The sequence below is a fragment of the Streptomyces sp. NPDC031111 genome (genome assembly GCF_055570675.1).
Genome location: NZ_JBVIGS010000007.1, coordinates 229,197 through 286,240 on the forward strand (window position 1 = coordinate 229,197; position 57,044 = coordinate 286,240).

Consider the following 57,044-nt stretch of genomic DNA (forward strand, 5'->3'; position numbering starts at 1 on the left):
CGGGGTCTTCGCGTATGTGCAGGCATGTCCTGCCCGGAGCGGCCGTATGTCGGGGTCTGTGGACGAGGCGTGGACGGGATCTTGGGGCATTGCCGCAGGTCGCTGGCTGCTTCTGGCGCCGGGCTTGGCTTACCTCACTGACCGAGCAACTGGCGCGGCCCCGGCCGTGAAGTCCGCGGCACCCGACTGCTTAGATCGCTGGCATGACGGACTGGTCCCAGCTCCACCATGCCTACGGCACGGCAGAAGATCTTCCCGGCCGGCTTGACGCAGTGAGCCCGGCACCAAACGATTCAGGCTGGACCGCACTTTGGTCCCGACTATGCCATCAGGGCACCGTCTACTCAGCAAGCCACGCAGCCTTGCCAATCCTGCGAGACATGGCACGCCAGTGGTCACCGGCGGACAGGCAGATGCCACTCGTACTGGCCGGCGCCATCGCGGCCAGCACTGATCAGCCATACGGTGAGCAAGATCCCCACGTGGCCTACGCCTCTGAGATGTCCGACCTGGCGCAACTGACAGAGGAAGCCCTTCGAGATCCGGCTCTCGGCGACGACCCCGGCACTTACGTCTACTTGCTGGCCGCGCTCATCAGCTTCGAGGGGGTCGAGATCTGGGGCGAACAGCTCGACGGACTGAACGACGACGAATACGAAGTCCCCTGCCCCTCGTGCAGTACAGAGAACTTCATAGCGTTTGGCGAGTACGGCTGCTTCTCGACGACGGACAGCATGTACATGAATGAGACCGCGGCAAGGAAGGTGCCGCTACAGCCTGCGGACGCCTCGACCCTGGAGGGGCTGGCCCAAAGACTCCACAGTCGCGCACTGGCAGATGGCCACACAGATGTCGCGCACAAGTTGACTTACGTTTTCGGCAAGGCGCAGTGCGCCGAGTGCGACGAGATCTTCAGCGTCGCGGAAGCCATCACCACTCTCTGGGACGCGTGAACCAAGGCCACCGATCAGCGCCACGACATGCGACCTTGGTTAACTGGTGCCTCGCTGAGGCGCACCGGATCAGGACTTGCTCCAAGCTTGCCGATGACTTCCTCGGTCGCAGTGGCTCGATCCGGTCCTAGACTTTCCCCCGCGCACCCAGCCGGGGAGGGCTGACGCGCCTTACGATTCCAGGGGAGCGTTTCATGGCAGCAGCGCACACCACGTCCGACCAGCCGCAAGTCCGGGGTGTCTTCGACTGCGACGAGGCCCATCGCAGCCCACTCCGCTCCGACTACAAGCGGATCTTCGATTCCGGTCTGGTCGTGCTTGACACCAATGTGCTGCTCAACCTCTATCGCTCGAACGAGAGCACCCGCCGGGACACCCTTGCCGCCCTCGCCAGGCTTCGCGAGCGCCTGTGGATTCCACACCAGGTGCTCACGGAGTTCTGGCGTAACCGCGAGTCGCCGACCGTACGCCATCACCACGCGACCAAGGCCAATGAGGCGAGCGCCGCGCTCGATAAGGCGGTCAACGCGGCCCGGACAGCAGTGACCACTTGGCTGACCGCCGTCCAACTCAAGGACAACGAAGAGGCTGTAGAGCGGACCGACCAAGACCTGAGCGAACTCGCCGAAGCAGCCGGCAGCCTCAAGAAGTTCATCCGGGCGCAGGCCGAGTGCGACGCACTCAAGGAGACTGCCACCACTCACACTGACCCGGTGCTCAACGCCCTCGAACCGCTTCTGCACGGCCGGGTCGGCGAGCCGCTGCCGTCGGACGAATACGACAAGGCCGTGAAAGAGGCACAGGAGCGCGCCGACGAGGGGATACCGCCGGGGCACGAGGACTTCCGCACCAAGGAACCCGAGCTAGCTGCTGGTGACTACCTCGTGTGGGTACAGCTCATGGCGGAGGCCCGGCACCGCGGGTGCGACGTTCTACTGGTCACGGGGGACGTGAAGAAGGACTGGTGGACCAACCGCGGATACGACATCCCACCTCGTCCCCGTGCCGAACTCCTCCAGGAACTGCGGGAGCAGGCCGGGGTGGGACTCTACATGCTCACTCCAAGCGAACTGCTCCGCTGGGCCAAAGAACTCCTCGAACTGAACGTGGACGAGGGCTCGGTCCGCGACCTGGAGCAATTGGGCGAGGCATCGGCCGACAAAGACTCCGAAGATGAAGCCTGGACGGCAGAGTCACTGGCGGCGTTCATGGACGAGCTGATGAGGCGCTACCCATCCCGGGTCAAAGCAATCGTTGCAGCTGCGGCAAACGGCGGGTTCGTGGACCGGGAGACGGTGTACGAGCTTGCCGGCTACGACGAGACACGCAGACTCCGCGGCTTCACCCAACCGATCGGCACCCTGTCGAGGGATTTGCAAGCGATAGGTGCGCTGACAGGAGGGGAGCCTTTCCTGCTCACCACCGTCTACGGCCACGCCACCGACCCTTCCTGGGCGAAGGGGTTCCGCATTCCCAGCGGAGTGATTCCCCTGCTCCGGAGCAAGTACGAGGGAGGCGGGTTGTGGCAAACCCGAGACAGCGGAGAAGCTGTGAGCGAACCGTCCGACAGGGGCTAAGTGACCGATATCCACTTTGTTGGCCAAGGGGATGGAGTGCAGGGCACGCCAAACGTGGCGCCCTAAGCGGTTCAGCTCGGCTCCCACTCGCCGCTCCCCCGCCAATTCCTTTCGCCAGCGGTCCCATTCAAGGGCCGCCGCAGAAGCCGTGAGACGACTCGCTCCATCAGCCCCAGGCCGGATCCGTCGAGCAGGTCACGTAAGGCCTGCCCCGGAGGGTTGACGGCCAGGTCATCGCCCGGCGTCAGAGGCGGCAGCACCGGACGCCCTTGAGTCTCCGGCGTCTGACACGACAGGCTTCGCGAGGTTCTGTAAGTGCTTGGTGAGCACGGCGATCACGTCGTCGCGACACTCGGCCCGCAAGACCGCGATGTCCCCCCGTCGTGACGGTCTCCTTCGGGTCTTCGCCGGTGAGATCGGTGACGTGTTCGGCCAGCCAGCGCAAGCTCTCGTCGCCCTCGTACCCGTCGGTGAGGCGGTTCTGTCGGGTCAGCTCGGCGGCGCGCTTCAGCGCACGGAGCGTGGACGGGCGCACGGGGGAAAGTCCTCCGGGTCAGGTCAGGTGGGTGGAGAGGGCTTCGGCCAGCGGCAGCGGGACGCCGAGCCGGGCGCGAAGGGTCGGGGTGTCGATGGGCGTGCCGGTCCGGGCGCGGTGTTCGTCGGCGACCTTGCGCGCGAGCGTGACGAGCGCCGGCAGGACCGGGGGCGCGGAGGGCGGAGCTGCTTTCGGCTCCACAGCAGTCAACTCCGGCGCAGGGGCAGGCGCTTCGGGCGCGATGGGCTCCGGGGTCGACTCGCGTCCCCCCGTCGAGGCGTCCGCGGTTGCTCCGTGGGCGAGCAGCGTCCCGCCCAGGAAGGCGATCGCGGGCCATCCGGCGACGAGGATGCGCAGCCAGTCCGGCACGTCGTCGAGGTCGAGGAGTCCGGCCGTGGCGACGTTTGGCGCCGAGTGAGGCGGTCAGGGCGACGAGGAACCAGCACCACCCGGCCGTTTTCGCCTCAGCGGAGCGCAGCCGCCGCCAGGCTGCGACCAACAGCAGGTCGACGGAGACCGGGTGGGCCCAGGCCTTCCAGCCGTCCCGTCCGGCGGCCAGCGTGAGGTCGTGCACGTGGGCGAAGGACAGTGCGGCGGCGATCAGCGCTTGGACGAGTACGGCGTCGATGCGGACGGACAGGGCACGCACGGCGCAGCTCCTTCCGGTTCCAGGCATGGAGGGGGTAGGGACGTGGCACGGAACGGCCGTTCCGGCCGTGGGCAGGGTGCGCTTACTAGGTGACCGGGCGAGCCGTGGCCACGGGCCAGGATGCCTCCACCGGCATCGGCGGAACGTACGGCCGGAAGGGGTGGAGCGCCGGTACGTCGGGGGCGAGGGAGAGGTAGGGGGTGCGGATGCGGGACCAGCCGCCGGAGGTGTCGCCGACGACGGCCAGGTCGGGCAGCTCGGCGGCGATGGCGCAGGCCGCGAAGACGGCCTCAGGGGCGATGTCGCCGAGCGCCATCTTCGCCGAGGCTTCGTCGTTCACACGGTGGCAGACGCGGCCGGTGAGCTGGGCTCGGAGCATGGTCGCGCCCTTGCCTAACTCGGCGCCGAAGCGCTGTCCGCAGACTTCGAGAAAGATGCCGGCGGCCCGGTCGAGCTGGGCGAGCCGGATGAGCTGGGTGACCATCTCGTCCCGCCGCTCCTCCTCCTTCCGCGTGGCGACGAGTTGGCTTGTCAAGCTGCTATCGCGGAGTTTCACTCCCGGACGGGGCTCAGCTCAGGCGGTAGGTGTCTTCGAGTTCCTGCCGGTCAGCAGGCAGGAGTACGTCAGCGACCTGCAAGGACCGGCCGGAGGCGCCACAGGCCACGACCAGAACACTCAGCACGGGCATACCGGCTAGCAGATCCAGCAGTTCTGCTTCACCCGCTTCGGGCAGCCGGGCCGACACACGCTCGACCACGTGGTCGAAGCGGACCTTCTTCCGCGTCTCGAGATGTTCGCGACCACTCCCGCTCAGAGGCTCGTCGGTCCCCAGCTCAGTGCCCTCGACCAGGCCGGCGGGGAAGTACGACGAGACCAGCTCGACAGCTTCACCATCCTCCTCGACCAGGAAGAGACGCATGAGGACTTCGGTCTTCTTCGGCAGGCCGAGCGCCGAGGCGACCCGAGCCGGGACAGGTACACGCCCGACTTCGATCAGCCGCCCCGCACCCTGCGTCTCATCGCGCTCCAGCGCCTCACGCCCCCGGCCGGTCCTTCTGCTCGACGACTTCCGGTCGACCGCGGACGATCGTGCCGTACCCCTGCCGGGACTCGAGCCAGCCGTCCCGCTTCAGCAGCTCCAGCGCCCGGACGACGGTCGGGACATCCCGAAGGCCTGCACCAACTGGTTCTCACTCGGTACGCGGGTGCCGGGCGCGTACGTGCCGTCCTCGATGCGCTGCTGAAGCGTCTGCGCGAGGCGCACGTACTTCGGTGGCTCCACTTCACACGCCATGAACGCCGCCTGTCGGGATTGGCCAAGTCAACTGGTCAACCAGCCTAGCGACACTTTCACAGTGAAAGTAGGAGAGGTGAGCTATCCCGTCACGCCGGCCAGGCATCAGCGACCACGAAGGAGACGACCGTTCCGCCGAGGTGGCTGTGCCCGGAGCGCCAGGAATCCGCGATGGAGTCGACCAGGAGCAGTCCCCGTCCGTGAGCGTCGTTCGCCTCCGGATGGCTCAGTCGCACCTTCGCCGGGAAGCCCGGGTTGTGCACGTCGACGCGGAGCGAGGTTCCCTCGCGGTACCACTCGATCCGCACCAACCATGGGTCATCCGACTTCCCATAGCAGATGGCGTTGGTCACCAGTTCCGAGATCATCAGCGTGCAGTCGTCGATCGAGCAGGCCGGGTTGTACGGGGCGATGAACTTCCGGAACCAGCGCCGCGCACGAGACACGGACTCAGGCTCCGGATGCAAGGTCATCGCTCCGAGCCGCGGCGAGTCCTCACAGGGATGGCGGTCGATCGTGTAGGCCATGCGTGCTCACTCCTTGCCGCTGCCGTCGCAGTCAAGGCAGCGCCGCTTCGACGTGGCACGGTCGCGGTCGTTGGCCGTGGAGAGCGCCAGCGCCGTTCGGGAGCCGACGCGCTTCCATCCACGCCCCCGACACCCCCGGCAAGCTAACCGCGCGCCCTGTACCGGCCGCCGACTCGTCACGTCGTGACCCCTCCTCCCCAAGTGACCTTAGCCACTTCCTGGATAGTGGCATTAGCCACTTGAGAGGTGCAAGCGGTCCACCGGAACTGGCGAGTCGTCGTCAGGTGAGCGGGTAACCCTGCTCGAACGCCCAGCGGTGCGGCGGGTAGGTGGCTTCGGCGAACTCCAGGGGACGGTCCTGGAGGTCAAAGACGACGTGATGGACGATGAGGACCGCGGACCCCGGCTCCAACCGCAGGTCGTCCGCCTCCTCATCCGTGGCAGCACGAGCGCACATCCGGTCTTCCGCGTAACTGCCTTGACGCCCCGTCATCCGCTCGACGTACATGAGCGTGCCTTCCTGGATCCGCTCGGGGTCCAAGAGCTTGGGTGCCCGCTGGCCGACATCCGCAGCGAACCACGAAGTGGACAGGTTGATCGGGCCGTCCTGGTTGTTCGTCACCCGTCGGCGGTGCACGGCTCGGCGATCCTTCACCAGTCCCAGCGCCTCGACGACGTAGTCCGGAGCCTCCAGCCACCCCGTCGAGGTGATCACCGCGTACTCTCCGGGCGTGTAGATCTTCCCGGTCTGCCGTGCGCGTCCGTACAACTCGCGTGCGCGCCGGTTCACTTCGAGGCTGCGCACGTACGTCCCCGAGCCCTGACGCTTCTCGACCAGGCCCTGATGACTCAGCGCCTCCAACGACCGCGCGGCCGTGGGCCGGGACACCTTCCAGTCCGCGGCGAGCTGCCGTTCCGAGGGAACCTCGTCCCCCGGTCGCAGGTCACCCCGAAGGATCTGGTCACGGATGTAGTGGGCGATCTGGAGATACTTCGGCTGGGCCTCTTCGATCTGCGGCATCTCCCCTCCCTTCCTCGTCCAAGTGGCTATGGCCTTTGGCCACTATAGGGTGAGTGGCCAACCCATGAACCCGTACTCTGAGCGCATGACGCGGTTGATCGTCGCAGCAGGAGGAGGGGGCGACGCAGTCGCCGCCGCCATGCTTGACGCCGCCCTCTACGGCGACGAGGACCGGGCGGTGATCCTCACGTACGCGTGGGACCGCCTCCTGATCGACCCCCTCCCGGGACCACGGGGAGCCGACAGCTTCACGGGACTCGAACCCGTCACTCAGTCCGTCTGGTCGGTGCCGGCCGAGGCCCAGCCGATCGCCCCGGCGGGCTCCACACTCCCCCGACTCGCGACGGAGCTCCCGCACACACTGGCTCTGCTCGACCCGCACCACGGCGCCGAGGGCATCACTCGCCAGCTCGAAGAGCTGGTGTCCCACCTGGCGCCGGCCTCGATCGATCTACTCGACGTCGGCGGCGACATCCTCGCCCAGGGCGACGAACCCACCCTCAAGAGCCCCCTCGCCGACGCCCTCACTCTCGCCGCCTGCTGCCAGGTCAACGCGCCGATCCGGCTCCTGGTCGCAGGCCCCGGACTGGACGGTGAGATCTCCCCCGACGATCTGCGCCCTCTGTTCGGCACTCCCGTCCACACCTTCACGACCGAAGACGTGGAGACGATCGGCAGCATCCTGGAATGGCACCCCTCGGAGGCCACCGCCATGCTCGCCGCAACAGCCCGAGGAGCCCGCGGCATCTGCGAGGTGCGCGACGCCGGCCTCCCCGTCCCCCTCACTGCCGAAGGACCCACGGTCCACGAAGTCGACCTGGACGACGCGGTCAGCCGCAACAGCCCGGCCCGCGCCATCATGACGACCGCCACCCTGGACGAGGCCGAGGCACACAGCCGCGAGATCTGCGGCTTCTCGGAGATCGACTACGAACGCAACAAGGCAGCATGGCTCACTGAGCGGCCACCGACGAAGCTAGACCCCGACGACGTACTGTCCCGACTCGACCAGTTCCAGAGTGAGGCCCGATCCCGCGGAGTCACCCACACGACGTTCCGCCACATCACCGAGGCCTTGAACCTCAGCGGCTCCCAGCGTGACGAGCTGCGCCGGCTTCTCATCCACAGCCGACCGGGCCAGTACGACGCCCCGCTGTGGAGCATCGGAGCATGAGCGCGTTCGCAAGCGAACCAGGCCTGGACGACATCCGGGACGCAGCCGGCCACGACACAGAAGTCGACGTAGCCGTACACCTGCACGACGGCACCGTCAGGCTCTCGATCCTTTGGACACAAGAGATCCTGCTGGACGCCGACGACGCCGACCAGGTGGCCCAGGCACTTCAGCGCGCAGCAGAACAAGCACGCAGGATCACAGCAAGAGGACCGGACAGGTCAACCAGAACCTGAATCCCACTGCGTTACAACCTTCTCTACGGGTTCAAGGGCTCGCTTCGCTCGCCGTTGCTCCCGGCCTCTTGAACTGCAAGCAGTCCGATCACAGATCGGAGGTGCCGCGCACAGCGCGGCGGCGCCGGACGGTCGCCGGCGCGCCGCCCCTCCTTGCCTTCGTCACCGGGGCCGCGCGCTGGCGCCCGTCCGCGCCCACAAGGGGGCAAAGACCAGGCCGGGGTAAAGGTGAGACGGCCCAGCCGAGGTCAGACACCGTCGTGGCTGGGGCGGCCGGCTTCACGGCTTTAGGCAGCCACTTTGGCGCGAGCCTCGAAGATCAGGGCCCAAAATCGGGCACTAACGGGCAGGCCCACAAGCCTGCCCGATTCGCTGGCTAGCGTAATGGGCCCTGATCACTCACGCCAAAGCAGCTCCAGCCCAAAGCCGCTCCGCCAGCCTCACCTCATATGTGCGGCTAGGATATCGTTTGTACAAAATCCGTCAAAGCCTTAAGGTCATGCTGCCAGAACACCCACAGACCATCCATGTTCTGCGCTCTTTCCAGGCACGAAAGATCGAACGAACCGGCCAGCACAGCGACGGTCATGACCTGAGTTCCGAACTGCTGACGCCACGTCTCGGACTTTCCGCCGCACTCACGAATCAGCCGCTTCCACGAATTCTTCGGACCGTTGGAAACCTTGCATTCGATAGCCAGCAAGCGTCCATCTTTCAGGCGAATGGGAACGTCACATTTCGCCCCCGCCACTTTTCTCTCTTTCGAGAAGTGACCTCGCTCCAGGACATCCAGCACGTCGATGTCGCCTCTCTGGGCGTCCAAGATGTACCCGATGCCTTCTAGAGCCTCGGCGACCTCGGCCTCTTGACGCTTACTGGCCGTACCGCGCCGACGCGTCCGCAAGAGCTCCAGGGCTAGCAGCGCGGTCGTCGCCATAACCGCAGATTCGCGTTCAGTTTCGTTCGGCGGCCTGTTCTCGGCAACCCATGAGAAACGGACAGGGTCCAGCACCTCACGAATTACCTCGGCTGTGTCGTCGCTAAGGCCTGCAGGAACCGTTCTGAATTTCTGCCCCACCAGCGTCCAAAGGTCTTCCTCGCTCACGGGCGGAGCACACACATAGCGAAGAATGCGCCACAAAGTCGGGTCAAACAGGAAGGCCTGGCCATCTAGGTTGAGCAGGTTATCGGTCAGCTCCAGGGCTTCGCGCACCCTGGGTTCTACTTCCCGGTACACCTCCTGGAAAGCCCGAGGACCCTCTTCCTTTCGTTCCTGCCGAAACAGCTGTTCAGACCGCGCCCGCCCCTCCACTAGTTCCGACGTAGACCAGTTTTGTGGAAACTTCCACGTCTGAACCATCCCCCACTAACCTGCCATTTCTCGTTGTTTCCGTGCAGCAGCCCTGTGTTCGCCATTCGTCTGATGCTCCATGGCAGTGTAAGCCATCCACTTATGGAACTCTTGAGGCCAAGGCGCCGACTTCGGCGTTACTTTTCTATTTGAACTAACCGACTGCATGAGCATCAGTCCGATTTTCTCGGCGACGTCAGCCTGAACAGCGTTACCGATTTGCCGGAACTTGCTCGCCACCGTGCCTTGGAACTCCCACCCCCGCGGAAACCCTTGGAGAGCCGCGCATTCACGCCACGTCAGTCGGCGCAAAGTACCATCTTCAAGTCGGATCCAGTCCGGCGTTGTTGCAGCCCGAATCGTACGCGCAGGGAGGCTCAAATCAGCGAGAAAGCGATCTTGCCTGTAGCCCCAATGGCCGCTAGGTCGGTTAGCTTCAACAATCCCGATCGACTTAACACCGGTGCCGGGCGTGAGGTCCTTCAGTTCCTGCACCAAGGAACCAGTCGGATAGACGATTTCCTCAGGCATAGGCGCCGGCTGCCCAGAAAGGAACTCGCCGAGCGTCACCCACGGCTTCACCTCATCAATCAAAGTGTCACCGGCCAGCCTTCCATGCGTGGGCTCCGGAAATTCAGGAAGACTGCGATCCAAAGCTGCGATCATGAACAGCCTGATGCGGCGCTGGGCAGCACCGAAGTCGGCGGCGTTGAGCAGCTTGAAACGGGTCGCGTAACCAATTTCTTCAAAGGATGAACGGATAAGCCGCAGGACTCCCCCCGGCTCACCATTTGGATCCTTTGCCGTGACAAGGCCTCGGACATTCTCAAAGAGGATCAAACGCGGCTTCAACTGCTCGGCAAGGCTTACGAACTCCAAGAAGAGTTTGCCTCGAGGGTCCTCAATGCCCCTTTGACGGCCGGCCGAACTAAATGGCTGACACGGCGGGCCGCCAGCCAGGACGTCAGGTCGCCACCTACTAGTTGCCCCATCTGGCCTCAGGTCTGCAGGCTTTAGCTCCTCGGCGGGAGCATGCAACAGTTTCGCGCCAGCCAGGTGGAATCGCCCCTCTTGGCCGCGCACGGGAACGTTTGACTCCTGCACATTCCGCAGAGTCTTCATACAGTTCGCGTCTACATCGGTCGCGCTGACGGTGTGGAACCCAGCCCGCTCCAGGCCAAGGTCGAGCCCACCTGCCCCCGAGAAGAGGGAAATAAGTGTGGGCTTCCTTTCGCTGTTCGGTGTACTCAAGGGTCCCTCGCTGACTTTGGGTGGTTCGAACCGATCGGCGCAGTCTGGAGTTGCGGCCGCACTGGACAACTTGAGATGCTACCGGGGCTGAGCGTCCAGGTGATGCCATAGGTGAGATCCCAGCGACGGGACGCCGATGCTCACGTCAGGCCAGCCAAGGCGACACCTGTGCGAGCCCGCGTCACTCCAGGGCAGACAGCTCATCGACCAGCGCCGTTACTCAACCGTGTCCTCACGTCTCGTCAGAGGCGTCCCGTCTGCGAGTCGTACGTGCTACGGATCGCTCGCGCTTCGAGCGCGTTGGGCAACAGACTCAACTACACGGTCGGCCGCAGAGAGCGGATCCTCGTGCTCCCAGACGCGGACGACTGCCCACCCAGCCTCTATGAGCCGACGATCGGTGTCGGCGTCTCGCTCTCTATTCTTGCTTATCTTGAGCGTCCAATAGTCGCTATTGGTGCCGGAAGCGTAATAATGCTGAGGACAACCGTGCCAGAAGCATCCATCAAGAAAAACAGCGACCTTCGCACGCGTAAATACCAAGTCGGCTGTCCGGCGCAGCGAGGGCAGGGGGCGGATGCTCACGCGGTACCGCAGACCTCGCGCATGCACAGCGCGTCGAAGAGCCAATTCAGGGCGTGTGTCGCGTCGAGGGGTGCGCTGCATCCTGACCCGAACATCGTCGCTGGATGCCCATGACTTGTAGGGGCGACTCATGCGGACAGTCTAAGATCTTGCAGGGGAAGCCCTGCAATCGCAGAGGCTGGCGCCTTCCTCCGTCAGTCTCCCTAAGCATCTGGCCAGGCCTATGTCAGCAACAGGCCACCGAGCAGGTACGCAATCGCGGACCATTTGTGGACACGAGCTGACTTTCCGGATGCGTGCATGCCTCTGACCTGCATCCTTGCCTAGAAGGCAGGCGCCCTCCGGAACCGTGGATGGGGGAAGGGGACGAGATCGGGCTACGCCAGAAGCTCCCACTGGTCCAGCCAAGCGGTGACGTCCTCTGGCTTTATGACGGTGCTCCTCGAGTCGGGGTTGCGAGGGCGTACACCTCCCACTTGCTCCAAGAACCGCTTGTGGCGAGTTTGCACTTCGGCGCGCAACGTGTCGCCGTCAGCGACATAGAAGTACCTCCCGTCCGCTGTGATGTGCACCAGGATGACGCGGGTACAGGTCAGAGCTGCGAACTTCTCGATGTCCGCAATCATCCAAGCGCCCTTGGCGGCCACCATCACTTGCGCGGTGTGGCCGCCGACCTCGACGTAGGTTTGGGCGCCTTTTAGTCTGGCCGGCAGGCCCCGCAGGAGCGCCTCGGCAACAGCGAGGTGACGTCCTGCCTGGTGAGTTTGCGCGTGGGTGCGAGAAGCCATGGGCATGGCGATAAGCATGCCCCACGATGTGGCGGGAGTGAAGCGGCATCATGCCCCGGATCGGAGTCAGCGTCTTCCGGCATTGAGTAGCGGCAGTCTGTGGCTGCCAGGTCCGTGCGTGCCAGACGCGTGCCAGATCTTCGGGAAACAACGGGGTACGGCCCCGGGTTCACTGTTCCCAAAAATCCCGTACTCAGCTAATTAGCCGAGTACGGGATCTTGTTACTTGGGCAGCCGAATGCGGCGGAGTTCAACACCATGACAGTGATCACGCGGTGACGACGCCAGGCGTCACTACGTCGCCCGCGAGGCACATCACCGCAAGTGCTTCACGCAAGCCAACAACGTGGCTACAGGGCAAAGTCCGAGAAGAACCCCAGGGTTGGCTCATCGAACGTACCGATTACCAAGCCGCGGTCGAGGAAACGGTTGAACTCCTCGCAGCTCGTCTCAGGCAGCAGTGCGCAGCCATGACAGGCGGCCAAATTGCACGAGTCGGGGCCTTGTCCCTTCTCCCCTGCATCCATACACACCGGATCCGTCGAGCACCAGCGTGCATCGCTCAAGGCGGACGCGAAGACGGCTCGCAAGTGCTGTTGCCGGGCCATCCGGACTAGGCCTCCCATAGTGCCCTCAGAATCGCCAGCCGCGGTATAGATCAGCAGGCCGGCCATGTCACGCCCACTCTGCTGCGATACGTAGAGACGCTCCCGCAACGATGCTGAGCTGTAGCCGCTGGTGAACACAAGCTCGTTGATCAGCAGGTGCACGAGCGTATGCAGCATGACGAACCCTGGGCGGAGGTCCCGCGGACGCCCTCCCCTATCCGCGATCACTTGCGAGTAGCGTTGCGCAATCAGGTCGGCGCGCTCCTGGACTTCGTCCCGAGCCTCCCAACTAGCGAGCCGCTCCGGGTCGAGCTCCAGGTAGATGCCCTCACCCTTCACCACATAAGCCGGGAGCCAATCCCTATCCGGCGGCAATGCGCGGCGGCGGAGCATGGCCTTGCCTACCGGCAGCTTGAGCTCACTGTCGCGTCCTCGCGTGAATCCCCGCAAGGCCCGCGTCTCTTGGAGGACCGTCACGCTCCTCACGCGGGCTATGTGCGAACACAGATCCGAGTGGATACCGGGGTCGGTGGCGCGCAGGGCGTCGTCATCGGGGGTCTCGCGGATCCTTTTGAACTCGGGATAGCGCCAGATGTCATCGCTCGCCAGGTCGTCCGAGCCGTCTGCCCCACCCTCGTCGTCGGCACCGATGCCGTGCAGGTCGCGATACATGGCGAGAAGTTGCTCGTCACTGTACGAGTCGAAGAGCTCGGGCGGCAGCTGCTTCCGCAGCACCGCTGGGGTCGCGCCGGCGCCCGCGAACGAGTGGACGACGTTCATGACCGCGCCGACGTCAGCTCGCTTCAGGAGCTCCCGCATGGCGTCGGTTACGGCGCCCTCCTGCTGTGGCAGGAAGATCGATGACTCGACCCGCGGGAAGTAGACATTGCCGGCAGCTCGGAGGGCGCCACGGACAGGCTTGTCGCACGGACCGTCCGCTTCGTGGAGCCACGGCCGGGCCCCCGAGCAGTGGTAGGGGTCGCTGCGTCCGGCCAGGTCCTCGGTGAGGACGGTACTTTCCAGGCCGTCGTCACCACGACGGCCACCCATCGTGATGCCCTGCAACGTGCGGGACGCCCCACACCCCAGCCGTTCGTCGTGCTTGCTCTTGTCGTCGTAACCGCAGCGGACAACCTGTCCTTCAAGGCCTCCGCCGCCGGTAGAGAACAGCCGCAGCACTCCAGTGCAATTCGGTTTCTTGGACCGGTGCACCCACTTGTCGAATGGGAAGTCGTCGATGTGCCCGTCCTCGCAGATGGCCACGAACGGCACCTGTGACATACGCGGACCGCTGCCACGACGCCCCTCGTGGACACGATCCTCGCAGCGAACGACATCCTGGAAGCTCAGCGTCGTCAGCTTGAGTCGCTTGCAGTACATGCAAAAGCACCAGCGGGGGAACCGCAGGACGGGAACTGTCAGCTTGACGTTGCGCTGGTCCTTGCCACTTCCGGCCGACCGGAAGTCCGGTGGCAGCCGGAACCCGGCCACCTTGAGACGAGCTTCAAGGCGCCAGTCGTGGACGACGAAGTCCTCCAGCGCGAGATTAGAGTCATCCTTCGGGTACCAGTGATCTAGACCGGCCGTAATCACCGACGTGCCGTCAACGAGCACGCTCATCGCGCCCACGCCGAACGGCGCCACAAGCTGTGCCCGCCGGATGCTTCCGCTACTCATGCCTCGCCGTCCTCCCCTACCAGGTCATCCTTGACGTACGCCCGCGTGATCTCCAGTCGGCACTCCGCATCGACGCTGCGCATACTCATGGGCGTGTCCCAGGTGATCGTCTTATTGTCGGGATCGGCGAGCTCTCCGGCCGGGCGCATCAGGCCCTGCTTTGGGTCGCCGTTAAAGAACGTGCTCGCGGCCCATGCCGTCCGCTCACCCAGGCCCCACTGACGGGCCCTTTCTGCGGCCCAGTGGTCAAAGATGGCGATCTCCTCAGAGTCGGCAAGTTCGGCACGCTGACGCAAGAGCGCGATCGCCGCGTCGTATTCAGCCTTGGGAAAGGGATGGGGCTCGAGGCCGGGATCCAGCTGCCGCATGTGGGAGATTGCCGCGGCGTGGAGCGCGCGCTTCAGCACAGGCTCGGCAAACGGCGTGACGGATGTCGGTTCGACCTGGGCATACATCTGTTGGTGGTACGTCCGAAACCGCTCGTAGTGGCTTCGGTCGCGCGGCTTCGCGGCGCCGTAGATCGTGATGACGAGGCCAGGCGCTCGCGGATCGCGGCCGACACGGCCGCTGACCTGTATGTACTGGGCGGTCGTCTTCGGCTGGCCCACGATTGTCATGAGGCCGAGGCGGGACACGTCGACACCGACCTCGATGATGTTGGATGCGAGACAGATGTCGATGCAGTCCGGCGAGGGGAGCTTCTGCTGCAGCTGCTCGATCGCCTTGGGGATCTCGTCGCTACGCCGGCGCGACGTCAGTTCCATCGCGTTGCGGGGCCAGCGCGGCGTGATGCCGTCACGGCGCTGCAGGCCGACGAGATAGTCGGGCACATCGGACTCCAGCAGCGAGACCGTGTTGCCTAGCTCTCTCAGGCTGTTCAGGAAGTTGAGGTTCGTCCAATAACCGTCGCGGTCTGCCTCGTCCGGGATCTGCGGTCCGGCCTGAAGCGTCGCGGCGGCGACGCGGACCTGCACGGTCTGCGTCGAGCCGAGCGAGGCGCTCATGACCCCCAGGTACCTCCGGCCGGGGGCGGGCGTTCCATCCTCCAGTGTTGCGGGCTCGGCGAAGAACGAATGCCCCTCGGTCAGCCCGTGCGGCGGGAACAGCGCCACTTCGGTGCGACCGAACAGTCCCTTGATCTGGTCTTCGTAGCGCCGGACGGTCGCGGTTGAGGCGATGATCTTCGCCGGGATCGGCTCCTCTCCGCGGCGATCGGTAGCCAGGTCGTCGATCACCGGCTCGTAAAGGCCGACCATGGAGCCGAGCGGGCCGGAGATTAGGTGCAGCTCGTCCTGGATGATGAGGCCCGGGGGCGAGTACAGACGCTCGCCATACTCGCCGAGCCCGAACAGGTTGCGGGCCTCGGGCCGCCACGCCATGGTCGCGAACTTATCGACGGTGCCGATCACGATGGACGGCCTTGATTCGTAAATGTCTTCATCGACGACATGCACTGGCAGTCCCCCGCGTCCGCTGAAGCGGCAGAGCTCATCGATGCATTTGAGTACGAAGCGGTTGCCTGACCATACGTACCCCGGTGTGTCCTGCCCCTTCTTGGCGCGCCGCACCGGTCCCATCTTTGTGCCGCACCAAGGGCACTTGAGGAGCAGGAATCGGTTCGGTGCGTTGGAATCCGAACGCAGCTTCTTGAGGCTCGTCTCGGCGCTCTTCCACGTGTTCGGCGTTGAGTCGCCACCGAGCCAGACGCCGATGCCGAAGGGCGCCTTGCCGAGCTCTTCCTCGTTCTCGGAGCGCATGTCCTCAAGCACACAGATCAGGGATGACGCCCGAAGGAACTGCTGGGCGGTCAGGAGCCGCAGGGTGTAACGCATCACGGTGTCGGTGCCGGCGTCGGCCGGGTTGCGCAGACGGCGGGCGATGAGCGAGATCGCCGAAGCACCCAGGTAGGCCTCGGTCTTGCCGCCACCGGTCGGGAAGAAGATCAGGTCGACGACGGACCGCTTCGCGTGCGTCGGATTGATGAGTTCTGGCAGGCTCGCCAGTACGAACGCGACCTGAAAAGCACGCCACAGACCGTCACGGGGTCCGGGCACGGCATCCGGATGCGCGCCGACAGGACGGTAGACGTCCTGCGCGTCTTTGACGACCTCGCGGGTGTCAAGACGAGACCGGACCTGCTGATAAAGCATCGCGAAGTTGGCGAGCTGGAAGGCACGCGCCGCTAGAGGATCCTGCTGAACCAGCTGCCAACCTTCCTCCATCCGCTTGAGCGCCTCGCGGCAGAGCCGCATGTGCCGAAGTGCGGCCGGGTGGAAGCGCTTGTCGAGATCGTGGATCGAGGCCTCCCGCCCCTCGATCCATTCGCGGTACAGCCTGAGCACCTTCTCGACCTGGGCATCGCCTTCGGGGGTCTGCTCCGCGAGGTCGGCCATGCTTACGCTGACTGGGGTCCGGCTTCCGTCCTGATGTACCTCGTAGACGTCGGGCGTCAGGCTCGCGACTTCGTACGCAGGCATGGTGTCCGCCTCGACCCAGGTCACGGGCTCGGGTTCCTCCCAAGCTGCTGCGCAGCCGTGACCGATCGCGTACGTGAGACGCTCGCGGTAAAGGAGCGCGATCGACTCCTCTTCTTCGTCACTATCGGGTTGTTCGACGTCCGGGTAGGGCTCGATCCGGAGACATCCCAGCGCAGTTGCTTTGAACCCCATCTGGAAGAAGGCGCTGCCCGGTCCCGTACCGGGCACCTCGTTGGTAACGGCAAGGGTGACGAGTCGGAGGTCCGCATCAGGCTCGCCCGGCACCGTCCGGCTGAAGACACTGAGCGTCGGCACCCTGGCGGGAGCAATCTTGGGCTCACGCACCAATGGCGCTGTCGGCACGACCTTGATCCTGTGCACTTCTTTTAGAAGCGTGGCGCCGGACACCTTCGCGTCGAGCTCGAACGGTCGGCGCACCCACCAGTCGAGATCTGGGACACCGGGGATTGTCACAACGACCCGGTCGTAGTACGCGCCGGTCACGCGCACGCCGAGAGAACCCTCTGACGGCACCCTGACCTTGAACGAGATCGCCATTGCCGAGGGCTTCCGCCGGTTGGCGTCGGAGAGGTCGAAGTCGTCCGAGTCAACCTCATCCCGGGCCACGTGCCCTTTCACTTCGACCGGCGGCTGATCGGGGTTCTCCTCGCTCTGGGGAGCGCCGTCGATCACGACTGGGTCTTCGGCGATGGCCGTGCCCCCGGCACTCCCTCCGCTGGAGAGGACACCCACGCCGTACCGCCGCAGCGGGTCGGAGCGCGTCAGGACCTCCTCAAGGGTGTCGCGGTCATGGAACTGCCCGTTGCTCTCCTCTTTGGTCGCGAACCTGTACCTTGGCCCCGAGCAGTCAATCGGGGCGCCAAGCGGCTGCTCGTCCGGTGCCGGTCCGAACAACTCGCGGCGCACCGCAGCCTCGACGATGCCGCGCGCGTCCTCACCGGTCACCGTTCGCCCTCCATACCTGCGCGTAGTGTGTCAGCCTCAATAACTCCGTACAGCCGGTCGGTCGCCCTGGTCAGCCCGACGTACATGACCGACTCGAAGTTGGGCACGAGCTTCCGGTCGAGATCTGTGACCACGACCGCCGGCGCCTCAAGGCCCTTGAAAGCCTGAATCGTGGCGTACTGCACTTCACCCTTTCTCCGCCGCTGGTCGGTCGCCGGCCGCAGGATCTGCCGGAGCCATTGATCGGTCGTGGACGCCGCAACTGAACCTTCCGCCAGTGGGCTGAGCACGACGATCTCGTCCAGCTTGTAGTGGTCTTCCCGGAGCCGCCGGATCGCCTCCAGCAGCAGTGGCGTCTGGTCAGTCCCGGCCTCGTATTTCAACCATCCGGGATTCATGCCGTCGTCGCCGCGGCGGAACTTCCTGTAACCAGGCTCAAGGCCACTGAATATGTTGACGCTGTGACCGATGCGTGGCAGGTTGCGGCAGTTCATGGTCAGCCGGCAGCTCGGCAAGCGTGGCATCCACGTGTCAAGCAGTTCCCGGCCCGCACCATTGTCGTAAATCATCTGCCGCTCGAAGTCCCCGAACAGCAGCACACGCCCCGACCGGAGCCCCCCTTTGACCATCAGGTCAAGAACATCGAGGTACGGCTCGCTGAGGACGTCTTGGACCTCGTCGATCACGAGGAAGTCCGCCGCCGCGTCGTCGCCCATCGCAACGATGCTCTCCATAGCCCGTTCCGGCAGCTCCTGGGTCCAGAACTCGGCCGGTGGATCGGCGGGCGGTTTCACCCCGGCGACCGCCAGCAGCTGGCGATGCAGCGTACCGACCTCCAGGTTTGGGTCCTCGGGCATGTCGGCCATTAGTCGCCTGCCGAGCAGACGGTTGAAGCAGAGCAAGCGGCCCCGATGCCCTTGGGCGAGCTCACGCCGAGCCGCCTCCATGGCCAGGAGAGTCTTGCCGGACCCGGCGGGCCCGGTGAAGAGCACCGCTTGGTTGTCGGCCATAGAGTCTAGGGCCTCGTATTGCTCTTCGACGAAGTGGACGAGCTGGTCTTTGCGGGCGTGCCTGAGGTCGCCGGCGACCACCCCCACCTCGAACTGGGGCCGCAGCAGGAACGCGACCCGTTGGGCCGTCGCCTTATCGGGGCCGACCCCGCCGTACGCGACATGGGTGGTCTTGTCGAGGTGCGCAGTGCCCGCCTTGATCGTGCGCATGACCGCAGCCGCAACGCCGTTCTTGAGGTCCTCGGAATCAAGCACCTGCCAGTCGTGCCACTCGGGTGACTCAGGAAGCATCGTCCGCGCGCGCACGGCGGTGAACCAGGCGGCGCTGAGCACCGGGATCGAGTTGAGGTTGACCTTCTTCTTCAACAGGTACTTGCGCAGGCTGTGCATGGCGTCGCTCGCCTGCTTGAACGGGCCTCGCGCAGTCGGGGCGTCGTTGCCGAGCTTCCACACTCCGTTCCGATAGTCGAACGTCAGGTGCGACTTCACTTCGATGACCAGAATTCCGTGTTCTGGCACGATGACGATGAAGTCGGCTTCTCCCTCGGGCTTCTTCACATGCTCAGCGATCCCAAGCGAGTGCAGCACGATCCAGCCGTCGGTGCCCTCGGATTCGGCGAGTGCCTTATGCAGCATCTGCTCCCCAGGCGGCGTCCTTGCCGGGAAGTAAGAAGGAATCATTCGAGCCATTCGCCGCTCCGATCGAAGAAGGGGGCCCGCGTGTGCGGCCGCGACACGATCTCTGTGTACGGGGAACGCGCCTGCACCCGTGCGACCACCATGCTCCGGAAGCCCTCGCGCTCGATACCCAGGCTCATGTGACCGTCACGTTCCAGGGCCGCCAGGTCAGCCCGGCTCACTGCGTCCTCCAATTCTTCGCGCAGATCCGCGCTCGCGCGGTAAACCGCCCGGCGCAGCGCCATCGCATTCTGATGCGAGGGCTCCACAGCCAGTCCCAACCACTCAAGCAAGAGGATCAGATCACGCTCATGCTTCGGGCTGATGAGCGTCGCCTCAGTCCACGCCCGTACGCGCGCCGCCGACCTGACGCCCCGCGCTCGCAGCTCCACGATGCTCGCTCTCACGCCCCTGTTCGCGAGCCGCGCCTCCAACGCCGCCTTCCACACGCGCTGCGTCGCCTCGATCGCCCCGGCGCGCGATCCCAGGAGATGCAGCGCAGCCTCGTACATGGCACCCAGTTCCGTCTCTCCATGACGCAACACCAGGTACGTTCCCGGCACGACATCCTCGACGGCAGCGTACGTAACCCGTTCGCCCTCAGGCTGACGCGGGTCAAGCGCCCGGATGCGGTCGCCATCATCCAGCCAGATAGCGCGATTTCCGGCGAGCAGTATCTTCCTTGCCTCGACTTCGTCGCGCTCCAGCTCACGGTCACCAGAAATGCGCCCGCGCCACACCGGCTGCGGATAGTAGGTGTCCTCTATCAACTCATCGTCGGAGACAGCCGACTCCGGCTCGCTGAGATCGCCGACAGTTCGCTCCCTGACCCTGGCCTTCATCGCACCGTCGGCCTGGTCGGCGAGCCGCGACACCGGAATCGCTCGATGGCCGAACCATGCCGGCATGAGGAAGGTCAGCTCGCCCGCCGCCGGCGCCGTCACTAGCGACGGCGGAAAGAAGGACGGCGGCCCGGCGACGTACAACTGCTCAACACGCTCGTTCACGTCACCGAGCTCGCCGGGTAGCAGCACAGGAACGGAGAGCGAGTTAAGCCACTCCTGCAATCCTGCCCGGGCCCGATTACTGCCGGCTACCACGGCACAGATAGAAGGGTCTGCCTCTTCGATCGAGCGCCAGAGCTCGTGGCCGACCGGCGAATCGGTCTGGCGCACACCTTTGGCTGCTGCGGCGATCTCCTCCAGGAGCACTTCGTCTGCCACTGCGCCGCGGAGCATGTGCGCTTCGCGGACAACCGCGCTGGCGGCCTCGGTGACGGCTGGGTGGAAGCCGCCCGGCTGCGGCTGCATCAGACGGCGCCAGCGCAGGGCGTTCGCCGCACGTAGTAGGTCGCTCCAGACGTCGCTGCCGTTTTCCGTGGCAGTGTAGATGAGTCGGCGAACCGCAGCGTTGAGACGCGCACCCGCCGGATCCCCGACGACGAAGATTTCAACGCCGTTGCGTACGACTTCGACGGAAGCTTTGTACCGCCTGATGACGTCGTGCACCCTGCTCATAGCGCCACCGTGAACGCAAGCGCCTCGACGCCGCCGGGCGGCCGCCAATACAGCTCATTTTCCAGGCTGACCGGGCGGCTGTTCGAACTCCGGGCTTCCATTATCGTCTCCGCGGCAGACTCGTCCGCAACCGACCGGTCGATCACACAGACCACGATCGGCGCAGAGATGTCGTTGAGGTACTTGATCGCACCATAGCCATCGAGGATGACGGCTTGGCGCCGCTCGACGAGGTGCGGCTCATCCGCCAGTTTCGGGGCCGACACAACCTCAGTCGACCACGTCGCCGCTCCCTTCTCGACGGGCAGCACGTAGATCGACAACGGGCACGGCACATCCTTCGGGTCCCCAGCTTTGCCAATACACGCCGCCAGGTCCTCCCGTAGCCACTTGGCGGTGCCAACGAGGACGAGATCCAACGGTGGAGCGGCCATCCGCTCCGCCCACGACTCTGACGCACCAACGAACTGTGCCAGGAAACCCGGTGCCGGCAGCACTGAGTGCAAGGACTCCACCGCTGAGTCGACCTCGGATACTGCCTCGTATCGCGCGACTGGCAGCACTTTGCCGGCGACGAGGACCCGCAGATCGTCGGGCCCGGCTCGAAGCCACGTGAACGCGCCCGTGTGAATACGGTTGCTCGTCACCGCCCGGAGGTACGTCCCCTGGGATGCCGCCCGGAAGGCATCAATCGGAGAAGCAAGCTCGGGCGCCGGGCTGGACAACATCCAGCCAGCGGCAATGAGCGCGGCCGCATAGTCGCGCTGCGGAACCGAGATGGCAAGCACCAACTGTCGTCCATCGAGCTTCGGTATGAAGCTACGGAGCCTTGAGCCAAGCCTGATGAACGATCCGATCCACGGAGCCCATTCGACCGCTTGGTCAGGACCGTCCGCCAGGCCGAGCCTGACTGGCGAGCGTCCCTCTGTCACCCTGGCTGACTCCCTTTGGCCGGGCATGTGACTCTTTCTTGAGGTTAGACCTGATGCTTCTACCTCGGCATCGACATACAGGACGGTGCTTCGCAGCGCATTGCCTGCACCGAAGGACTCTGTAGAGAGCACCTCGCGCCACTGCTTGTGCTCAGAACTCATCTAGCCTTTCCAGCTTCCCCACCCAAAGCCGCAGGCCCATCTACGGCTGCGGACACGGGCTGCCGCGCCCCCGGCGCCCCAGCCCTCCCCACCACGGCGGACGCCCCTGCCATCCATCCGCCCCAACCAACGCTACTCACGGGGCCCCTCACGCGATAGGCATATACGCCTGTTCGTCGCCCTTACGGCTTACGGGCGCATCACCGCCCGCGCCCTTCCCCCGGTCGAGGGCTGCCAGAAAGCCAGCATCCTTCTCCGTACCCGGGGGGAAGTCCATGCAGCAACTGAACCGTCAATTCGGCAACGAGCGTTCAACCTGGTGGCGGACGACCCTAGCTGCCCTGCGCTAGGAGCATGACAGGCGCCGAGGCAGCACTGGCCAGAGGGCCCCGGCGCCTACGTTCCAGCAACGGATGGCCAAAGTGCAGTAAGACCTCCGCCGTACGGAGCGCAAAGGCTGCTCCCTGCGACGGCTGACTCCTCATCAACCGACTGGCATGACGCCAGACGATCCCCACACCAGCCTCCCCTCAGCCCGAACAGGTACCGGAACGCACAAGGAACCGGGTCCGGAAGCAGAATATCCATGCTCTCTACACGAAATGACACCCGTGCCGAAATCGTGATATTGCCTGGCAGGTAAGAAGACCCGGCCATGCATCGTTCCGGACCCTCTGCAGGCCGCGTGCCAACTCGGGACCATGCTCCGGCTTGCCGGTCCGCCCAATGTGCACAGCCACTGCCGCGGCGAGCACGGCCGGGACGTACTCGCCAATGCGAGTGCACTGCACGGCTGAACGCCCACCCCCTGCAAACACAGCAGGTCGGCACGAGCTTCAGTGGGATCGTGCTCCGTACCGCTGGCCCCTGCGCCCCTTCCCTCTCCGCGGGGTACTTACAGACTGCGCATGGACTACCTGTGGACGGAGCGTGCTCCATCTGTCGCCCATAGCCCTGTGACTTGCGGGAACGTCGGGGCCCGCAAGGGCCTCCGGAGCCGTGTGCGCAGGTTCGAATCCTGCCGGGGGCACTCGCCCAACCACCTACCAACTTTGGTAGGTGACCAGGGCGGATGCCGATAGAAGAGGGCGGGAGTCAGTCTCACTGACTCCCGCCCTCTCTCGTTGTCTCTCAGCGTTCACGACACACATCACAGCGACCTACAGCGACGGTCGGGCGCGCACCGGGGGTGGGTCTCACTCCACCCACCATGCACGGCACAGCGTGAAGGCCGAGGCCCACGCCACGACACTCGCATTCGCGGGGTACACCAGCCCAGAACACTCCTGCGGCTAGCGCTTGGTCTCACGAGTCATGACCGCGCGCGGGCCTTTTCCAGCACCCAAACGTAGTACCACTTGTCCTTCCGTATGCCACGCAGGCCATTTTCCACCGTAAGGCCGCTAAGGATTCCCCACAGTCCGCCGCCTCCACCGATAATTGTCAATACCTGCTCAAGGGCAGGGCCGTACACCGCTACGAGCGCAGCACCCACCGTCCCCACAACTGCGCCTGTGGCAGCGACGGCTCTCTTCGCTTGGGCTTCTTCCATCCGGAAGCGCATGGCACGCACCTGATCTGCGATTTCAAGCGACAGAACGGCAAGACTCTTTACCGACTGAACAGAGTTGACAGCCCCATCCGCCAGAAGGAGTTCTTTACGCATGAAGTCTCGAAATGATGAGTACGAGTCAAATTCACCAATAGTGATCTGACTGAACTCTCTCAGACCTACACCCTGGATAAAAGGAAGGTCGATTTGAAGGATCGGCCGGACTACCTCATTTTCCATCGGTTGATTGGCAGAGACGTCCACCGCCCGTCCATCTCTGATAAGGAAGTCGATGGCCTCCATGTGCCGCCTAGGTTGGATTCGACGCCCCTGCCTACCTGCGCGCACGCTCGTGGAGAAGCTAGGCAAGTACCAGGCAAGCCCGGATTTGAGAAGGGGTTCTGCGTCGATTATCCAGCGACCCAACATGGCTAGGTCAGGGCAGTGAAATCCGTACTCCGTGGTGCGTGCTTCGCCCGGCACAGCGTCGCCGAAAATCGGGTTGCCACCGAAGAACTCCGCTCTTGCTTCGGAGTGTGTCACCCCGAGTCGACGGTACGGCGTACTCCAATCGTGGGAGAGCAGCAATGTATCCGAAACGAGCGTGACCCGCTTCGTCAGATCAACAAAATCGGCGCGACGGGCAGATAGTCCCACACTGTAGCGACGACGCGAGTGGCTCCATTCATCTCTTAAAGCAACCTCGCCGCGCGTCAGTGAATCGGAGAGAAGAAACCTCGCATAGGCAATCGCAACGCTTTCCGGATTCTCTCGCCGGGCCCCTGGAAGGTCCTTGTAAAAGCGGCGCATTCGCCTTGCCACCAGCGAATTCTGGACAGAATCTCTCCTGCGGAACATGGCAAGATGATGACGTCCGCGAAGAAGCTTTGTCTAGAGAGCTGCCAAGGATCGTTGAAACGTAGGTCCTCCTCTGCGCGTCAGCCAAGCCCACTGATTTGCCTCAGCAGCATCTCTGGCGCCAGGAACACCATCCTTGACACCCGAGATGCTGGTTCGGATCCCTGGACACGCCTCATAGGACGCGAATGAAAGAGAGCTCTATGCCACGTCGCCATCATCCTCCAGCAACTTAGCAATGTTGGCGTTGGCCGCCACCTTATGGCCATCGATACAGCTGTGATAGCGGCGGTGGATCACCTCCGGTGAGTTGCCGACCCGCCGGACCACTTCAGCGATCGGCACCCCAGCGTTCAGCCACCGCGTGATGCAGGCGTGGCGCAGGTCGTACGGGCGCCCGGCCAACGGCGAGTCGATGCGCTCGGACGGGAGCGCGTACTCCCGCGCTTCCTCCCACACGCGCCAGTAGGTGGACGAGCCGACCACTCCCCCGCGCTCGTTCCCGAACACGCGCCCTCCTCGACGGCCCCGAACTCCTTCAGGTGAGCCCGGAGGATGGCAACCAGGACCGGCGGGATGGGGACCGGCCGGTCGGTGGACGCCTCGCGCGCCTTCAGGCCCCGTCGGTCGTGGCGCTCCCCGGAGTCGGTCCACTGCTTGCCGGAAACGGGGCGCGTCTCCCGCAGCGTCAGCGTGCCCCAGCCCTTCTCTGGCAGGTGGCAGTCCGACAGACGTAGCCCGACCGCCTCAGCGGGCCAGACCCCGCGTAGTACAGGACCGCGTAGAAGGCCACCAGGCGTCGCCCACGGCAAGAACCTCGGCCGAAATGATCCGGTTCCGCGAGACAGCTTTCATATGCTCCAAATATCCACGGGATCGTACGTCCCATCATGGAATGTGAATACCTTCAGATCCACACTGTCCTCGTCACGTATGTAGCCTCCGTAACCCGATCTCGCGACATGGGGAGCAATCAGCGCCAAGAGAGCGTCAAGCCAGAGGGTGAAGTCATCGACCCAAGAGCAGCGTGCGAAGAGCTCCCATTCATACTGCTCTCCTGAAGACGTGAACTCTTGCACCGTGCGCCGAAGGGACGCAACGTCTCCACCGGGAAGACGGCTGTTGTTGTTCGGGGTGAGCAGGGGGTACGGGTGGCTCTCCGGATCGAGATCCTCCGGGTCGTCATCGTTCAAACCCAGGTGCCAACGCAGGGCTCCCAAGACAGAGGCAGGGGTGTCATCACGCAGGAAGCACGAGAAGACGGCTTCGTAGTAGTCGCTCATGGAGCAAATTGTGTACGGCAGCACCGACACCGCCGGGCGGCTGGATGGCGGGGAGGTCAGATCGCGCGGGGAACCATGGGGGCCAACCGATCGCCCACCAGGCTCCGACACTGCTCCCTCGCAGGTCAGTCTCAGAGCAAGCCGTAGATGTCCACAGCTTCCCAAGCTGGTGTCGCTATCGGCCTGCCGTTCGTCCCGACCGCGCGCAGCTTGGCGCCGGGGTGGGCGCGAATCCGGCGGCGGAGAACGCAGCGCCGCAACCGAGGGACTTGGAACGCAGCAGATGAAACAGGACGAGTCCGAACAGGGCCATGAGCCAGGTGTGATGGCCATGACGGGGAACTCCTTTGACGGTGGGCTGGGAGGGTTGATTGGATGCTGCTGGCCTCGGGGTGCTGGCAAGCTCCGGTGGTTGGCCGACGGTGGCGCCCGCCTAGCTCCTGCTCGGAGCGGGGTACGTCTCATGACGGGCACCGTCGGCCGTCTTGCGTCCGCCGTCAGTGGCTGCCTTGGCAGTGGATCCGCTGGGCGTGGTTGAAGAGCGGGCGGCCGACACGTATGCCCTTGCCGGTGGCCTTGCAGCGACGGCAACTCTTGCCGCACTTGGTCTGTCCCTGCGGTCGGTGTCCATGGCGAAGCCGGAGCCGTTGCACTTGCGGCAGGTGCCGAATGGGCTGGCCGCACACAGAGCGCGACCGACGCCAAGGTCTCGGATCCAAACTCGTGCAGGCACTCGCCGACGACTTCGGTTGCCAGGTCGGCGACGTGTCCTGGTCGCGCCCGATCAGCGACGCCGGCCGCCAGCTCACACGCCGCCTGTCGCCTGGAGGTATCTAGGTCAGCTAGCTCCCCGCGGCACCAAACTCTTCGGCAGCCTGGGCACTTTCGGATCCGTGGCTGTATGTCGGGGTCCGTGGAGGGAATCTTGGAGCATTGCCCAGTTGCGAAAACCGAGTCCAGTCGATCAGCGACGAGGGCTTGTCGCACGGTTGCTGTCGGCTGCGCTGTCTTGTGCTGATGCCTCTGACCCCCAGTTCCATAGGGCCTGGAGGACGGGGCCGAGGCGGTGGCCGGTTGGGGTGAGTGTGTAGCGCACTCGTGGGGGCCAGCCTGGTCGGCGGTCGCGGGTGATGACTCCGGCCTTGCCGAGTTGTGCCAGGCGGTCGGTCAGTACCTTGTCCGACAGGGTGGGCAGGGCCGTGCGCAGTTCGCTGTAGGAGCAGTCGCCGCGCAGCAGTTCGCGGATCACCAGTGTCGTCCAGCGGCCGTGCAGGGCCGCCAGCGTGATCTCCACGGGGCATTCGGGGGTGGGCGCGGTGACGGTCGCGCGCGGGTCGTCGGGGAGTCCTGCCGGGTGACCAACCGTTCGGTGAGTCACGAGATCGCCTCCTAGCGTGTGGGGCACTTCGATTTTCCCCGCCCGGAAGGACGTCTGTCGATCATGCGAGAACTGGCCGATCGGCCCGAAGAAGTGCCCGCGGTGTTCGCCGAGAGGTTCAACAGCGGCGACGCCACCGCGCTGGCCGAGGTCTATGAGGACACGGCGGTGCTGGTCCCCCAGCCGGGAACGCCGGCGACCGGGCCGGACCTTCACGCCGCCAACGGCCGGCTGCAGAAGCTCGGAATTCCCATCGAGGTCCGTCCGCGGTATGTGTACAGCAGCGGAGACGTGGCTCTGCTGATCGTCGACTGGGTCATCGACGGGACGGACCCCGAGGGGCAGACTGTGCGCGTCGAGGGCACAGCCACCGACGTCGCCAGGCGGGGAGCAGACGGTCGTTGGCGGTACGTCATCGACAACCCCTTCGGCACCCGTGCACTGTGACCACTACGAGCCGGCTCAGAAGACACCCGCTCCGGAGGAGGCCCGGATCGCTGACCCGGGCCTCCTCGCTGTGCATCCGCGTCAGGCTTCGAGGGTGTAGAGGTTGAACTCTTCCCAGCCGGAGATCGTGTTGGAGCGGGCGCGCAGGACGTACTGGAGCGAGCCGGTGAAGTTGTTCTCCATGGTGACGAAGAGGCCGTTCAGCGTGGACTGGAGTGCCCAGCGGTCCAGGGTCTCGCTGTAGTAGAGGACGAACCGCTCCCAGCCGCCCACGCTGGTGGAGCGGGCGCGCAGTTCGTTCTGCGCGTTGCCGGTGAAGTTCTTCTCGACCGCCACGTAGCGGTCATTGGCCAGGGACTTCAGCGCGTACGTGCTGGTGGTCTCGTCCCACTCGAAGGCGAAGCCCTCCCAGGAGCCGTTGTACGCATCGGAACGCGCCCGAAGTACACCGGTGTTGGGGGCGGGGTAGGTCTTCTCCGTGGCGACGAACTTCTCGTTGCGGAGCGACTGCATGGCCAGCAGCTCGGGCTCCTCGGCCTGTGCGGAGACGTCGTCGGCGGCGGCGAGCGGTGCCTGCCGGGCGTCCGTGTTCTGGGCGATCTGCGTCAGTTCGGTGGCGTCGACCTTCTCCCAACCGCTGGGGACGGCCGCCGGCCGGTCGGCCTGGGGGGCGGCTCCGGCCGTGGGTGCGGCCCAGGCGGAGGCCGCCAGCAGGGCGCTGAGGGACAGAAGGACGGGGGTCATGCGTCTCACGGTTTTTCCTCACCATTCATGGAACGGATTCTGGGCACGGCGAGACGGTGGGCCCACGATGGTTTTCGGCCGTTTCTCGGGAGAGCAACGGCGCAAACGCACCAGCCGCTTTACGCGCATCGGGAAATTCCCGGACGCGCAGCGGGTCCCCTCCCGTATCTCTCGCCCCCCGACAACTGCGGTCGGTGCCCCTCCCCGGGCACTTCGGCAGCGGCTGCGCCACGTGGCGTAGCCGCGTCAGCGTAAGCGGTGGGGCGTGAGTTCCGACGGTGATTTAACCTGCAATTACGCGAGGGTTCATCAACTTACTGACGGGCCCATTTGGCTTGTTCGGAGGGGAGATTCCTGCTTGCAGGCTTACCTGCATTGATGATGCACAGATCGCGGTGGTAGCCGATGTGCGCCTCGTCGATCGGGTGCCTGGGGTCGCGACGGAGTGGGTGGGGTTCTCTGGTGTCTCTCGTGCCTCTGACCAGGCCGTCAAGGTCGACGTAGATCTCCAGGCCGTCGAAGAGGATGTGGCAGTTGGCGCAGAGGCACAGGAGGTTCTGGAGTTCGTCGGGGCCGTGGTGGGGTCTGCCCAGACCTCTTATGTGCGCCGCCTGGCTGTAGGGGCGGTTCAGGTAGCGGAGTGTCGTGCCGCAGATCTGGCACCGGTCTCCCTCGAGTTCCTTGACCTTCCTGGCCAGGGCTTCGTCGCGGACGATGACGGAGTGGGTCGCGTCACGGCGCGGGGCGGGGCCGGTCGCCCGCCCGTCCTCGTTCAGGTCGGAACCGGTGCTCAACAGGCCGCTGGCTGTGGTGTATCCGGCCAGGCCTATTCGCTCAAAGAGGGCCTGGCGGTTGACGTCCTGAAGGTATGTCTCGCAGATCGTGGCGATGGCGTCGAGGCGGGTCACCGGGTCTCGGAGGAGTCCGGCGGCCTCTTCAGTGAAGCCGGCCTGCGGGTGGTGCGCGTCGAGGACGCTCACCTTCGGCATCCCCTTGGTCGGCTCGGTCGGTAGCCCCCGGACCTCCCACAGTCCGCTGCCCCGGAGATGCCAGAAGGGGTACTCCGGTGTGGCCTTCGCGTTGGGGAGACCGAACTCAGTGAGAAGTGGGCCGACTTCGTCTCGGAACTCGGGCCACGGCGTCATGCGGGGCCGCTCGGCGGCTTCGCGGGATATTGCCCACAGGAGGCTCAACGGCTGGTGCCGGCTGGGCGCCGGGCTCCCGGGGCCGCGGGAGACCTTGAGTTTCCGGAGGCGGTCCAGCAGGGCCGTACGGTCGTGGGATGTCTCCCCGTTCTCCACCACGAAGCCGAGCTCGCGCAGGCATCGCGCCACCGTGGCCGCGCCGCCGCTGAAATCCCCCGGGGTCAGGAAGTGGCCGGTGGCATGCCCGTGGGCGACACCGACGATCGCCTTCGAGTCGTAGCGAACACCGTCCAGGACCAACTCGTAGGACTTCGCTCGCCGGAAGCCGTACTTCTGAAGGAAGTTGTCCCGGCCCAGACGGCGGAACTCTTCGGTCGCCGCGATGACGTCTTCGTACTTGATGTCCCCAAGCCCCATGCTCCGAAGGCTAGTCGGACAGTATGACAATCCACGCGTCCAAGGGTCAGGGGCGGATTTCGTGGATCAGGGTGCCGTCTTCGGCGTAGAGCTCCAGGGAGTACGTCAGGCCGAAGCGGTGCAGGAGGGCGGCGAGCTCGTCCAGGCGTCCTGGGTCGATGACTCCGTTCAGGAGGATGTCGTGGCCTTCGGCGGGGTCGAGTTCCAGCTCGCACCAGGTGGTTTCTACTTCGTAGGCGTGCCAGGAGGACGATCTCGACCTCCAGCCGGCCCGGACGAAGCGCTCGGCGACGGGTGAGGCGTCTCGGCAGCCGTGCAGGATGCCGTTCACGTTGTTGCCCGCCCCGGCCCACCGCGGATCGAGCGCTTCGCCTTTGTCTGACATGTCCATGGATTGGAGCGTCCTCCGCTCTCGGTGGTGCTGGATGGGGGTCCCCCGGTCCTCGAAGGCGCATACTGGGGGCAATGACAAAGCCTGCTGCTCCGAAGCGCCATCTGCCCACCAGTCCCTTCAAGGCCCCGGTCACGCTGCCGCCCAAGCAGTTCGCCGTGGGTGACCAGGTCACACATGACATGTACGGCCTCGGTCGGGTCATCGCCATCGAGGAGGGGATCGCCGCCGTCGTGGATTTCGGCTCGGCGCAACGGCGGATCTCGACCCCTTACTCGAAGATGACCAAGCTGTAGGACCACTGTCCTCGGTCACGCCGCGCCGACTCCCTCGACCCATCCCGCCCGCTGCGCAGGCAGGTGGGGTCGGGGTGGTCGGTGCGAGTGGTGCGCAGCGCTCGGCTCTTGCCACCATGGCACCGCCGTCGTCAGCGCGTCCTCGGCTCGCCCTCGCGCAGGAACAGGGCGCTGGTGACCGTGCCGAGGAGGGCAAGGGTCGCGTTCACCGCGATCGCGGTCTTCAGGCCGGTGAGGACCGCCGGGGTTCCCGTGCCGGTCATGGCGGCGGTCGCAATGGCGCTCATGATCGGTGTGCCCATGGTGATGCCGATCTGCTGGGTCATGGTGGCGAGGCCGGTGGCCAGGCCCTGTTCGTGGTCGGCGAGGCCGGAGGTCGCGGTGACCATGAAGCCGACGATGACCAGCATGTTGCCGATGCCGCCGGCGAAGGTGGCGAGCAGCAGCAGCCACAGCCAGGCGCGGTCGTCGCCCAGGCCGAGCAGGGCCGCCGTGAAGACGGTCTGGAGGAGGCCGCCGGTGATCAGTGTCCGCCTGGTGCCGAGCCTGCCGATGATCTTCGGGGCCGTGGAGCCGCCCACGACCGTGCCGATGCCGAGGACGCCGAAGGACAGGCCGGCGGCGAGCGGGGAGAAGCCGAGCACTTCCTGGAGGTAGAGGGTGAGCAGGAAGACCAGGGACGTCTCGGTGAGGAACGCGATCAGACCGGCGACATTGCCCCAGGCCACCGACCGCTTGCGGAGCACACGGATCGGCACCAGCGGCGCGGACTCCCTGCGCTCGACGGCGTAGAAGATGAGCAGCAGTGCCGTGCCCGCCGCCAGCGGCAGCAGCGCTTCCGGTGAGCTCCAGCCCTTCTCGCCGGCTTGGGTGAGCCCGAAGACGATGGTCAGCAGGCCGAGTGTGACGCTGATGGCGCCGGGGAGGTCCAGCCGGGGGCGCTCGTCGGGGTGGGACTCCCGGATGACCGTGGGGGCGATGAGCAGTACGGCGAGAGCCACGGGCACGTTGATGAAGAACGCCCAGCGCCACGAGAGCAGGTCGGTCAGCAGGCCGCCGAGGATGGCTCCGGTGGTGAATCCGGCCGACATCAGCGCTCCGTTGAGGCCGAGTGCCTTCTCGCGCAGCGGGCCCTCCGGGAACGAGGTCGTCAGCAGTGACAGTCCGGCGGGGGTCACGGCGGCGGTGGCCAGGCCCTGGAACACGCGGGCCGCGATCAGCACCTCCGGGTTCTGCGCCAGGCCGCCCACCAGGGAGGCAACGCCCAGGACGACGAGCCCGCCGAGGAACAGGCGACGGCGGCCGAACAGGTCGGCGACGCGGCCGAAGAGCAGGGTGAAGCCCGCCGCGAACAGAGCGAACGAGGTGGCGATCCACTGGAGGTGCCCCAGCGAGAAGCCCAGGCCCTCACCGATCACCGGCAGTGCCACGTTCAGGATGGAGAAGTCCACGGCCAGCATGAACTGGGCCGCGAGCAGCAGCACCAGGACCAGTCGGAGCCGTGGGGTGAGTGCGGTGGGGGCGGTGTCGGACGCCTCCGTACCGGTAGTGACGGACATCACGTCGAGTCCCTTTCCTTCGCCTGCGGTTACGGAGGGAAAGGCTCGTCGGGGCGTGGGTTCGCAGCCAGAACGCCGCCGTGCACAGCCAGCGCGAGGGTAGTCATCACAGGACCACCCTTACGGCCCCGAGCGTCCGGACCGGCGGGCATCATGGGAGGTCGGTGGCCGGCCCCCCGCCCCACCGCACCGCGTGTCGACTGGGAGGCATTGATGGACGCCCCGTCCGAGCTGGGAGACTTCCTCAAGTCGCGCCGTGCCGCCCTGCGCCCCGAGGACGTCGGCATCGCGCCGCACCCGACCCGCCGCCGCGTCGCCGGGCTGCGCCGCGAGGAGCTGGCGACGCTCGCCGGTGTCAGCGTCACCCACTACACCCGCCTGGAACAGGGCCGCGCCACCGGCGCCTCCGACAGCGTGCTCGACGCGATCGCGCGCACCCTGCGCCTCACCGGCGACGAGACGGCGCACCTGAAGGACCTCGCCCGCCCGGCCACGGCGTCGTCCCGTCGCCCCGCCCCGCCGCGGGTGGAGTACGCCAGTGCCTCGGCCCGGCAACTGCTGGCGGCCATGACCGACGTACCGGCCCTGCTTCTCGACCGGCGCAACGACGTCCTCGCGTGGAACCGGCTGGGGCACGCGCTGCTGGCCGGGCACCTGACACCGGAGGGCCCTGATACGCCGGCCGACCGCCCGAATCTGACCCGGATGCTCTTCCTGGACGACCGGTACCGGCGGTTGTACGCGGACTGGGACGACGAGGCCCGGCTCGCGGTGGCCTCCCTGCGTCTGGTCGCCGGCCGTCACCCGGACGATCGCGCCCTCGCCGAGCTCGTCGGGCAACTGACCATGGGCAGCGATGAGTTCGCTGCCCTGTGGGCCCGGCATCCGGTGCGCACCTGCACGTCCGGGGTGAAGGAGCTGTGTCATCCGCTGGTCGGCGCGATGGCCCTCGGCTTCGAGAGCCTTCTCGTCCCCGGCGGCTCCGGTCAGCGGTTGATCGCCTACACCGCCGAGCCCGGTTCGCCCTCGGACGCGGCACTACGCATCCTGGGCAGCGCGACGGCCGAGGAGCGCGAGACAGGGGAAGAGCGCGAGGCGGCGGTACGGCACTGAGCACTGGGTGCACTGGTTTCACGCGCGGTCCGGCCAGGTCGCCGTCACCAGCCAGTGGCGGGCCATGAGGCGTACGCCCTCCTCCGTCTCGTACGCGCGGAAGGCGTCCGTGGCGGCCTGGCGGGCGCGGTCGACGTCCTCCGGGGCGGTGTCGCGCAGCCAGTGGCGCATCGGTCCCCAGCCGAAAAGGAAGCCGGCGGCGTCCGCCGCGTCCTTGCCCCACATCTGCGGTACTTCGAGTGGCTCGACGGTGACCGCGTCGAATCCGGCGTCGCCCAGGACGCGGTGGGTGCGTGCCGGGTCGGCGAAGGAGGCCGGGCCCGTCTCCGTCTTCACGGAGAAGTCGGGCAGGGTCACGTGCTCGGCGACCGCCGCGAAGATCACCGACTGGTCCAGCCGGTCGAGGGTCTGCGGGCAGACGAAGGCCAGCCGTCCGCCCGGCTTCAGGGCGCGTCCGATGTTCGCGAACGCGGCGACCGGGTCGGCGAAGAACATGATCCCGAAGCGGCTCAGGGCGACGTCGAAGGCCGCGTCCTCGAACGGGTGCACCTGGGCGTCGGCCTGGAGGTAGGAGACGTTGGTGAGGTGTTCCGCGGTGGTGCTCGCGCGGGCCCGTTCCAGCATGGGTGTGGAGAGGTCGACGCCGACGGCTCGGTGCGCGGTGCGGGCGGCCAGCCGGGTCAGGTGGCCGTTGCCGCAGCCGATGTCGAGGACGCTGTCCGTGGCCCGGAGGCGGGCGGCGTCCAGGAGCGGGGCGTTGACGGGGTCGTTGAGGGCGTCGTAACGCGATTGGTGTTCGGCCCAGTGACGGCCCTCGTAGCCGTTCCACGCCTCGGACTGTTGGGTGTTCGCGATCCGGTTCTCGGCCATGTGTCCCATGGTGCCGTGTCGGGCCGCTACGGGCCGTGCGCGTTCCCGAATACGGGGTCCGTACGTCGGTACGGTCCGCGCACGTGGGGCGCGAGAGGGCACCTGCCTGCCGAAGGTCAGCTGCTCGCGGCCCCCGGCGTCGGGACGCGGTTCGCGGCTCCCGGGGACCTGGCCGCCGTCTCCGCCCCCGTCGGTGGCGTGGTCGTTTCCGGCGCGGTCGGGACGACCGTCGAGGTGATCTCGATGCGGTCGCCGGGTCGCGCCCGGCTGTAGAACCACTCCGCGTCCCGGACGTCCATGCCCAGCCAGCCCGTGTCGGCGGGCAGGGCGGCGAGTGCCTTGGCGTCGAAGGTGAGGCCGCCCGCGTAGACCGGTTCCCGGTCGGGGGTGCGCAGCTCCACCAGGTACGGCACCTTGACCTCGCCGACGACCTTGGCGTCACCCCCGAGGGGCAGCACTTCGGCGGGGTACCTGGCGACCACCGTCATCCGGCTGCCGGGCGGGAACCGGCCGAAGGAGTGCGAGTCGACGCGGATGACGCGCTCTCCGACCGTGAGGGTGTGACGGCCCAGGTCGAGGACGCCGGCGGAGGCGGGAACGGGGGTCGCCGGGCTCGGTGCCGGGGTGTCCGATGTCGCGGCCGGCGTGCGATGGGTCCGGCCGGGTTCGTCGGTGTGCAGCGTGAAGGCGACGGCCGTCAGCGCGCAGACCGCCGTGGCCACCGTGCCGAGCACGACGGTCGCCCTGCGGCGGCGGGAGCGGCGCCCGGCCCGGTCGCGGATCTCCGCGGCGCCGACGCGCGGCGGGGTCTCGTGCTGTGCCGCCAACTCGCGCAAGGCGCCGGAGAGTTCATCCGACACGGCCGCCCTCCCTCCAGGCCGGCTCCTCGGCCTCGTCCACCGCCAGGTGCCTGGCCAGTGCCGCCCGTCCGCGGGACAGCCTGGCCTTGACCGTGCCCACGGGTGCGCCGGTCTCGGAGGCTACCTGTTCGACGCTGAGGTCGCACAGGTGGTGCAGGACGATCGCCATGCGCTGGTGCTCGGGCAGTTGGCGCAGGGCGGTGACCAGGGCGGTGCGGTCGGGGCCCGGGCCGGGGGTCGTCTCCGGTGGCGGGGTGCGCCGTACCAGTTCCAGCCAGCGCTTCGCGCGTCGCCAGCGGCTCACGGCGAGACGCATGGCGACGGTGCGTATCCACGCCTCGGGTGCCTCGTCGGCGAGCAGATTCCGGCGCCGGTCCCAGGCCCGTACGAACGCCTCCTGGACGACGTCCTGGGCCTCGCCCAGGTCCCCGGTGAAGGCGTACAACTGCCCGGTCAGACGGGGGAACGCGGCCGCGTAGAAAGCGTCGAACTCTTCCTCGGTCATGCCCTCCACCGGTGTCTCGGATTTCCCGTGCAACCCGGCCGTCCCCGCCATGCGTACAGGTTTCGCAGGTCGCGCACATCGAAGCACACCCCTGGAGGAAGACGTTGAACACGGGTTCCGGGATCCATCGACCCGACGTGCGGGTGGGCGCGGCCACGGCGCGTGGTGGAGGGGCGGCCGTCACGGACGTGACGTATCTCCCCCTCCGTCCGGCGCGTGCGCCCCAAGTTCCGCCGCTGGAGGACGACTTCGCCGGGTACGCGCGGGACCGCTGGCCGCGGCTGGTCGCCGTCGCCCGGCTGCTCCGCGAAGAGGAGGGCGCGGCCGAGGAGTTGGCGCGGCGCACGCTGGTGCGCGTGTGCGCCCGGTGGCGGCGGATCCCCCGGAACGACGTCGACTTCCATGTACGTCGCTGTCTGGTGCGAGGGCATCTGCGCGGACACCGCAGGGGCGGCCGGCGGCGGGTGGTGCTGGTGCTGCGGGACTGGGAGGGGCTGGGCGCGGCCGAGATCGCGCAGGTGCTGGGGTGTTCGGTGGGGGCCGTGCGCGCGTTGCTGCGGCGCGAGGGGAAGCGCGTCGGGGAGGAGGACCGGCGGGCTGAGTTCGCCGCGGTGCTCGCCGGTTTCGTGCCGCCCCCCGTTCCGCTCGACGACATCCGGCGGGACGGCGCGCTGCGGCGCCGACGGCGCGCGGGGGTCGTCGCCGCCGGGTGCGCCCTGCTGCTCGCCCCGCCGGCCGTCCTCGCCGCGGGTCCCCTCGGGGGCGGCGAGGTCACCGGGTCGGCGGAGGAGCAGGAGACCCCGGCACCGGGGCCGGTGCGGATCGTCGCTCCCGGGGAGCGGGTGGCCGCCGCCCCGGGCGTGGAGGTCTGGCTCACCCCGGACGGGCAGCACTGGTCCTCCCCGCAGGCGCGCAACCAGTTCCGCGCGGTGAACGACCACGGTCCGGAGCGCACCGGGCCGGGGGTCTCCGTCCAGGGCGAGAAGTTGGAGGACGGTACGTACTTCCAGTCCGGCATGTACTACGGCCTCGACGCCGACCCCGCCCGCATCGAGATCCGTACCGGCGGCCGGACCGTCACCGCGAACGTCCTGACGCTGGCGGGGAGTCCGGGATGGGGGGTGTGGTACGCGAAGACGCCGCTGACGGACACGGCGGTCGGCGGTGGCGGTGGTGGTGGTGGCCAGACCGTCACGCTGTACGACGCGGCCGGGGGCGTCCTGGCACGGACGGACCTCACACCGGCGGTGGCGCGGCCGGTGAGCGCCGGGGCGTGGCGCTCGTGAAACCACCCCGACTTCCCCGGCTCCCCCGTCTCCCCCGGCTTCCTCGGCTTCCTCGAAGGGCGGCGGACCGCCCCCGCCTGCCCCTCCGCGTACGTCTCCGCCGCAACCGCGGACGCCGGCTGCGGCGGCTGCTCGTCGCCCTCCTCACGTTGGTCGTCCTCGTCTGCGGCGCGGCGGTCGTCGCCTACGAGCTGACCGTCATCCCCGAGCCGCACCCCGAAACGGTCGTCCAGAGCACGGTGTTCGTCGCCGCCGACGGCTCCTACCTGGGTCGGCGCGGGCCGGTCGACCGGCAGGAGGTGCCGCTGTCGCAGGTGCCCCGGCATGTCCAGGACGCGGTGATCGCCGCGGAGAACCGGTCCTTCCGTACGGACACCGGGGTTTCGCCGCGCGCCATCGCCCGAGCGGTGTGGGCCACGGTGTCCGGCGGCGCCCCGCAGGGCGGTTCCACGATCACTCAGCAGTATGTGAAGAACGCGCTGCTGACCCCGGAGCGTTCGCTGTCGCGCAAGGCGCGCGAGGCGTTGATCGCCATCAAGCTCGACCGTACGCGCGACAAGGACGAGATCCTGGAGGGCTATCTCAACACGGTGTACTTCGGCCGGGGCGCGGCCGGTGTCCAGGCCGCCGCCCGCAACTACTTCGATGTCACCGCCGAGGACCTCACGATCTCCCAGGGCGCGGCTCTGGCGGCGATCGTCAACATCCCGTCGTACTACGAGAAGGCGGGTTCCGATCCGAAGGTGACCGAGAGGCTCCGCGACCGGTGGGAGTGGGTGCTCGACGCGATGGAGGCCGGCGGGACCATCACGGGTGAGGAGCGGGCCGCCGCGCGCTTCCCGGCGTTCCGGTTCTATCCGCCGGGTGGGACGGAGGGGCAGCGGCAGTATCTGATCGACGTGGCCGCGAAGGAGGCCGCCGAGCGGCTCGGGATCACCGAGGACCAGCTGGCGCGCGGCGGCTACACCGTGCACACCACCTTCGATCTGGCGTTGCAGGACGCGACCGCCGAGGCGGTGAAGGACCACGCGAAGGACGGGAAGGGTTCCGGTGGCGACGACGTCCGGGTGCACACGGCGGTGGTGGGGATCGAGCCCGGCGACGGGGCGGTGCGGGTGCTCTACGGCGGGGCGGACTACGCGCGGCAGCCGTTCAACGACGCCGTGAGCGGGGCGGTGGAGGCCGGTTCGGTACTCGATCCCTTCGCCGGGGTGCGGCTCGGCGGTCCGCTGAAAGGGCTGCGGGAATCTCCGGCACCGACTCCGCTGCGGCTGACCTCGGCGTATGCGGCCGTGGCGGCGGGCGGGACGTATGCGACGCCCCATACTGTGACCCGGATCACCCGAGAGGGGCGGGTCGTTCACACCGCGCGGCCCGAGACGCGGCGGGTCCTGGATGAGAAGGGCGCCCAGATGGTGACGGCCCAGGCGCGGAAGGGCTTCGTCGGGCAGGCCGCCGCACCCGGCGGTCTCGTCGCGGTACGAGCCGACGGGGGCGGCGCGTTCGGCACCGGCGGGGCCGGTGGCGGGATCACCCGGCGCACCGTCTGGTCCGTCGGGTACGACTCCCGACTCAGCCTGTCCGTGGCCCTGTTCGCCGACCGGCCCGGCACGAAGAAGAACACCACCGTGCCCGCCCAGTTGCCGAGCGATCCCTCCCCGACGGGGTACGCGGAGGAGTTGGCGGGGCGGACATGGCGGCTGGCGACGGAGTCGTGACGTTTTCCACACCCCGACTACGCCTGGGTAACTCGGCTACCGTGGCGACGAGTTACCGGGTGTGTCTCGCGTCACCCACCTGGTAGAACGTGGCAAATCGGACATGCCCGCGATTCAGCAATGGTGGGTTCGCACTTCGTACAGAACACTCGTAACCGCCCCCAGTACGACAGTTCGGACCAAAGAGAGCATGCGCGGCCATGACCCACTCCCCCGAAACGCCTGAAGTACCCATACGCCCGTACGCGGTTACCGCCGCCGAGGTCGTCCCCGGAGATCTGCTCGCCCTGTCCCACGACGACGCGGCGCGGTACCGGTGGCATGTCGTGACGCACACACTGCCCGAGGGCCCGGAGGTGATCCGGGTCACCCTGCGGCCGCCGCTCGGCGGGGTGGACCACGAGGAAGTGCTGCGCCGCGAGCAGCGGGTGACCGTCGCCGGGCGGCGGATGGACGTGGCCGCGGTCCCGCTGGTGAGTTCTCCCGCGCTCGACGAGGTGGAGTTCCGGGACGGGGACCGGTTGCACACGCTGCGCGCCGTCGACCCGCGGGCCGACGAGGTGACGTACGTCCGCCGCTGGGGTGCCTGGCACCCCGAGGACGAGGGCGCGACCGAGCAGGCGTCCGACGCCGACGTGCGCCGGTGGGCCGCCGAGGCCGACGGTGCGGGTGACGTCGTACGTCATGAACCGCGCCCCGTGCGGGCGGCGGAGGCGGCCGGGGCGCGACGAGTGGTCGTCACCGGGCTCGGTGCGGTCACCCCGCTCGGCCTCGGCGCGGGAGAGCTGTGGCAGGGGCTGCTCGAAGGGCGGCACGGCATACGGGAGTTGGCGGACGAGGAGTTCGACGGGCTGCCGGTGCGGATCGCCGGAACCGTGCCGGTGGACCCGGCCGGGCTGCTGCCCCGGCAGGCGGCGCGACGGATGAACCGGGCCGCGCAGTTCGCCGTGCTGGCGGCACGGGAGGCGTGGGCCGACGCGGGGTACGCGGAGGGCGGTACGCGCGAGAGCGGGCTCGACCCGGAACGGGTCGGGGTGAGCCTCGGCGCCATCCTCGGGGACGCGTCGGTGCTGGTCGGCGGGGACCGCAAGCTGCGCGACAAGGGGCCGCGGGGTGTGTCACCGCTCACCACGCCGATGACCGTGCCCTCGCAGGCGGCCTCGCAGGTCTCGCTCGACCTGCACATCACCGGTGAGGCACGCACCGTGACCAGCGCGTGCGCCTCCGGCACCGAGGCGATCGGGCAGGCCGTCGACCGCATCCGGTACGGGCGGGTCGACGTCGCCCTCGCGGGCGGTGCCGAGGCGGTCGTCACGCCGGCGATCATGGCGTCGTTCGCGGCGATGCGGGCGCTGGCGGAGGGGGACCCGTCCGCGGGCTCGCCCTCGCACCCGTTCGCCAAGGACCGCGACGGGTTCGTCAACGGGGAGGGGGCGGGGGTGCTCGTCCTGGAGTCCGAGGAGCACGCGCGCGCCCGTGGGGCCCGTATCTACTGCGAGGCCGCCGGATGGGGGCTGTCCGCCGACGCCCACCACGTGGCGGCGCCGGATCCGTCGGGCGACGGCATCGCGCTCGCGCTGCGGCGGGCCGTGCGGGACGCGGGTGGCCAGGTGGCGGACGTCGTCCACGTCAACGCGCACGCCACCGCCACGGTCGACGGCGATCTCGCGGAGGCGCGGGCGCTGCGGGGGGTGCTCGGGGGGCGTGCGGTGCCGGTGACGGCGCTGAAGGGGCATCTGGGGCACCTTCAGGGGGCCGCGGGTGGCGTGGAGGCGGTCGCGGCGGTGCTCACGCTGCACCACAGGGTGGTGCCGCCGACCGTCGGGTGCGGGGAGGTCGACGACGCGATCGATCTGGATGTGGTGCGGGGGGAGCCGCGGGTGCTGCCGGACGCGGGGGATCTGGTGCTGAGCAACTCGTTCGGGTTCGGGGGGCACAACGCGGTGCTGGCGCTGAGGCGCGTCGCGTAGGCGGTGGGGCGCCCAGGGCCGGTGGGTGGGGCGGGGCCGGGTCGGGGGTGTCCGTCCTCGGACTGGCGCGATTGGGTCACTCGAAGAGGTGCGGGGCGCGGACGCGCCAGCCGCTGCGGGCGGCCACCCCCGCCCCGTCCCCTCCGCGCCGTCGGCGGCAATCGGCCGCCTGAGGTGCGGCCCCTGCGCCCGCCCTCCGCGGTCCGCCGCGTCCACCGCGGGCAGCCGTCTGCCGCCTCTCCGCGGGCAGTCCTGCCGCTGGGGCGATGGGGGTACCTCCCGCTCTCGCGAAGCCGAGAGTGGGGGAGGCACCCCGCAAGCGCCGGGCAGCGCGACCAACCCCCGGCCCGCACCAACGCGGGGTCAAGCGGAACGCTTCCGGGACGTGGTCTTCTTCGCCGTCGTCTTCTTCGCGGGCGTCTTCTTCGCCGTGCTCTTCGTCGTCTTCTTCTCCGGCTGGGTCGTCTTCGAGGTCGACTTCCTGGCCGACGAGGCCGTCTTCTTCTTCGCCGTCGACGTCGACTTCTTGCCGCCGGTCTCCTTGGGGGTCGAGCGGGACGTCTTGCGCTGCGGCAGGCTCTTGACCTCGGCCTCCTCGCCACGGGACTCACGGGCCGCGCGGACGCTGTTCTCCAGGGCCGCCATCAGGTCCAGGACCTTGCCGCCGCCCCGCTCCGGGGCGGGAGCCTCCGGCGGGGCCTCGCCGGAGGCCTTCGCGGCGATGACCTCCTCCACCGCCTCGCGGTACTCGTCGTGCAGGTCCTCCAGGTCGACCTCGCCGAGGGTGTCCATCAGGGCGTCCGCGAGGTCCAGCTCCTGGTCCCGTACGGTGACGCTGGTGTCGGGCGCGACCCCCTCGGGGGCGCGGACCTCGTCCGGCCAGAGCAGGCCGTGCATGGCGATCGCGTCGCCGACCACCCGGAGCATGCCCAGGCGCTCCTTGCCGCGCAGCGCGAACTTGGCGATGGCCACCTTGTTGCTCCGCTTCAACGCCTCCCGCAGCAGCGTGTACGGCTTGGCCGCCGGCGCCCCGCCCGCCGCGAGGTAGTACGCCGCGTCCATCTGGAGCGGGTCGATCCGGTCCTCGGGGACGAAGGCGACGATCTCGATCGTCCGGGCGGTGGGGATCGGCAGCTGGGACAGGTCCTCGTCGGTGATCGGGATGATCGTGCCGTCCGCGTCCTCGTACCCCTTGCCGATCTCCTGGCCGGTGACCTCGCGGTCCTCCAGCTCGCAGAACTTGCGGTACCGGATCCGGCCGCCGTCCTCCGTGTGGATCTGGCGGAAGGAGATCGAGTGGTTCTCGGTGGCGTTCACGAGCTTGATCGGGATGCTGACCAGGCCGAAAGAGATCGCGCCGTTCCAAATGGATCTCACGTGCAGCACCTTTCCGGTCGTCTGCCGATCACTGTCGGGGTGTTTGTCACGCTTTGCGTGGGAGTCTCATCGTATGGCGCCTATCACTGAGGTGGAGGGGCGACGGCTCGCGCTCAGCAATCTGGAGAAGGTGCTGTATCCCGCCACCGGGTTCACCAAGGCGGAGGTACTGCACTACTACGCGACCGTCGCCGACGTGCTGCTTCCCCATCTGCGGGAGCGGCCGGTGTCCTTCCTGCGGTACCCGGACGGGCCCGACGGCCAGGTGTTCTTCACCAAGAACGTGCCACCGGGTACGCCCGAGTGGGTCACCACCGCCGAGGTGCCGAGGACCGAGGGACCGGCCCGGATGGTGCTGGTGCAGGATCTGCCGAGCCTGATGTGGGCGGCGAATCTCGTCGCCGAGTTCCACACCCACCAGTGGCTGATCGACGCGCCGGGGCAGGCCGACCGGATCGTGTTCGACCTGGACCCCGGGGCGCCGGCGACGATCGTGCACTGCTGCGAGGTCGCGGTGTGGCTGCGGGAACGGCTGGCGGCGGACGGGATCGAGGCGTACGCCAAGACCTCCGGGTCGAAGGGGCTGCATCTGCTGGCGGCGGTCCGGGGCTCCTCGTCCGATCAGGTGTCGGAGTACGCCAAGACGCTCGCCGTGGAGGCGGAGAAGGCCATGCCGGGTCTGGTGCTGCACCGGATGACCCGGAGTCTCAGGCCCGGGAAGGTCTTCGTCGACTGGAGCCAGAACGCGGCCCGCAAGACCACGGCCACCCCGTACACGCTGCGGGCACGGGCCGAGCCGCTGGTGTCGGCGCCGGTGACCTGGGACGAGGTCGAGGAGTGCCGGGCGCCGGAGCGGATGGTGTTCCGGGCGCCGGACATCGGGCCGCGCGTGCAGGACTACGGCGATCTGCTGGCGCCGCTGCTGGACCGGGGGCACGCGGGCCCGCTGCCGTGAGTCGCCTCAGGGACGGCCGCTCACAGCCGCGCCCAGGTGTTCCGGTCCCGGGCCGTCGCGTGCAGGGCCTCCACGTCGGCGGGTTTCAGCACGCCGCCCAGCCGGGCCAGGACCGCCACGTCCCCGTCGGTCAGGACGCGCACCTCGCGGGGCGGGACGTGGACGGTCACGTCGGAGGCGCCGACGAGGACCAGCACGGGGTGGACCTCGGCCGTGAGGGCGTGGGAGGCGCGGTCGGCGTCGGCGCGGACGCGGCGCAGCAGGGGGAGCGCCTCCTGGCGGCCCAGGGCGACCCGGGGGTCGGCGACCGTCACCCGCTGCCGGTGGGCGTACAGGGTGTGGACGGCGTACAGGCCGCCGGGGCCGATCAGCAGGTGGTGGACGCGGTCGCCCCCGGGGAGCGGGATCGAGTGCAGCGCGTACCAGCCCGCGCCTTCCAGGTGGTCCAGGGCGCCGCCCACCGTCTGTTCCGCCGTGAGCGCCCTGCGGCGCGGGTCGGGGCGGAACCGGCGGGGCGGGGCCGGGTCGCGGTCGAGGGCGACGATCAGTGCCTCACCGGGGCGGTTCGGCGCGAGGTCGTCGTCGGGGTGCAGGGAGAGACGTGCCAGCTCGGCGGGGGTGGGGACCGGGGGCGGGCCGACCGAGACCTGGCCGGTGAGGAAGGGGCGCAGCGCGGTGAGCACGTCCTCCTCCTGGTCCTGGGCCAGCAGGTTCACCCGGGCCGTCTCACGGTCGTACCAGGCGAGGTTCCTGCCGTCCGGGAGGCAGACGTACAGCCTTTCCCCGCCGTGCCGGTAGGTCGGTATGACGCGCAGTCCGTTCATGCACCATCACCCCATGTCCATGGGAACAGGCGGGGTGCTCCAGGGGCAAGAAGCCGGTTACCTTTGAGAGGAGTTGGGCGGTCAGGGTGGGGAGGCGCCGTTGCGTACCCGCAGGAAGCAACCCGACGTACCGGCTCCGGACAGTCCGTGGAACGAGATCCTGCCCGGTCTGTGGATGGGCGGGCACGAGTTCCGGGGCCTGGCCGGGCAGCTGGAGTTCGCCGTGGTGAACGGGCAGTTCGATCTTGTGCAGACGCTGCTGCGGCTGCCCGGGCACGGGCCGGACCCCGGGGTCGAGCACCATGTGTGGCCCATCCCCGACGGGCCGCTGGACGGGACACAGCTCGCGGGTGTGATCCGGCTCGCCGAGGCGGCGTGCGAGGCGCTGGAGGACGGCCGTACGGTCCTCGTGCGCTGTTACCACGGGTACAACCGTTCGGGTCTGGTGGTCGCGCACGCGCTGATGCGGCAGGGCAGGACCGCCGAGGCGGCGATCCGGCTGATCCGCTCCCGCCGCTCGTCCTGGGCCCTGCACAACGACCTCTTCGTGGACTACCTCCGGGCGGGGCTGCCCACGGCACGGCTGCTGGAGGAGCTGACGGAGTAGGCGGGTCGGGTGGCGCCGTCCCCGATGGCGCAGCAGGGCGGGCGGGCGCGGAGGGCCGCTCCTAGTGTGGCGATGAGTCACCTTCGACCCGTTTTCCCCGTATGTGGAGGTACCCCCATGTCCCTGCGTCCCCCACGTCCCCGGCTCGCCCGCCGACTGCCCATAGCTCTCGCCGCCGGGGCCCTCGCGGTCGCGACCGCCGTCACCCCCGCCGTCGCCGCCGACGACCCGAACCAGGGCGGCGACCAGGGGAACTGGAGCCAGCAGGGCGGCGGCAATCAGCAAGGAGGCAACGGCGACCAGCAAGGTGGCGCCGGAAACCAGCAAGGTGGCCACTCCGACCAGCAGGGCGGCAACGGCGACCAGCAGGGTGGTGCCGGAAACCAGCAGGGTGGCAACGGCGACCAGCAAGGTGGCGTCGGAAACCAGCAGGGCGGCCACTCCGACCAGCAGGGTGGGAACGCCAACCAGCAGGGCGGCAACGGCGACTTTGGCAACCAGGCCGGGGGCGACCACGGCAACCAGGGCCAGTACAAGGGTGTCGTCACGACGGGGTCGCTGGCCCTGCGCAGCGCCCCGAACCGGGGTTCGCAGATCATCCGGTACGCCCACAAGGGCGATGTCGTCTCGATCTTCTGCAAGGTCCCCGGCGACAAGGTGGACCACAACCCCCTCTGGTACCTCCTCACGGACGGCACCTGGGCCTGGGGCCCGGCCGCCCACATCGACAACATCGGTCCCGCGCCACGCTGGTGCTGATGAGCGAAGCACGCAAGGCGCCCTATTCGGTTAAGTTCCGGACATGAGCAAGGCCGGCATCACCCTGGCGACGGCGGATCCGCCGGCGTCCACCGTCCGCCGCTCCGGGCGCCGGGGCGTCGAACTCGCCCTGATCGTCCTGGCGGTCCTGCTGTCGGTGTACGGATACTGCGCCGTCGGCCTCGCCAGGAACGGCACCGTCCCGCCCGGCGCCGCCGGTTACGGCGCCGGGCTCGGTGTGCTCGCGCTGGTCGCCCATCTGGCGGTGCGCTGGCGCGCCCCGGGCTCCGACCCGGTGCTGCTCCCCATCGGGGTGCTGCTCAACGGCCTCGGCCTGGTGCTGATCTACCGGCTCGACCTGGAGACACCCGGAGACCCGGCGGCCCCGACCCAACTGGTCTGGTCGACGCTGGGCGTGGCGCTGTTCATCGGGGTCGTCCTGGTGCTGCGCGACCACCGGGTGCTCCAGCGCTACACCTACGTCTGTGTCACCGTCGCGCTCGTGCTGCTGACGGTCCCGATCCTCTTCCCGGCGGTGAACGGGGCCCGGATCTGGATCCGGGTCGCCGGATTCTCCATTCAGCCCGGCGAGTTCGCGAAGGTGCTGCTGGCGGTCTTCTTCGCCGCGTACCTCGCCGCGAACCGCAGTGCCCTCACCTACGCCGGCCGACGCGTCTGGGGGCTGCAAGTGCCCACCGGGCGGGTGCTCGGCCCGATCGTCGCCGTCTGGCTGGTCAGTGTGGGCGTGCTGGTGCTGGAGCGGGACCTCGGCACCTCGCTGCTGTTCTTCGGCCTGTTCGTGGTCCTGCTGTACGTCGCCACCGGCCGCACCGGCTGGATCGCCGTCGGCCTGCTGCTGGCCTCGCTGGGGGCGGTGGCCGTGGGCCGGCTGGAACCGCATGTGCACCACCGGATCGAGACCTGGCTGCACCCGTTCGCCTCCATCGAGGCGGGCGAGGGCCCGAACCAGCTGGCCCAGTCCCTGTTCGCCTTCGCGGAGGGCGGCACGCTCGGCACCGGGCTGGGGCTCGGGCACTCCGTGCTCATCGGTTTCGCGGTCAAGTCCGACTTCATCCTGGCGACGGCCGGCGAGGAGCTGGGCCTGGCCGGGCTCTCCGCGATCTTCCTGCTCTACGGGCTGCTGGTGGAGCGCGGCTACCGGGCGGGCCTCGCCCTGCGCGACCCGTTCGGCCGGCTGCTCGCCGTGGGCCTCGCCTCGCTCGTGGCGCTCCAGGTGTTCGTGATCGCGGGCGGGGTGACCGGGCTGATCCCGCTGACCGGGATGGCGATGCCGTTCCTGGCGCAGGGCGGCTCGTCGGTGGTGACCAACTGGGCGATCGTGGCGCTGCTGGTGCGGCTGAGCGACTCCGCGCGGCGGCAGGGCGGCGGGAGTGCCGTCCGGTGACCCGGTGGAGCGGCGGAGGTGCGCCCCGGTGACCCGGCACATCCGGCACGCCGCCCTGTTCTGCGCCCTGCTGCTGGTGGCCCTGCTGGTGAACGCCGCCCGCGTCCAGATCCTGTACGCCGACACCTACGCCGGCAACCCTGCCAACCGCCGGGACGCCTTCGCCCGCTACCAGCAGCCGCGCGGCGACATCCTGGTCGGGGACCGGCCGGTCACCGGCTCCCGCGACACCGGAGAGCATCTGCGCTACGAACGGACGTACCGCGACGGGCCGTTGTACGCCCCGGTGACCGGCTTCGCCTCGCAGGAGTACGGCACGACACTGCTGGAGCACACGGAGGACGGGCTGCTGTCCGGCGCCTCCCCGGTGCTGGCGCCGCTGCCGCTGTGGAACGAGTTCACGCGCTCCCGCAACGCCGGCGGCGATGTGGTGACGACGATCGACCCGGCGGCGCAGCGCGCGGCCTACGAGGGGCTGCGCTCGCGGAAGGGGGCCGTGGCGGCGGTGGAGCCGTCGACCGGGAGGATCCTGGCGCTGGTGTCGGTCCCGTCGTACGACCCGGCGCTGCTGTCCGGGAACGGCGGGACCGCGCGGGACGCCTGGGCGCGGTTGAACGCCGATCCGGACCGGCCGATGCTGAACCGGGCGGTGCAGCGGACGTATCCGCCGGGTTCGACGTTCAAGGTGGTCACCGCGGCGGCCGCGCTCGACGCGGGTGTGGTGAGGGACCTGGACGAGCCGACCGACTCCCCCGACCCGTACACCCTGCCGGGGACGCGGACCCGGCTGGTCAACGGGTCCAAGGGGTGCGAGGACGCCTCGATGCGGAAGGCGTTCGTGCGGTCCTGCAACACGGTGTTCGCCGGGCTGGGGGTGGCGACGGGCGTGGACGGGATGAGGGCCGCGGCGGAGAGCTTCGGGTTCAACGACACGGACGTACGGATCCCGTTCCGGGTGGCGCGCAGCACCTTCGACAGCACCGTGGACCGGGCGCAGCTCGCGCTGTCGTCGATCGGGCAGTACAACACGCGGGCGACACCGCTCCAGATGGCGATGGTGGCGGCGGCCGTCGCGGGCGGCGGGCAGGTGCGGGAGCCGTATCTGGTGGAACGGACCACGCGGGCGGGGGGCGGCACGGTGTCGACGGCCGGTTCTCGTCCGGTGCGGCGGGCCATGTATCCGGCGACGGCGATCCGGCTGCGGGAGCTGATGCGGGGCGTGGTGGAGGACGGCACCGGAAAGAAGGCGGCGATCCCCGGCGCCGTCGTCGGCGGCAAGACCGGCACCGCCCAGCACGGCCTGGGCAACTCCGGCACGCCGTACGCCTGGTTCATCTCCTGGGCGCAGGGCGGTACGGACATGGAGGCGAAGGTGGCGGTCGCGGTGGTGGTCGAGGACGCGGCGGCGAACCGGCGGGAGATCAGCGGGGGCGGGACGGCGGCGCCGATCGCGCGGGCGGTGATGGAGGCGGTGCTGAAGTCGTAGGCGGGTCGGCCCACTTGGTGAGACAGGGGTGCCGGAGCGCCGGATTCCCGACCTAACGTTCGGTACATGACCGAGACCGCGTACGAACTCGCCCAGGTGAACATCGCCCGACTCAAGGCCCCGCTGGACTCCCCGCAGTTGAAGGACTTCGTCGCCGGCCTCGACCCGGTGAACGCGGACGCCGACGCCGCCGCCGGCTTCGTCTGGCGCCTCCAGAGCGAGGAGGGCGACGCGACGGACATCCCCGTCTTCGGCGACTCCTGGCTGATCATCAACATGTCGGTGTGGCGGGACGCCGACGCGCTGACGGCGTACATGTACCAGGGCCGTCACCGGGAGATGCTGGCCCGGCGGAGGGAGTGGTTCGAGCGCGTCGAGGAGGCGATGGCGACCCTGTGGTGGGTCCCGTCCGGCCATCGCCCGACGGTCGCGGAAGCCGAGTCCCGCCTCCTCCATCTGCGCACCCACGGCCCGACGCCGTACGCCTTCACCCTGCGCACGTCGTTCCCGCCGGGCGGCGCGGAGCCCTTGATAGGCGAGGTGCCGGAGGGGCTGGGCTGCTCGGCCTAGTCGGCGCCGGGGCGGGCGCGTCCGGTGGGCCGGTCGTCAACAACTCGCGCGCGGGGGATTGACGGGCTTGCTGACAGGCAGTCTCATAAGTGGGTGAACCGCCGGTAACCCGAGACGCCCATGAGGTGGAACCGTCATGACGACCCTGTCGGAAGCCGACGCGCTCGATGGCCTGCGGGACGCGCTCGGGCTGCTCAAGGACCGGGAGCAGGTGGCCCAACGGCTGCTCGACTCCTCCGCGAAGCACTCCTTCGACCCGGACAAGGAGCTCGACTGGGAGGCGTCCTTCGAGGAGGGCAAGTGGTTCTGGCCGCCGGAGCTGGTGTCGCTGTACGACACCCCGATGTGGCGGCGGATGAGCGAGGAGCAGCGCATCCTGCTCTCCCAGCACGAGGCGGCGGCCCTCGCCTCCCTCGGCATCTGGTTCGAGGTGATCCTGATGCAGCTGCTGGTACGGCACATCTACGACAAGGCCGCCACCAGCGCGCACGTGCGGTACGCGCTGACCGAGATCGAGGACGAGTGCCGGCACTCCAAGATGTTCGCCCGGCTGATCACCCGCGGCGGCACCCCCTGGTACCCGGTGAGCCGGGTCCACCAGAACCTCGGCCGGCTGTTCAAGACCATCTCCACCACGCCCGGCTCCTTCACGGCGACCCTGCTCGGCGAGGAGGTCCTCGACTGGATGCAGCGGCTGACCTTCCCGGACGAGCGGGTCCAGCCGCTGATCCGGGGCGTCACGCGCATCCATGTCGTGGAGGAGGCACGGCATGTGCGCTACGCCCGTGAGGAGCTGCGGCGCCAGATGGTGACCGCGCCGAAGTGGTCCCAGGAGTTCACCCGCGTCACCTCGGGAGAGTTCGCCCGGGTGTTCTCGGTGGCCTTCGTGAACCCCGAGGTGTACACGAACGTCGGCCTGGACAAGCGGGAGGCCGTCGCCCAGGTCAGGGCGAGCACCCACCGCCGGGACGTGATGCAGCAGGGGTCGAAGCGACTCACCGACTTCCTGGACGACATCGGCGTGCTGCGCGGGGTCGGACGGAAGCTCTGGAAGTCGTCGGGGCTGCTCGCGTGACCGGTCCCCGGACACAGCGGCCGCATCACGCCACCACGCCTCACCCCCGCACCCCCACCACCCGAAGCGGCTCCCGCCACGCGGCGGAGCCGCACATCGAACACAGCCTGGACGACATCGGCGTGCTGCGCGGGGTCGGACGGAAGCTCTGGAAGTCGTCGGGGCCGTCGGCGTAGCCGGGCGGGTGGTGTGGGCGGGCGGTTACGCTGCGGGCATGACCCCGCAGGCCCCCACGCCCGCCTACCGGCGGCTCAGTGTCGAGGAACGCCGCAGCCAGCTGCTCGAGGCCGCGCTGTCCCTCTTCGCCCACCGCGCCCCGGAGGACGTGTCCCTGGACGACGTGGCGGAGGCGGCCGGCGTGTCACGGCCGCTGGTCTACCGGTACTTCCCGGGCGGCAAGCAGCAGCTGTACGAGGCGGCCCTCAGGTCCGCCGCCGACGAGCTGCGGCACTGCTTCGACGAGCCGCACGAGGGCCCGCTGCTGCCCCGGCTGTCCCGGGCCCTCGACCGCTACCTCGCGTTCGTCGACCATCACGACACCGGGTTCAGCGCGCTGCTCCAGGGCGGCAGCGTGGTGGAGACCTCCCGTACGACCGCCCTCGTGGACGGGGTGCGCCGGGCCGCCGCCGAGCACATCCTCAGCCATCTCGGGGTGGCCGAGCCCGGGCCCCGGCTGCGGATGACCATCCGGATGTGGATCACCGCCGTGGAGGCGGCCTCGCTGATCTGGCTCGACGAGGAGAAGCAGCCGCCCCTGGACGAGCTGCGGGAGTGGCTCGTGGAACAGTTCGTGGCACTGCTCGCGGTGACCGCGCGGCGCGACGCGCAGACCGAGGCGCTGGTCGCGGCGCTGGCCATGGACCTCTGACGGCCGGCGCATCACTGACACTGGTGGCGTGAAGAGCGAAGACACCCCGTTCGAGGGCGGGCCCATGGACGGGCGCGTGCTGCCCGTGCTCCTGGGCATCACCGGGCATCCGCCGAAGACGTACCGCATCCCCGTCCCGGCCCCGGACGGCGGCCCGCCCACCGTGCTGGTCTACCGGCGGGTGCCCCGGGCGCAGAGCGCGCGGACCGGGCTGACGCGGGGCTGGAAGTACCTGTACGACCCCACGGGGCAGGCCGGCGGCGGCCTCAAGTGGCCGTGGTCGAAGCCCTCGCCCGATCCAGACGCCACGCCGAAGGGCAAGCCGGACGACGCCGACGGGTGACGGGGTTGCGCCGAACCGCGCACACTCGGCGAGCGGACCCCGCGGACCCGCCTGATGCTCGCGATGCGGAGCGGACGAGCCGCCCGCGGTCGGAGGTGATGGCGTGTCAGGAAAGCTTCTGCGTCTGGTGTGTACGGCGGCGCTGGCGGCCGGGGCCGTCCTGGCGCCCGTGCCCGCGGCGGCCGTTCCCGAACCGGGCGGCGGCAGCGGCGAGCGCTCCGTCGCCGAGCTGCTGACGGAGCTTCAGACCCTGTACCGGGAGGCCGAGAAGGCCACCGAGACCTACAACGCCACCGAGGAACGGCTGAAGAGGCAGCGGGCCGAGACCGAGCGGCTGGACCGGGCCCTCGCCCGCACCCGGCACTCGCTGCGCGACAGCCGGGGCGCGGCCGGCCGGCTGGCCCGGCAGCAGTACCAGAGCGTCACCGACATCTCCCCCTACGTACGGCTGCTGCTCGCGCGCGATCCGCAGCGCGCCCTCGAACAGGGGCATGTGATCGGGCAGTTGGCGCGGGAGCGGGCCGAGACGGTGGGGCGGCTGACCGGGGACGAGAAGGAGGCCGCCGAGCTGGCCCGCCGGGCCCGCAAGGCCCTCGCCACGCAGCTCGCCCTCACCGAGCGGCGCGGGAAGCAGCGGGACGAGGTCCGTGAGCGGCTCCGCTCGGTCGAGGGGCTGCTCGCCTCGCTCACCGCCGAACAGCTCGCCGCGCTGGCCGCGCTGGAACGGGCCAACGTGGCCGAGGCGCAGGAGGAGTTGGTGTCCTCCGGGGCGCTGGGCAGCGGCGGCGCGCCGTCGGCGGCGGGCGAACGGGCCGTGCGTTACGCCGTGGAACAGCTCGGGAAGCCGTACGAGTGGGGTGCGGAGGGGCCGGCCACGTACGACTGCTCGGGGCTGACCTCCGAGGCCTGGGACGCCGCCGGGACGCCGATCCCCCGGACCAGCCAGGAGCAGTGGGCGCTGCTGGAGCGGGTGCCGCTGACGGAGCTGCGGCCGGGGGACCTCGTCGTCTACTTCCCGGAGGCCACGCACGTCGCCCTGTACCTCGGCGACGGCATGGTGGTGCAGGCTCCCCGCCCCGGCGCGCGGATCAAGGTCTCCCCCGTCGCGGCCAACCCGGTCCTGGGCGCCGTACGCCCCGACCCGGCCGGGGAGCCCGTGCGGCGGTATGTGCCGCCGGAGCTCCCCGAGGGGGCGACGGACGGGTCCGACGAGGGGTACGCGGCCGGTTACGCGCCGGCGCCCGAGACCTCCGCCAGGTAGGCGCCCGTCTTCTCCGGCTCGTAGAAGAAGTTCTCGAAGTCGGCCGGGTCGTTGAAGCCGTTGGCGAAGCGGTCGGCGACCGGCTGGAGCTGTCCGGCGGCGCCGATCAGGTTGAGGACGTGCTCCGGCGGCGGCGCGAGCATCGCGTTCGTCCACTTGGTGACGTGCTGGGCCGTCTCCCAGTAGCGGTCGAAGGTCGCCTGCATCCAGGACTCGTCGAACTCCTTCTCGCCGTGCTCGAGGATCGAGGCCAGGTAGGAGGCGGCGCACTTGGAGGCGGAGTTGGAGCCCTGGCCGGTGATCGGGTCGTTGGCGACGACCACGTCGGCCACGCCGAGGACCAGTCCGCCGCCGGGCAGCCGGCCGATCGGGTTGCGGACGGTGGGGGCGTAACGGCCGGCGAGGGTGCCGCCGGCGTCGGTCAGCTCGACCTTGGTGGCCCGCGCGTACTCCCAGGGGAGGAACTTCTCCATGAGTTCCAGGGTCAGGGAGAGGTGTTCCGCCGGGTCCTTGACGTCCTTGAAGGCGTCCAGCGGGCCGCCGGGTATGCCCTCCCAGAACAGGATGTCGGCGCGGCCCGAGGTGGTGAACGTCGGCATGATGAACATCTCGCCGACGCCGGGGACCAGGTTGCAGCGGACCGCCTCCATGTCCGGGTGCTCCGGACGCGGGCCGAGGCCGTGGACGTAGGCGACCGCGAGGGCGCGCTGCGGCTCGCTGTAGGGGGACCTCTCGGCGTCGCGGCCGAACATCTGCACGAGCTCGCCCTTGCCCGCCGAGACGAGCACGAGGTCGTACGTGCGGGAGAAGTAGTCCAGGTCGCCGACGGCCGCGCCGTGGATGACCAGCTGGCCGCCGCGCTGGGCGAAGGTCTCCATCCAGCCGGCCATCTTCACCCGCTGGTCGACCGACTGCGCGAACCCGTCGAGCCTGCCCACCCAGTCGATCGCGCGCTGCGAGGGGCCCGGGTCGAAGGAGCCGGGGGCCGCGACCGAGACGCCGAGTCCCTCGATCTTCGGGGCCTGGGACTCCCAGAAGTTCAGCTGGAGATCGCGCTCGTGCTGGAGGGCGGTGTGGAACATGCACTGCGTCGACATCACCCGTCCGGTGCGGATCTCGTCCGCGGTCCGGTTGGACATCAGGGTGACCTCGTACCCGTGCGACTGGAGGCCGAGGGCGAGCTGGAGGCCGGACTGGCCGGCCCCGACGACGAGTATCTTCCGCATACGGGGGAGCTCCTAAGGGACTACTCGGGGGTTTCGTCGAGCGCGTGGCCCACCAGGGCCAGGAGGGTCTCGATCACGGAGATCCGGCGGCGCGCATCCATGATCATGACAGGTATGTGCGGCGGTATCGTCAGCGCCTCCCGCACGTCCTCCGGCTCGAAGCGCTCACTGCCGTCGAAGTGGTTGACCGCGACGACGTACGGCAGTCCGCAGCTCTCGAAGTAGTCCAGCGCCGGCCAGCAGTCCTTCAGACGGCGTGTGTCGGCCAGCACGACGGCGCCGATCGCGCCGCGCACCAGGTCGTCCCACATGAACCAGAACCGCTGCTGACCGGGTGTGCCGAAGACGTAGAGCACCAGGTCGTCGTCGAGCGTGATGCGGCCGAAGTCCATGGCCACGGTGGTGGTCAGCTTGTCCGGCGTGCCGGTGAGGTCGTCGTGCTCCTCACTGGCCTGGGTCATCAGCGCCTCGGTCTCCAGGGGCGTGATCTCCGAGACGGTGGTGACCAGCGTGGTCTTGCCGACGCCGAAGCCGCCCGCCACGACTATTTTCGTGGCGATCGGCGCGCGGGTGCGGTCGGTCTGCCAGGGCAGCAGGGGCTCGTCGTCCTCGACGAGCGGGGAGACGCCGTGAGCGGCGTCAGAGACGACGGAGTCCACTCAGCACCCTTTCCAGCAGCGCGCGGTCCGGGCGGCCCGTGCCGTGGCCGGTTCCCGTTCCGTAGACACGGATCTTTCCCTGGTCCGCGAGGTCGCTCAGGAGTACGCGGACCACGCCGAGCGGCATCTTCAGCAGCGCGGCGATCTCGGCCACCGTACGCATACGGCGGCACAGTTCGACGATGGCCCGCATCTCCGGCATCACGCGGGAGGTGAGACCACCGTTCGTCAGTTCCTTGCGCTCCTCGGCGGCTTCCAGCGCGGCGGTGCCGGCGGTGGCGCCGACGAACGTCTCGACGAGCAGGACGTGACCGAACCGGGTACGGCCGCCGGTGAGCGAGTACGGGCGGACCCGGGCGGGTTTGCGGTCACCGCCGCGGACCGGGAGGTTCTTCCTGGACCTGGCGCTCATCGGCGACTCCCGGTGGACTCGTTCTCCAGGGACTGGCGCAGCTCGCTGCGGAGTTCGGGGGTCAGGACATGGCCGGCCCGGCCGACGAACAGCGCCATGTGGTACGCCACCACGCTCATGTCGCAGTCCGCGGCGCCGTGCACGCCGAGCAGCGAGCCGTCGCTGATGGACATCACGAACAGGCTGCCCTCGTCCATCGCCACCATCGTGTGCTTGACCGGACCGAAGTCGATCAGCTTCGAGGCGCCGACGGTGAGGCTGCCGATGCCGGAGACGACGGTGGCCAGGTCGGCGGCGGAGCCACGGGGGCCGGTGCGCTTCGCGCCGCGTGCCTCGCGGGCCTCGTCGTTCCGGCTGTCGTCGGAGGAGAGCAGGAGCAGGCCGTCGGAGGAGACCACGGCGACGGAGAGGATGCCGGGCACCTCCTCGACGAGGTTGCTCAACAGCCAGTGCAGGTTGCGGGCCTCACTGCTCAGTCCGACAGTACTGGGCGCGGTCAACTGCTTGCCTCCTCGACTGTGCCCCCCGTGGTCTCTTCGGTTGTGGCATCCGGGCCGGACGGCGCCCGGTGGTCACCGGTCCGTTCGGCGAGCTCCGCCTCGACGTCCCGGCGCCCGGCGTCCGCCCCCTGGCGGAAACCGCCGAGCCGACGCCGCAGGGCCTCGGCGTCCACGGACCCGGTACGCGGTCGCGGTGCCTCGGTGGGCGCCGTGATCTTCGGTGTGCGCTTGGGCAGCCCCTTGGCGGTGACCTGCTCCTCGTCGTCCCCGTCGGCCACCCGGGCGTGCTCGGTCCCGGCGTCCCCGGCGTCCTGGCGTACGAGGGCCTCGGCGGTCGCGGCGTCCTGGTGTACGAGGGCCTCGGCGGTCGCGGCGTCCTGGCTTACGGCGTCGGCGTCCTCGTCGACCGGCTGCGGGGCTGCGGCGGTGGTCCCGGTGTCGGGTCCGTCCACGTGGCCCGCACCCGGGCGGGCGGTCTCGGCCCCGGCGGGCCCGGCTTCGTCGCCCGTTCCGTGGTCCCGGGCGGCTTCCGGCGCGGGCGCCGGGGCGGCCGGCTGTACCGGGATGAGCAGCTCCATCGTGACTTCGGCGGGGCGCTCGGGCGGCACGTCCGTCCGCTCCGCGGAGTCGTCCGCGCCGTCCGGCCCGGCCTCGGCGGGGGCCGCCTCCTCCGACGCGTCCTCGGGGTGCGGCGCCGGCTCCTCGGGCCCGCCCGACGCGGACGTGTCCGCGGCGTCCCGCGTCGGGGACTCCGGCGCGGCGTCCGGTGTCCCGGCACCGGACGCGTCCCGGTGGCGTACGGCCTTCTCCGCCAGGGCGACCAGGGGGTCGCCCGTCTCCGTGCGGCCGTGGAGGACGTTGGAGTTGGCCTCCGCGTCGGCGCCCGGCAGGGAGTACGTGGGCGTGCCGCCGGCGACGGAGGCGGGGACCGCGCCGGGGGTGGCGGGGGCCAGGAGTCCCTCGGGGAGGACGACGACCGCGGCGATGCCGCCCTGCTTCTGCTCGCGCAGCTGGACCCGCACCCCGTGCCGGTGGGCGAGCCGGGCCACGACGTACAGGCCGAGGCCGAGACCGTCCTCGCCCTCCGCGTCGTACGTGGCGTCCGGGTCGACGTCGGTCAGCCGGGCGTTGATCCGCTCCAGCCGCTCCCCCGTCATGCCGATGCCCTCGTCCTGCACGGAGAGCATGACCTCGCCGTTCTCCAGCAGCCAGCCGGAGACCTCGACGGGCATGTCGGGCGGGGAGAACGAGGTGGCGTTCTCCATGAGCTCGGCCAGCAGATGGGACAGGTCGTCCGCGGCGAACCCGGCGATGTGCGCGTGCGGCGGCAGCGCGGCGATCCGCACCCGCTCGTACCGCTCGATCTCGCTGACCGCGGCCCGTACGACGTCCACGAGCGGGACCGGACCCGCCGTCTGCCGGCCGTGCTCGGTCCCGGCGAGGACGAGGAGGTTCTCGCTGTGCCGGCGCATCACCGTGGCGAAGTGGTCGAGCTTGAACAGGGTGGCCAGCCGGTCCGGGTCGTCCTCCCGCTCCTCCAGGCCCTCGATGACGCCGAGCTGACGCTCCACCAGTCCGAGGGTGCGCAGGGCGAGGTTGACGAACGTGCCGCCGATGCCGGCGCGCAGCCGCTCCAGATGCGCCGCCGACTCGGCAAGCTCGGTGCGCAGTTCCTCGCGGGCGTCGGCCATCTTCTGCCGCTGGCCCACCAGATGCTTGCGATCGGCCTCCAGCGTGGCGATCCGCTCGGCGAGGGCGGCGGCGCGCGCGTGGAGGGCGTTGACGGAGCGGACGACCTGCGCGAACTCGTCGTTCCGGCCGGTGAAGGTGACCGGCTCCTGGGCGGCGGGGTCCTCCGCCTCGGCGAGGCGGGCGGAACCCCGGCGCAGCACGGACAGCGGACGCGTGAGCGTGCGGGCCATCGCGGTGGCGACACCGATCGCGAGCAGCATCAGCGCGCCGAGGACGGCGATGCGGATCTCCAGCGCGGTGACGTCGTCGTCGCGCAGCTGGGCGAGGTCCTTGGTGCGCTTGTCGAAGAGCGCGGACTCCACGCCGCGCATCGTCTCGACCCGCGCGGTGAGCGCCGCCTGGAGCTTCTTGACGCTGGTGTCGAGTTCGTCGTCGGTGAGCGTGGGCTCGTCGGTGAGCCGCGCCAGGTACTTCTCGGCGGTCTCGACCTCGGGGCCGGTGACCGTGGAGTCGTAGGAGGCGCGGGCGGCCTTGGGCGCGGTGTCGCGGAAGTCGGCGAGGGCCGCGTCGGAGCGCAGCCTGGCCTGGAGCGCGGCGGCGGTCAGGGCGTCGCGCCGCTTGGCGTCGGCGTCGGTGGAGCCGGTGGTGGTGGAGGGCAGGCCGG

At 68.6% G+C, this 57,044-nt stretch carries 48 protein-coding genes, 1 tRNA gene and 4 pseudogenes (1 of these 53 only partly in view); 21 read left to right on the forward strand and 32 right to left on the reverse strand.

Translation table 11 applies throughout. The features are described from left to right. The first annotated feature begins 380 nt into the window (after positions 1-380). Positions 381-953: a hypothetical protein gene (locus tag ACZ470_RS16985; protein WP_468427914.1), complete on the forward strand. Its 573-nt coding sequence runs from the start codon at positions 381-383 to the stop codon at positions 951-953. A gap of 194 nt (positions 954-1,147) precedes the next feature. Further along, a complete protein-coding gene (locus ACZ470_RS16990; RefSeq protein WP_468427916.1) occupies positions 1,148-2,530 on the forward strand; it encodes a PIN-like domain-containing protein in 1,383 nt (460 codons plus the stop codon). A 553-nt stretch (positions 2,531-3,083) separates the two neighbouring features. Here ACZ470_RS16990 and ACZ470_RS16995 read toward each other — a convergent pair. The 5 genes and pseudogenes from ACZ470_RS16995 to ACZ470_RS17015 all read right to left on the reverse strand — a co-directional run bounded on the left by ACZ470_RS16995 (position 3,084) and on the right by ACZ470_RS17015 (position 6,557). After that, positions 3,084-3,714 (reverse strand): annotated as a pseudogene (locus ACZ470_RS16995) (DUF2637 domain-containing protein). 85 nt (positions 3,715-3,799) lie between these two features. After that, a pseudogene (locus ACZ470_RS17000) lies at positions 3,800-4,282 on the reverse strand (FtsK/SpoIIIE domain-containing protein); the annotation flags it as partial. 1 nt (position 4,283) lies between these two features. After that, a pseudogene (locus ACZ470_RS17005) lies at positions 4,284-5,009 on the reverse strand (GntR family transcriptional regulator). A gap of 89 nt (positions 5,010-5,098) precedes the next feature. Next, positions 5,099-5,536 (reverse strand): ATP-binding protein, encoded by a 438-nt coding sequence (locus ACZ470_RS17010; protein ID WP_468427918.1) that lies wholly within the window; start codon positions 5,534-5,536, stop codon positions 5,099-5,101. Positions 5,537-5,816: 280 nt separating this feature from the next. Continuing rightward, a complete protein-coding gene (locus ACZ470_RS17015; RefSeq protein ID WP_019527047.1) occupies positions 5,817-6,557 on the reverse strand; it encodes a GntR family transcriptional regulator in 741 nt (246 codons plus the stop codon). Positions 6,558-6,642: 85 nt separating this feature from the next. Here ACZ470_RS17015 and ACZ470_RS17020 point away from each other — a divergent pair, with 85 nt between their 5' ends. After that, complete coding sequence (locus tag ACZ470_RS17020) at positions 6,643-7,731, forward strand: DUF1152 domain-containing protein (RefSeq protein ID WP_468427919.1); 1,089 nt, start codon at positions 6,643-6,645, stop codon at positions 7,729-7,731. After that, positions 7,728-7,967: a hypothetical protein gene (locus ACZ470_RS17025; RefSeq protein ID WP_468427921.1), complete on the forward strand. Its 240-nt coding sequence runs from the start codon at positions 7,728-7,730 to the stop codon at positions 7,965-7,967. The genes ACZ470_RS17020 and ACZ470_RS17025 overlap by 4 nt, the downstream gene beginning before the upstream one ends. Before the next feature lie 457 nt (positions 7,968-8,424). Here the strand turns inward: ACZ470_RS17025 and ACZ470_RS17030 are convergent, their stop codons facing one another. The 9 genes from ACZ470_RS17030 to ACZ470_RS17070 form a co-directional block, all read right to left on the reverse strand. After that, positions 8,425-9,180, reverse strand: coding sequence for a XamI family restriction endonuclease (locus ACZ470_RS17030; RefSeq protein ID WP_468427922.1), 756 nt, complete (start codon positions 9,178-9,180; stop codon positions 8,425-8,427). A gap of 153 nt (positions 9,181-9,333) precedes the next feature. After that, the gene (locus ACZ470_RS17035) at positions 9,334-10,638 is read right to left on the reverse strand and encodes a DNA cytosine methyltransferase (protein WP_468427923.1); all 1,305 of its coding nucleotides are present in this window, start codon (positions 10,636-10,638) and stop codon (positions 9,334-9,336) included. Positions 10,639-10,842: 204 nt separating this feature from the next. Further along, positions 10,843-11,286 carry a very short patch repair endonuclease gene (locus tag ACZ470_RS17040; protein WP_468427925.1) on the reverse strand — a complete coding sequence of 148 codons (444 nt, stop codon included), beginning with the start codon at positions 11,284-11,286 and terminating at the stop codon, positions 10,843-10,845. Positions 11,287-11,531: 245 nt separating this feature from the next. Further along, a complete protein-coding gene (locus ACZ470_RS17045) occupies positions 11,532-11,942 on the reverse strand; it encodes a hypothetical protein (protein ID WP_468427926.1) in 411 nt (136 codons plus the stop codon). Between the two features lie 350 nt (positions 11,943-12,292). Next, positions 12,293-14,227 (reverse strand): DrmB family protein, encoded by a 1,935-nt coding sequence (gene drmB / locus ACZ470_RS17050; RefSeq protein ID WP_468427927.1) that lies wholly within the window; start codon positions 14,225-14,227, stop codon positions 12,293-12,295. Then, positions 14,224-17,670: a helicase-related protein gene (locus ACZ470_RS17055; RefSeq protein WP_468427928.1), complete on the reverse strand. Its 3,447-nt coding sequence runs from the start codon at positions 17,668-17,670 to the stop codon at positions 14,224-14,226. Before ACZ470_RS17055 ends, drmB begins: the two co-directional genes overlap by 4 nt. Continuing rightward, positions 17,667-19,316 carry a nuclease-related domain-containing DEAD/DEAH box helicase gene (locus ACZ470_RS17060; protein ID WP_468427930.1) on the reverse strand — a complete coding sequence of 550 codons (1,650 nt, stop codon included), beginning with the start codon at positions 19,314-19,316 and terminating at the stop codon, positions 17,667-17,669. The genes ACZ470_RS17055 and ACZ470_RS17060 overlap by 4 nt, the downstream gene beginning before the upstream one ends. A 41-nt stretch (positions 19,317-19,357) precedes the next feature. Continuing rightward, positions 19,358-20,875, reverse strand: a complete 1,518-nt coding sequence (locus ACZ470_RS17065) for a hypothetical protein (RefSeq protein WP_468427932.1) — start codon at positions 20,873-20,875, stop codon at positions 19,358-19,360. Beyond that, positions 20,872-21,969: a hypothetical protein gene (locus tag ACZ470_RS17070; protein WP_468427934.1), complete on the reverse strand. Its 1,098-nt coding sequence runs from the start codon at positions 21,967-21,969 to the stop codon at positions 20,872-20,874. The genes ACZ470_RS17065 and ACZ470_RS17070 overlap by 4 nt, the downstream gene beginning before the upstream one ends. Positions 21,970-22,913: 944 nt before the next feature. On the opposite strand from ACZ470_RS17070, the gene ACZ470_RS17075 reads away from it, so the two are divergent. After that, positions 22,914-22,999 (forward strand) — tRNA-Arg (locus tag ACZ470_RS17075). Positions 23,000-23,281: 282 nt separating this feature from the next. On the opposite strand, the gene ACZ470_RS17080 is transcribed toward ACZ470_RS17075, so the two are convergent. The 4 genes and pseudogenes from ACZ470_RS17080 to ACZ470_RS17095 all read right to left on the reverse strand — a co-directional run bounded on the left by ACZ470_RS17080 (position 23,282) and on the right by ACZ470_RS17095 (position 27,040). Further along, on the reverse strand, positions 23,282-24,379 hold the full coding sequence (locus tag ACZ470_RS17080; protein WP_468427936.1) for a hypothetical protein: 1,098 nt from the start codon (positions 24,377-24,379) through the stop codon (positions 23,282-23,284). Between the two features lie 201 nt (positions 24,380-24,580). After that, a pseudogene (locus ACZ470_RS17085) lies at positions 24,581-25,187 on the reverse strand (tyrosine-type recombinase/integrase); the annotation flags it as partial. 43 nt (positions 25,188-25,230) lie between these two features. After that, positions 25,231-25,662 (reverse strand): hypothetical protein, encoded by a 432-nt coding sequence (locus tag ACZ470_RS17090; RefSeq protein ID WP_468427938.1) that lies wholly within the window; start codon positions 25,660-25,662, stop codon positions 25,231-25,233. Positions 25,663-26,626: 964 nt separating this feature from the next. Beyond that, on the reverse strand, positions 26,627-27,040 hold the full coding sequence (locus ACZ470_RS17095; RefSeq protein ID WP_468427939.1) for a winged helix-turn-helix transcriptional regulator: 414 nt from the start codon (positions 27,038-27,040) through the stop codon (positions 26,627-26,629). Positions 27,041-27,103: 63 nt separating this feature from the next. On the opposite strand from ACZ470_RS17095, the gene ACZ470_RS17100 reads away from it, so the two are divergent. Further along, positions 27,104-27,487 (forward strand): YybH family protein, encoded by a 384-nt coding sequence (locus tag ACZ470_RS17100; protein WP_468427941.1) that lies wholly within the window; start codon positions 27,104-27,106, stop codon positions 27,485-27,487. A gap of 81 nt (positions 27,488-27,568) precedes the next feature. Here ACZ470_RS17100 and ACZ470_RS17105 read toward each other — a convergent pair whose 3' ends face one another. From ACZ470_RS17105 to ACZ470_RS17115, 3 genes are all read right to left on the reverse strand, one after another. Next, positions 27,569-28,231 (reverse strand): fascin domain-containing protein, encoded by a 663-nt coding sequence (locus tag ACZ470_RS17105; RefSeq protein ID WP_468427943.1) that lies wholly within the window; start codon positions 28,229-28,231, stop codon positions 27,569-27,571. A gap of 314 nt (positions 28,232-28,545) precedes the next feature. Further along, entirely contained in the window at positions 28,546-29,793 is a 1,248-nt protein-coding gene (locus ACZ470_RS17110; protein ID WP_468427945.1) for an HNH endonuclease, read from the reverse strand. Between the two features lie 46 nt (positions 29,794-29,839). Beyond that, entirely contained in the window at positions 29,840-30,184 is a 345-nt protein-coding gene (locus ACZ470_RS17115) for a hypothetical protein (protein ID WP_468427946.1), read from the reverse strand. 74 nt (positions 30,185-30,258) lie between these two features. On the opposite strand from ACZ470_RS17115, the gene ACZ470_RS17120 reads away from it, so the two are divergent. After that, positions 30,259-30,480, forward strand: coding sequence for a hypothetical protein (locus ACZ470_RS17120; protein WP_468427947.1), 222 nt, complete (start codon positions 30,259-30,261; stop codon positions 30,478-30,480). 131 nt (positions 30,481-30,611) lie between these two features. On the opposite strand, the gene ACZ470_RS17125 is transcribed toward ACZ470_RS17120, so the two are convergent. Continuing rightward, positions 30,612-32,039, reverse strand: coding sequence for an MFS transporter (locus tag ACZ470_RS17125; protein WP_468428146.1), 1,428 nt, complete (start codon positions 32,037-32,039; stop codon positions 30,612-30,614). Between the two features lie 213 nt (positions 32,040-32,252). Here ACZ470_RS17125 and ACZ470_RS17130 point away from each other — a divergent pair, with 213 nt between their 5' ends. Further along, on the forward strand, positions 32,253-33,152 hold the full coding sequence (locus tag ACZ470_RS17130) for a helix-turn-helix transcriptional regulator (protein WP_468427949.1): 900 nt from the start codon (positions 32,253-32,255) through the stop codon (positions 33,150-33,152). Positions 33,153-33,170: 18 nt separating this feature from the next. On the opposite strand, the gene ACZ470_RS17135 is transcribed toward ACZ470_RS17130, so the two are convergent. The 3 genes from ACZ470_RS17135 to ACZ470_RS17145 form a co-directional block, all read right to left on the reverse strand. Further along, complete coding sequence (locus tag ACZ470_RS17135) at positions 33,171-34,022, reverse strand: class I SAM-dependent methyltransferase (RefSeq protein ID WP_468427950.1); 852 nt, start codon at positions 34,020-34,022, stop codon at positions 33,171-33,173. 116 nt (positions 34,023-34,138) lie between these two features. Then, positions 34,139-34,882, reverse strand: a complete 744-nt coding sequence (locus ACZ470_RS17140) for a hypothetical protein (protein WP_468427952.1) — start codon at positions 34,880-34,882, stop codon at positions 34,139-34,141. Continuing rightward, positions 34,872-35,387 (reverse strand): SigE family RNA polymerase sigma factor, encoded by a 516-nt coding sequence (locus ACZ470_RS17145; protein WP_468427954.1) that lies wholly within the window; start codon positions 35,385-35,387, stop codon positions 34,872-34,874. The genes ACZ470_RS17140 and ACZ470_RS17145 overlap by 11 nt, the downstream gene beginning before the upstream one ends. A gap of 188 nt (positions 35,388-35,575) precedes the next feature. Between ACZ470_RS17145 and ACZ470_RS17150 the strand changes: the two genes are divergently transcribed. The 3 genes from ACZ470_RS17150 (at position 35,576) to ACZ470_RS17160 (ending at position 40,361) form a co-directional block, all read left to right on the forward strand. After that, positions 35,576-36,673 (forward strand): sigma factor-like helix-turn-helix DNA-binding protein, encoded by a 1,098-nt coding sequence (locus ACZ470_RS17150; protein WP_468427956.1) that lies wholly within the window; start codon positions 35,576-35,578, stop codon positions 36,671-36,673. Between the two features lie 77 nt (positions 36,674-36,750). Beyond that, entirely contained in the window at positions 36,751-38,391 is a 1,641-nt protein-coding gene (locus tag ACZ470_RS17155) for a transglycosylase domain-containing protein (protein ID WP_468428147.1), read from the forward strand. A gap of 200 nt (positions 38,392-38,591) precedes the next feature. Then, the gene (locus ACZ470_RS17160) at positions 38,592-40,361 is read left to right on the forward strand and encodes a beta-ketoacyl-[acyl-carrier-protein] synthase family protein (protein WP_468427958.1); all 1,770 of its coding nucleotides are present in this window, start codon (positions 38,592-38,594) and stop codon (positions 40,359-40,361) included. A 363-nt stretch (positions 40,362-40,724) separates the two neighbouring features. Here ACZ470_RS17160 and ku read toward each other — a convergent pair whose 3' ends face one another. Then, positions 40,725-41,738, reverse strand: coding sequence for a non-homologous end joining protein Ku (gene ku, locus ACZ470_RS17165; RefSeq protein WP_468427960.1), 1,014 nt, complete (start codon positions 41,736-41,738; stop codon positions 40,725-40,727). Between the two features lie 73 nt (positions 41,739-41,811). Between ku and ligD the strand changes: the two genes are divergently transcribed. Beyond that, entirely contained in the window at positions 41,812-42,693 is an 882-nt protein-coding gene (ligD, locus tag ACZ470_RS17170) for a non-homologous end-joining DNA ligase (RefSeq protein WP_468427962.1), read from the forward strand. A gap of 20 nt (positions 42,694-42,713) precedes the next feature. Here the strand turns inward: ligD and ACZ470_RS17175 are convergent, their stop codons facing one another. Continuing rightward, a complete protein-coding gene (locus ACZ470_RS17175; protein ID WP_468427964.1) occupies positions 42,714-43,517 on the reverse strand; it encodes an NERD domain-containing protein in 804 nt (267 codons plus the stop codon). A 100-nt stretch (positions 43,518-43,617) separates the two neighbouring features. Here ACZ470_RS17175 and ACZ470_RS17180 point away from each other — a divergent pair, with 100 nt between their 5' ends. The 9 genes from ACZ470_RS17180 (at position 43,618) to ACZ470_RS17220 (ending at position 51,891) form a co-directional block, all read left to right on the forward strand. Continuing rightward, positions 43,618-44,124 (forward strand): protein-tyrosine phosphatase family protein, encoded by a 507-nt coding sequence (locus ACZ470_RS17180; RefSeq protein WP_468427966.1) that lies wholly within the window; start codon positions 43,618-43,620, stop codon positions 44,122-44,124. Positions 44,125-44,241: 117 nt separating this feature from the next. After that, a complete protein-coding gene (locus tag ACZ470_RS17185) occupies positions 44,242-44,883 on the forward strand; it encodes an SH3 domain-containing protein (protein ID WP_468427968.1) in 642 nt (213 codons plus the stop codon). 43 nt (positions 44,884-44,926) lie between these two features. Continuing rightward, positions 44,927-46,288, forward strand: a complete 1,362-nt coding sequence (locus ACZ470_RS17190) for an FtsW/RodA/SpoVE family cell cycle protein (protein ID WP_468427970.1) — start codon at positions 44,927-44,929, stop codon at positions 46,286-46,288. A gap of 28 nt (positions 46,289-46,316) precedes the next feature. Continuing rightward, positions 46,317-47,774 carry a penicillin-binding transpeptidase domain-containing protein gene (locus ACZ470_RS17195; RefSeq protein WP_468427971.1) on the forward strand — a complete coding sequence of 486 codons (1,458 nt, stop codon included), beginning with the start codon at positions 46,317-46,319 and terminating at the stop codon, positions 47,772-47,774. A gap of 66 nt (positions 47,775-47,840) precedes the next feature. Then, a complete protein-coding gene (locus ACZ470_RS17200; RefSeq protein ID WP_468427973.1) occupies positions 47,841-48,344 on the forward strand; it encodes a DUF3291 domain-containing protein in 504 nt (167 codons plus the stop codon). A gap of 136 nt (positions 48,345-48,480) precedes the next feature. After that, positions 48,481-49,419, forward strand: coding sequence for an AurF N-oxygenase family protein (locus tag ACZ470_RS17205; protein ID WP_468427975.1), 939 nt, complete (start codon positions 48,481-48,483; stop codon positions 49,417-49,419). 214 nt (positions 49,420-49,633) lie between these two features. Beyond that, entirely contained in the window at positions 49,634-50,287 is a 654-nt protein-coding gene (locus ACZ470_RS17210) for a TetR/AcrR family transcriptional regulator (RefSeq protein WP_468427977.1), read from the forward strand. A gap of 28 nt (positions 50,288-50,315) precedes the next feature. Further along, complete coding sequence (locus ACZ470_RS17215) at positions 50,316-50,630, forward strand: hypothetical protein (RefSeq protein WP_468427978.1); 315 nt, start codon at positions 50,316-50,318, stop codon at positions 50,628-50,630. 103 nt (positions 50,631-50,733) lie between these two features. Continuing rightward, positions 50,734-51,891, forward strand: coding sequence for a C40 family peptidase (locus ACZ470_RS17220; protein WP_468427980.1), 1,158 nt, complete (start codon positions 50,734-50,736; stop codon positions 51,889-51,891). On the opposite strand, the gene ACZ470_RS17225 is transcribed toward ACZ470_RS17220, so the two are convergent. The 5 genes in view from ACZ470_RS17225 to ACZ470_RS17245 are tightly spaced (at most 20 nt apart) and all read right to left on the reverse strand, a layout consistent with a single transcriptional unit that may run on beyond the window. Then, on the reverse strand, positions 51,858-53,117 hold the full coding sequence (locus ACZ470_RS17225; RefSeq protein ID WP_468427982.1) for a styrene monooxygenase/indole monooxygenase family protein: 1,260 nt from the start codon (positions 53,115-53,117) through the stop codon (positions 51,858-51,860). The two genes, ACZ470_RS17220 and ACZ470_RS17225, sit on opposite strands and share 34 nt — an antisense overlap. A gap of 20 nt (positions 53,118-53,137) precedes the next feature. Continuing rightward, positions 53,138-53,776, reverse strand: a complete 639-nt coding sequence (locus ACZ470_RS17230) for a GTP-binding protein (protein ID WP_468427984.1) — start codon at positions 53,774-53,776, stop codon at positions 53,138-53,140. Next, positions 53,757-54,188 (reverse strand): DUF742 domain-containing protein, encoded by a 432-nt coding sequence (locus ACZ470_RS17235; protein ID WP_468427985.1) that lies wholly within the window; start codon positions 54,186-54,188, stop codon positions 53,757-53,759. Before ACZ470_RS17235 ends, ACZ470_RS17230 begins: the two co-directional genes overlap by 20 nt. Next, positions 54,185-54,688 (reverse strand): roadblock/LC7 domain-containing protein, encoded by a 504-nt coding sequence (locus ACZ470_RS17240; protein WP_468427987.1) that lies wholly within the window; start codon positions 54,686-54,688, stop codon positions 54,185-54,187. The genes ACZ470_RS17235 and ACZ470_RS17240 overlap by 4 nt, the downstream gene beginning before the upstream one ends. Further along, positions 54,685-57,044: the 3' portion of a sensor histidine kinase gene (locus ACZ470_RS17245; protein ID WP_468427989.1), read on the reverse strand. Its footprint extends 682 nt past the window's final position; only the last 2,360 of its 3,042 coding nucleotides appear in the window; its start codon lies off the right edge, out of view — the gene reads right to left on this strand; the stop codon is at positions 54,685-54,687. Before ACZ470_RS17245 ends, ACZ470_RS17240 begins: the two co-directional genes overlap by 4 nt.

Excerpts from the sequence above, each read along its gene's own strand:
- ACZ470_RS16985 (WP_468427914.1), top strand. The coding sequence starts at position 381 with ATGGCACGCCAGTGGTCACCGGCGGACAGGCAGATGCCACTCGTACTG.
- ACZ470_RS16990 (WP_468427916.1), top strand. The coding sequence starts at position 1,148 with ATGGCAGCAGCGCACACCACGTCCGACCAGCCGCAAGTCCGGGGTGTC.
- ACZ470_RS17010 (WP_468427918.1), bottom strand. The coding sequence starts at position 5,536 with ATGGCCTACACGATCGACCGCCATCCCTGTGAGGACTCGCCGCGGCTC.
- ACZ470_RS17015 (WP_019527047.1), bottom strand. The coding sequence starts at position 6,557 with ATGCCGCAGATCGAAGAGGCCCAGCCGAAGTATCTCCAGATCGCCCAC.
- ACZ470_RS17020 (WP_468427919.1), top strand. The coding sequence starts at position 6,643 with ATGACGCGGTTGATCGTCGCAGCAGGAGGAGGGGGCGACGCAGTCGCC.
- ACZ470_RS17025 (WP_468427921.1), top strand. The coding sequence starts at position 7,728 with ATGAGCGCGTTCGCAAGCGAACCAGGCCTGGACGACATCCGGGACGCA.
- ACZ470_RS17040 (WP_468427925.1), bottom strand. The coding sequence starts at position 11,286 with ATGAGTCGCCCCTACAAGTCATGGGCATCCAGCGACGATGTTCGGGTC.
- ACZ470_RS17045 (WP_468427926.1), bottom strand. The coding sequence starts at position 11,942 with ATGGCTTCTCGCACCCACGCGCAAACTCACCAGGCAGGACGTCACCTC.
- drmB (WP_468427927.1), bottom strand. The coding sequence starts at position 14,227 with ATGAGTAGCGGAAGCATCCGGCGGGCACAGCTTGTGGCGCCGTTCGGC.
- ACZ470_RS17060 (WP_468427930.1), bottom strand. The coding sequence starts at position 19,316 with ATGCTGCATAAGGCACTCGCCGAATCCGAGGGCACCGACGGCTGGATC.
- ACZ470_RS17065 (WP_468427932.1), bottom strand. The coding sequence starts at position 20,875 with ATGAGCAGGGTGCACGACGTCATCAGGCGGTACAAAGCTTCCGTCGAA.
- ACZ470_RS17070 (WP_468427934.1), bottom strand. The coding sequence starts at position 21,969 with ATGAGTTCTGAGCACAAGCAGTGGCGCGAGGTGCTCTCTACAGAGTCC.
- ACZ470_RS17080 (WP_468427936.1), bottom strand. The coding sequence starts at position 24,379 with ATGTTCCGCAGGAGAGATTCTGTCCAGAATTCGCTGGTGGCAAGGCGA.
- ACZ470_RS17090 (WP_468427938.1), bottom strand. The coding sequence starts at position 25,662 with ATGAGCGACTACTACGAAGCCGTCTTCTCGTGCTTCCTGCGTGATGAC.
- ACZ470_RS17100 (WP_468427941.1), top strand. The coding sequence starts at position 27,104 with ATGCGAGAACTGGCCGATCGGCCCGAAGAAGTGCCCGCGGTGTTCGCC.
- ACZ470_RS17105 (WP_468427943.1), bottom strand. The coding sequence starts at position 28,231 with ATGACCCCCGTCCTTCTGTCCCTCAGCGCCCTGCTGGCGGCCTCCGCC.
- ACZ470_RS17110 (WP_468427945.1), bottom strand. The coding sequence starts at position 29,793 with ATGGGGCTTGGGGACATCAAGTACGAAGACGTCATCGCGGCGACCGAA.
- ACZ470_RS17115 (WP_468427946.1), bottom strand. The coding sequence starts at position 30,184 with ATGGACATGTCAGACAAAGGCGAAGCGCTCGATCCGCGGTGGGCCGGG.
- ACZ470_RS17120 (WP_468427947.1), top strand. The coding sequence starts at position 30,259 with ATGACAAAGCCTGCTGCTCCGAAGCGCCATCTGCCCACCAGTCCCTTC.
- ACZ470_RS17125 (WP_468428146.1), bottom strand. The coding sequence starts at position 32,039 with ATGTCCGTCACTACCGGTACGGAGGCGTCCGACACCGCCCCCACCGCA.
- ACZ470_RS17130 (WP_468427949.1), top strand. The coding sequence starts at position 32,253 with ATGGACGCCCCGTCCGAGCTGGGAGACTTCCTCAAGTCGCGCCGTGCC.
- ACZ470_RS17135 (WP_468427950.1), bottom strand. The coding sequence starts at position 34,022 with ATGGCCGAGAACCGGATCGCGAACACCCAACAGTCCGAGGCGTGGAAC.
- ACZ470_RS17145 (WP_468427954.1), bottom strand. The coding sequence starts at position 35,387 with ATGACCGAGGAAGAGTTCGACGCTTTCTACGCGGCCGCGTTCCCCCGT.
- ACZ470_RS17160 (WP_468427958.1), top strand. The coding sequence starts at position 38,592 with ATGACCCACTCCCCCGAAACGCCTGAAGTACCCATACGCCCGTACGCG.
- ligD (WP_468427962.1), top strand. The coding sequence starts at position 41,812 with ATGGCGCCTATCACTGAGGTGGAGGGGCGACGGCTCGCGCTCAGCAAT.
- ACZ470_RS17175 (WP_468427964.1), bottom strand. The coding sequence starts at position 43,517 with ATGAACGGACTGCGCGTCATACCGACCTACCGGCACGGCGGGGAAAGG.
- ACZ470_RS17185 (WP_468427968.1), top strand. The coding sequence starts at position 44,242 with ATGTCCCTGCGTCCCCCACGTCCCCGGCTCGCCCGCCGACTGCCCATA.
- ACZ470_RS17190 (WP_468427970.1), top strand. The coding sequence starts at position 44,927 with ATGAGCAAGGCCGGCATCACCCTGGCGACGGCGGATCCGCCGGCGTCC.
- ACZ470_RS17200 (WP_468427973.1), top strand. The coding sequence starts at position 47,841 with ATGACCGAGACCGCGTACGAACTCGCCCAGGTGAACATCGCCCGACTC.
- ACZ470_RS17205 (WP_468427975.1), top strand. The coding sequence starts at position 48,481 with ATGACGACCCTGTCGGAAGCCGACGCGCTCGATGGCCTGCGGGACGCG.
- ACZ470_RS17210 (WP_468427977.1), top strand. The coding sequence starts at position 49,634 with ATGACCCCGCAGGCCCCCACGCCCGCCTACCGGCGGCTCAGTGTCGAG.
- ACZ470_RS17225 (WP_468427982.1), bottom strand. The coding sequence starts at position 53,117 with ATGCGGAAGATACTCGTCGTCGGGGCCGGCCAGTCCGGCCTCCAGCTC.
- ACZ470_RS17235 (WP_468427985.1), bottom strand. The coding sequence starts at position 54,188 with ATGAGCGCCAGGTCCAGGAAGAACCTCCCGGTCCGCGGCGGTGACCGC.